Source organism: Aquabacterium sp. J223, assembly GCF_024666615.1.
Taxonomy (GTDB): domain Bacteria; phylum Pseudomonadota; class Gammaproteobacteria; order Burkholderiales; family Burkholderiaceae_C; genus J223.
In genome coordinates this window covers 1,505,639-1,560,280 of the sequence record NZ_CP088297.1, presented here as the reverse complement: position 1 = coordinate 1,560,280, position 54,642 = coordinate 1,505,639, and the positions used below count along the sequence as shown (strand labels likewise).

The 54,642-nt window shown below is 72.4% G+C and carries 53 protein-coding genes, 1 pseudogene and 2 riboswitches (2 of these 56 only partly in view); of the genes and pseudogenes, 24 read left to right on the top strand and 30 right to left on the bottom strand.

What is annotated here, in order from left to right; genetic code table 11:
• A protein-coding gene (gene uvrC, locus LRS07_RS07555) for an excinuclease ABC subunit UvrC (protein WP_260501329.1) crosses the window boundary here: on the bottom strand, positions 1–404 show its start. Its footprint begins 1,624 nt before the window's first position; the window shows 404 of its 2,028 coding nt (coding positions 1–404); it begins with the start codon at positions 402–404; its stop codon lies beyond the left edge, outside the window.
• Between the two features lie 70 nt (positions 405–474).
• Between uvrC and earP the strand changes: the two genes are divergently transcribed.
• The 6 genes from earP to mnmC1 all read left to right on the top strand — a co-directional run bounded on the left by earP (position 475) and on the right by mnmC1 (position 4,727).
• A complete protein-coding gene (gene earP, locus LRS07_RS07550) occupies positions 475–1,578 on the top strand; it encodes an elongation factor P maturation arginine rhamnosyltransferase EarP (RefSeq protein WP_260501328.1) in 1,104 nt (367 codons plus the stop codon).
• 132 nt (positions 1,579–1,710) lie between these two features.
• Positions 1,711–2,265, top strand: a complete 555-nt coding sequence (efp, locus tag LRS07_RS07545; protein WP_260501327.1) for an elongation factor P — start codon at positions 1,711–1,713, stop codon at positions 2,263–2,265.
• 109 nt (positions 2,266–2,374) lie between these two features.
• Positions 2,375–2,788: a PaaI family thioesterase gene (locus tag LRS07_RS07540; protein ID WP_260501326.1), complete on the top strand. Its 414-nt coding sequence runs from the start codon at positions 2,375–2,377 to the stop codon at positions 2,786–2,788.
• Positions 2,789–2,827: 39 nt separating this feature from the next.
• Positions 2,828–3,469: an MnmC family methyltransferase gene (locus tag LRS07_RS07535; protein ID WP_260501325.1), complete on the top strand. Its 642-nt coding sequence runs from the start codon at positions 2,828–2,830 to the stop codon at positions 3,467–3,469.
• On the top strand, positions 3,466–3,897 hold the full coding sequence (locus tag LRS07_RS22215; protein WP_409450614.1) for an FAD-dependent oxidoreductase: 432 nt from the start codon (positions 3,466–3,468) through the stop codon (positions 3,895–3,897). The genes LRS07_RS07535 and LRS07_RS22215 overlap by 4 nt, the downstream gene beginning before the upstream one ends.
• Positions 3,891–4,727, top strand: a complete 837-nt coding sequence (mnmC1, locus tag LRS07_RS07530; RefSeq protein ID WP_409450613.1) for an FAD-dependent 5-carboxymethylaminomethyl-2-thiouridine(34) oxidoreductase MnmC1 — start codon at positions 3,891–3,893, stop codon at positions 4,725–4,727. Before LRS07_RS22215 ends, mnmC1 begins: the two co-directional genes overlap by 7 nt.
• 30 nt (positions 4,728–4,757) lie before the next feature.
• Here mnmC1 and LRS07_RS07525 read toward each other — a convergent pair whose 3' ends face one another.
• Genes LRS07_RS07525 through LRS07_RS07515 form a run of 3 tightly spaced genes read right to left on the bottom strand, consistent with a single transcriptional unit; the run spans position 4,758 to position 10,670 of the window.
• Positions 4,758–6,200, bottom strand: coding sequence for an efflux transporter outer membrane subunit (locus LRS07_RS07525; RefSeq protein ID WP_260501324.1), 1,443 nt, complete (start codon positions 6,198–6,200; stop codon positions 4,758–4,760).
• A gap of 38 nt (positions 6,201–6,238) precedes the next feature.
• A complete protein-coding gene (locus tag LRS07_RS07520) occupies positions 6,239–9,427 on the bottom strand; it encodes an efflux RND transporter permease subunit (protein WP_260501323.1) in 3,189 nt (1,062 codons plus the stop codon).
• 13 nt (positions 9,428–9,440) lie between these two features.
• Positions 9,441–10,670: an efflux RND transporter periplasmic adaptor subunit gene (locus LRS07_RS07515; protein WP_260501322.1), complete on the bottom strand. Its 1,230-nt coding sequence runs from the start codon at positions 10,668–10,670 to the stop codon at positions 9,441–9,443.
• 130 nt (positions 10,671–10,800) lie between these two features.
• Here LRS07_RS07515 and LRS07_RS07510 point away from each other — a divergent pair, with 130 nt between their 5' ends.
• A complete protein-coding gene (locus LRS07_RS07510; RefSeq protein WP_260501321.1) occupies positions 10,801–11,481 on the top strand; it encodes a TetR family transcriptional regulator in 681 nt (226 codons plus the stop codon).
• On the opposite strand, the gene rpiA is transcribed toward LRS07_RS07510, so the two are convergent.
• Positions 11,462–12,121 carry a ribose-5-phosphate isomerase RpiA gene (rpiA, locus tag LRS07_RS07505; protein ID WP_260501320.1) on the bottom strand — a complete coding sequence of 220 codons (660 nt, stop codon included), beginning with the start codon at positions 12,119–12,121 and terminating at the stop codon, positions 11,462–11,464. The genes LRS07_RS07510 and rpiA overlap by 20 nt on opposite strands.
• Before the next feature lie 178 nt (positions 12,122–12,299).
• On the opposite strand from rpiA, the gene LRS07_RS07500 reads away from it, so the two are divergent.
• Positions 12,300–13,937 (top strand): carboxylesterase/lipase family protein, encoded by a 1,638-nt coding sequence (locus tag LRS07_RS07500; RefSeq protein ID WP_260501319.1) that lies wholly within the window; start codon positions 12,300–12,302, stop codon positions 13,935–13,937.
• Positions 13,938–13,973: 36 nt separating this feature from the next.
• Positions 13,974–15,017: a quinone-dependent dihydroorotate dehydrogenase gene (locus LRS07_RS07495; protein WP_260501318.1), complete on the top strand. Its 1,044-nt coding sequence runs from the start codon at positions 13,974–13,976 to the stop codon at positions 15,015–15,017.
• A gap of 46 nt (positions 15,018–15,063) precedes the next feature.
• Here LRS07_RS07495 and LRS07_RS07490 read toward each other — a convergent pair whose 3' ends face one another.
• The 6 genes from LRS07_RS07490 to LRS07_RS07465 form a co-directional block, all read right to left on the bottom strand.
• A complete protein-coding gene (locus tag LRS07_RS07490) occupies positions 15,064–16,023 on the bottom strand; it encodes a Bug family tripartite tricarboxylate transporter substrate binding protein (RefSeq protein ID WP_260501317.1) in 960 nt (319 codons plus the stop codon).
• Between the two features lie 26 nt (positions 16,024–16,049).
• Positions 16,050–17,753, bottom strand: a complete 1,704-nt coding sequence (gene ilvD, locus LRS07_RS07485; protein WP_260501316.1) for a dihydroxy-acid dehydratase — start codon at positions 17,751–17,753, stop codon at positions 16,050–16,052.
• Complete coding sequence (locus LRS07_RS07480; protein WP_260501315.1) at positions 17,750–18,199, bottom strand: aconitase X swivel domain-containing protein; 450 nt, start codon at positions 18,197–18,199, stop codon at positions 17,750–17,752. Before LRS07_RS07480 ends, ilvD begins: the two co-directional genes overlap by 4 nt.
• On the bottom strand, positions 18,196–19,479 hold the full coding sequence (locus tag LRS07_RS07475) for an aconitase X (protein ID WP_260501314.1): 1,284 nt from the start codon (positions 19,477–19,479) through the stop codon (positions 18,196–18,198). The genes LRS07_RS07480 and LRS07_RS07475 overlap by 4 nt, the downstream gene beginning before the upstream one ends.
• On the bottom strand, positions 19,476–20,309 hold the full coding sequence (locus LRS07_RS07470; protein WP_260501313.1) for an IclR family transcriptional regulator: 834 nt from the start codon (positions 20,307–20,309) through the stop codon (positions 19,476–19,478). Before LRS07_RS07470 ends, LRS07_RS07475 begins: the two co-directional genes overlap by 4 nt.
• A gap of 86 nt (positions 20,310–20,395) precedes the next feature.
• A complete protein-coding gene (locus LRS07_RS07465; protein WP_260501312.1) occupies positions 20,396–21,847 on the bottom strand; it encodes an FAD-dependent oxidoreductase in 1,452 nt (483 codons plus the stop codon).
• 150 nt (positions 21,848–21,997) lie between these two features.
• On the opposite strand from LRS07_RS07465, the gene LRS07_RS07460 reads away from it, so the two are divergent.
• The 3 genes from LRS07_RS07460 to LRS07_RS07450 all read left to right on the top strand — a co-directional run bounded on the left by LRS07_RS07460 (position 21,998) and on the right by LRS07_RS07450 (position 25,818).
• On the top strand, positions 21,998–22,996 hold the full coding sequence (locus tag LRS07_RS07460; RefSeq protein WP_260501311.1) for a Bug family tripartite tricarboxylate transporter substrate binding protein: 999 nt from the start codon (positions 21,998–22,000) through the stop codon (positions 22,994–22,996).
• Between the two features lie 13 nt (positions 22,997–23,009).
• Positions 23,010–24,716 carry a GMC family oxidoreductase gene (locus LRS07_RS07455; protein WP_260501310.1) on the top strand — a complete coding sequence of 569 codons (1,707 nt, stop codon included), beginning with the start codon at positions 23,010–23,012 and terminating at the stop codon, positions 24,714–24,716.
• Positions 24,717–24,849: 133 nt separating this feature from the next.
• Positions 24,850–25,818, top strand: coding sequence for a tripartite tricarboxylate transporter substrate binding protein (locus LRS07_RS07450; RefSeq protein WP_260501309.1), 969 nt, complete (start codon positions 24,850–24,852; stop codon positions 25,816–25,818).
• Positions 25,819–25,886: 68 nt separating this feature from the next.
• Here LRS07_RS07450 and LRS07_RS07445 read toward each other — a convergent pair whose 3' ends face one another.
• Complete coding sequence (locus LRS07_RS07445) at positions 25,887–26,951, bottom strand: MBL fold metallo-hydrolase (RefSeq protein WP_260501308.1); 1,065 nt, start codon at positions 26,949–26,951, stop codon at positions 25,887–25,889.
• Positions 26,952–27,024: 73 nt separating this feature from the next.
• Positions 27,025–27,930 carry a LysR family transcriptional regulator gene (locus LRS07_RS07440; RefSeq protein WP_260501307.1) on the bottom strand — a complete coding sequence of 302 codons (906 nt, stop codon included), beginning with the start codon at positions 27,928–27,930 and terminating at the stop codon, positions 27,025–27,027.
• A 97-nt stretch (positions 27,931–28,027) separates the two neighbouring features.
• Here LRS07_RS07440 and LRS07_RS07435 point away from each other — a divergent pair, with 97 nt between their 5' ends.
• The 4 genes from LRS07_RS07435 (at position 28,028) to LRS07_RS07420 (ending at position 31,669) form a co-directional block, all read left to right on the top strand.
• Complete coding sequence (locus LRS07_RS07435; RefSeq protein WP_260501306.1) at positions 28,028–28,822, top strand: class II aldolase/adducin family protein; 795 nt, start codon at positions 28,028–28,030, stop codon at positions 28,820–28,822.
• Between the two features lie 38 nt (positions 28,823–28,860).
• Positions 28,861–29,844 (top strand): Bug family tripartite tricarboxylate transporter substrate binding protein, encoded by a 984-nt coding sequence (locus tag LRS07_RS07430; RefSeq protein ID WP_409450612.1) that lies wholly within the window; start codon positions 28,861–28,863, stop codon positions 29,842–29,844.
• A 42-nt stretch (positions 29,845–29,886) separates the two neighbouring features.
• Complete coding sequence (locus LRS07_RS07425) at positions 29,887–30,702, top strand: class II aldolase/adducin family protein (protein ID WP_260501305.1); 816 nt, start codon at positions 29,887–29,889, stop codon at positions 30,700–30,702.
• A 367-nt stretch (positions 30,703–31,069) separates the two neighbouring features.
• A complete protein-coding gene (locus tag LRS07_RS07420; RefSeq protein ID WP_409450634.1) occupies positions 31,070–31,669 on the top strand; it encodes a trimeric intracellular cation channel family protein in 600 nt (199 codons plus the stop codon).
• Between the two features lie 22 nt (positions 31,670–31,691).
• On the opposite strand, the gene LRS07_RS07415 is transcribed toward LRS07_RS07420, so the two are convergent.
• The 4 genes from LRS07_RS07415 to LRS07_RS07400 all read right to left on the bottom strand — a co-directional run bounded on the left by LRS07_RS07415 (position 31,692) and on the right by LRS07_RS07400 (position 33,766).
• On the bottom strand, positions 31,692–31,820 hold the full coding sequence (locus LRS07_RS07415; protein ID WP_260501304.1) for a hypothetical protein: 129 nt from the start codon (positions 31,818–31,820) through the stop codon (positions 31,692–31,694).
• Positions 31,805–32,257, bottom strand: a complete 453-nt coding sequence (locus LRS07_RS07410) for a hypothetical protein (RefSeq protein WP_260501303.1) — start codon at positions 32,255–32,257, stop codon at positions 31,805–31,807. Before LRS07_RS07410 ends, LRS07_RS07415 begins: the two co-directional genes overlap by 16 nt.
• Before the next feature lie 73 nt (positions 32,258–32,330).
• Positions 32,331–32,972 (bottom strand): 3-oxoacid CoA-transferase subunit B, encoded by a 642-nt coding sequence (locus tag LRS07_RS07405; protein ID WP_260501302.1) that lies wholly within the window; start codon positions 32,970–32,972, stop codon positions 32,331–32,333.
• Between the two features lie 86 nt (positions 32,973–33,058).
• The gene (locus tag LRS07_RS07400; RefSeq protein WP_260501301.1) at positions 33,059–33,766 is read right to left on the bottom strand and encodes a CoA transferase subunit A; all 708 of its coding nucleotides are present in this window, start codon (positions 33,764–33,766) and stop codon (positions 33,059–33,061) included.
• Between the two features lie 99 nt (positions 33,767–33,865).
• Between LRS07_RS07400 and LRS07_RS07395 the strand changes: the two genes are divergently transcribed.
• Positions 33,866–34,420 (top strand): PAS and helix-turn-helix domain-containing protein, encoded by a 555-nt coding sequence (locus LRS07_RS07395; RefSeq protein WP_260501300.1) that lies wholly within the window; start codon positions 33,866–33,868, stop codon positions 34,418–34,420.
• 15 nt (positions 34,421–34,435) lie between these two features.
• Here LRS07_RS07395 and LRS07_RS07390 read toward each other — a convergent pair whose 3' ends face one another.
• The 4 genes from LRS07_RS07390 to LRS07_RS07375 form a co-directional block, all read right to left on the bottom strand.
• The gene (locus tag LRS07_RS07390; RefSeq protein ID WP_260501299.1) at positions 34,436–35,437 is read right to left on the bottom strand and encodes an SGNH/GDSL hydrolase family protein; all 1,002 of its coding nucleotides are present in this window, start codon (positions 35,435–35,437) and stop codon (positions 34,436–34,438) included.
• 93 nt (positions 35,438–35,530) lie between these two features.
• The gene (locus tag LRS07_RS07385; protein ID WP_260501298.1) at positions 35,531–35,956 is read right to left on the bottom strand and encodes an acyl-CoA thioesterase; all 426 of its coding nucleotides are present in this window, start codon (positions 35,954–35,956) and stop codon (positions 35,531–35,533) included.
• Between the two features lie 20 nt (positions 35,957–35,976).
• Complete coding sequence (locus LRS07_RS07380) at positions 35,977–36,639, bottom strand: YceH family protein (protein WP_260501297.1); 663 nt, start codon at positions 36,637–36,639, stop codon at positions 35,977–35,979.
• Positions 36,640–36,777: 138 nt separating this feature from the next.
• On the bottom strand, positions 36,778–37,560 hold the full coding sequence (locus LRS07_RS07375) for an SDR family oxidoreductase (RefSeq protein ID WP_260501296.1): 783 nt from the start codon (positions 37,558–37,560) through the stop codon (positions 36,778–36,780).
• Between the two features lie 187 nt (positions 37,561–37,747).
• Here LRS07_RS07375 and LRS07_RS07370 point away from each other — a divergent pair, with 187 nt between their 5' ends.
• From LRS07_RS07370 to gcvP, 4 genes are all read left to right on the top strand, one after another.
• On the top strand, positions 37,748–39,421 hold the full coding sequence (locus LRS07_RS07370) for an electron transfer flavoprotein-ubiquinone oxidoreductase (protein ID WP_260501295.1): 1,674 nt from the start codon (positions 37,748–37,750) through the stop codon (positions 39,419–39,421).
• Positions 39,422–39,454: 33 nt separating this feature from the next.
• Positions 39,455–39,589: riboswitch (glycine riboswitch) on the top strand.
• Positions 39,590–39,624: 35 nt separating this feature from the next.
• Positions 39,625–39,737, top strand: a riboswitch (glycine riboswitch).
• A 78-nt stretch (positions 39,738–39,815) separates the two neighbouring features.
• Positions 39,816–40,967, top strand: coding sequence for a glycine cleavage system aminomethyltransferase GcvT (gene gcvT, locus LRS07_RS07365; protein ID WP_260501294.1), 1,152 nt, complete (start codon positions 39,816–39,818; stop codon positions 40,965–40,967).
• Positions 40,968–41,009: 42 nt separating this feature from the next.
• On the top strand, positions 41,010–41,393 hold the full coding sequence (gcvH, locus tag LRS07_RS07360) for a glycine cleavage system protein GcvH (protein ID WP_260501293.1): 384 nt from the start codon (positions 41,010–41,012) through the stop codon (positions 41,391–41,393).
• 44 nt (positions 41,394–41,437) lie between these two features.
• The gene (gene gcvP / locus LRS07_RS07355; RefSeq protein ID WP_260501292.1) at positions 41,438–44,398 is read left to right on the top strand and encodes an aminomethyl-transferring glycine dehydrogenase; all 2,961 of its coding nucleotides are present in this window, start codon (positions 41,438–41,440) and stop codon (positions 44,396–44,398) included.
• A 6-nt stretch (positions 44,399–44,404) separates the two neighbouring features.
• On the opposite strand, the gene LRS07_RS07350 is transcribed toward gcvP, so the two are convergent.
• Positions 44,405–45,520, bottom strand: coding sequence for a PA0069 family radical SAM protein (locus LRS07_RS07350; RefSeq protein WP_260501291.1), 1,116 nt, complete (start codon positions 45,518–45,520; stop codon positions 44,405–44,407).
• A 155-nt stretch (positions 45,521–45,675) separates the two neighbouring features.
• Between LRS07_RS07350 and LRS07_RS07345 the strand changes: the two genes are divergently transcribed.
• Positions 45,676–45,915 carry a DUF378 domain-containing protein gene (locus LRS07_RS07345; RefSeq protein ID WP_260501290.1) on the top strand — a complete coding sequence of 80 codons (240 nt, stop codon included), beginning with the start codon at positions 45,676–45,678 and terminating at the stop codon, positions 45,913–45,915.
• Between the two features lie 53 nt (positions 45,916–45,968).
• Here LRS07_RS07345 and dnaB read toward each other — a convergent pair.
• From dnaB to rpsF, 5 genes and pseudogenes are all read right to left on the bottom strand, one after another.
• Positions 45,969–47,406 (bottom strand): annotated as a pseudogene (dnaB, locus tag LRS07_RS07340) (replicative DNA helicase).
• 195 nt (positions 47,407–47,601) lie between these two features.
• Positions 47,602–48,054: a 50S ribosomal protein L9 gene (rplI, locus tag LRS07_RS07335; protein WP_260501289.1), complete on the bottom strand. Its 453-nt coding sequence runs from the start codon at positions 48,052–48,054 to the stop codon at positions 47,602–47,604.
• 11 nt (positions 48,055–48,065) lie between these two features.
• Positions 48,066–48,356 (bottom strand): 30S ribosomal protein S18, encoded by a 291-nt coding sequence (rpsR, locus tag LRS07_RS07330; protein WP_260501288.1) that lies wholly within the window; start codon positions 48,354–48,356, stop codon positions 48,066–48,068.
• 55 nt (positions 48,357–48,411) lie between these two features.
• Positions 48,412–48,699, bottom strand: a complete 288-nt coding sequence (gene priB / locus LRS07_RS07325) for a primosomal replication protein N (protein ID WP_260501287.1) — start codon at positions 48,697–48,699, stop codon at positions 48,412–48,414.
• A 29-nt stretch (positions 48,700–48,728) separates the two neighbouring features.
• Positions 48,729–49,103 (bottom strand): 30S ribosomal protein S6, encoded by a 375-nt coding sequence (gene rpsF / locus LRS07_RS07320; protein WP_260501286.1) that lies wholly within the window; start codon positions 49,101–49,103, stop codon positions 48,729–48,731.
• A 294-nt stretch (positions 49,104–49,397) separates the two neighbouring features.
• Between rpsF and LRS07_RS07315 the strand changes: the two genes are divergently transcribed.
• Entirely contained in the window at positions 49,398–50,039 is a 642-nt protein-coding gene (locus LRS07_RS07315; RefSeq protein WP_260501285.1) for a hypothetical protein, read from the top strand.
• A gap of 148 nt (positions 50,040–50,187) precedes the next feature.
• Here LRS07_RS07315 and ppsA read toward each other — a convergent pair whose 3' ends face one another.
• The gene (gene ppsA / locus LRS07_RS07310; RefSeq protein WP_260501284.1) at positions 50,188–52,596 is read right to left on the bottom strand and encodes a phosphoenolpyruvate synthase; all 2,409 of its coding nucleotides are present in this window, start codon (positions 52,594–52,596) and stop codon (positions 50,188–50,190) included.
• Between the two features lie 336 nt (positions 52,597–52,932).
• Here ppsA and ppsR point away from each other — a divergent pair, with 336 nt between their 5' ends.
• Positions 52,933–53,754, top strand: a complete 822-nt coding sequence (ppsR, locus tag LRS07_RS07305; protein WP_260501283.1) for a posphoenolpyruvate synthetase regulatory kinase/phosphorylase PpsR — start codon at positions 52,933–52,935, stop codon at positions 53,752–53,754.
• On the opposite strand, the gene LRS07_RS07300 is transcribed toward ppsR, so the two are convergent.
• Both LRS07_RS07300 and rnhB read right to left on the bottom strand, forming a co-directional pair.
• Positions 53,744–54,520 carry a TrmH family RNA methyltransferase gene (locus LRS07_RS07300; protein ID WP_260501282.1) on the bottom strand — a complete coding sequence of 259 codons (777 nt, stop codon included), beginning with the start codon at positions 54,518–54,520 and terminating at the stop codon, positions 53,744–53,746. The two genes, ppsR and LRS07_RS07300, sit on opposite strands and share 11 nt — an antisense overlap.
• On the bottom strand, positions 54,517–54,642 hold the end of the coding sequence (gene rnhB / locus LRS07_RS07295; protein ID WP_260501281.1) for a ribonuclease HII. It continues 510 nt past the right edge of the window; 126 of the gene's 636 nt are visible here — the last part of the coding sequence; the start codon falls outside the window, past its right edge; the stop codon is at positions 54,517–54,519. The genes LRS07_RS07300 and rnhB overlap by 4 nt, the downstream gene beginning before the upstream one ends.

Below are 54,642 nucleotides of genomic sequence, written 5' to 3'. Positions count from 1 at the left end.
TCGCCGTCGCGCTCGCGCACGCCGGTGATCTTCAGGTAGGGGTAGCTCTTGTCGTCGCGGAACAGGATGTTGAACCGCGGGTTCAACGCCTTGATCAGGTTGTTCTCGAGCAGCAGCGCCTCGGCCTCGCTGCGCACCACGGTGGTCTCCAGCCGCGCGATGCGGCCCACCATGTGGCCGATGCGGGTGCCGCCATGGTCCTTGTGGAAGTAGCTGGAGACCCGCTTCTTCAGGTTGCCCGCCTTGCCGACGTAGAGCACCTGGCCCGCCGCGTCGAAGTAGCGGTAGACGCCGGGCAGGCTGGGCAGCGCGGCGACCTCGGCGAGCAGGCGCTCGCGGATCGCGGCCGGGTCGGCGGCAGGGCCGGCCGCCGGAGCGGAGGAAGGCAGGACGGCGTCGCTCATCGTCGAGCCGGCCATTGTGCCGGCCGCCCCGCGCCGGACCCGCCGCAAGGCCTGCCGATAATCCCGCGCCATGCGCTGGGACGTCTTCTGCCGCGTCATCGACAACTGGGGCGACGTCGGCGTGTGCTGGCGGCTGGCCGCCGACCTCGCACGGCGCGGCGACGCGGTGCGGCTGTGGCTGGACGACGCCTCGGCGCTGGCCTGGATGGCGCCGCAGGGCGCGCCCGGCGTGCAGGTGCGGCCCTGGGCCGAGGCGCAGGCGGCGCCGCCGCCGCCCGGCGACGTGGTGGTCGAGGCCTTCGGCTGCGACCCGCCGCCGGCCTTCGTCGCGGCCATGGCCGCCGCCGCGCCACCGCCGGTGTGGATCAACCTGGAGTACCTGAGCGCCGAGCCCTTCGTCGAGCGCAGCCATGGCCTGCCCTCGCCGCAGCTCGCCGGCCCGGGCCGGGGCCTGACGAAGTGGTTCTTCTACCCGGGCTTCGGCGCCGGCACCGGCGGCCTGCTGCGCGAGCCCGACCTGGCCGCGCGGCAGGCGGCCTTCGACGCCGACGCCTGGCGTGCCGCCCAGGGCTGGCCGGCCGCCGACGGCGAACGCGACGTGCTGCTGTTCTGCTATCGCAACCCGGCGCTGCCCGCGTTGCGCGACGCGCTGGCCAGCGCCCCCACGCGGCTCCTCACCGCCGCCGGGCCGGCGACGGAACAGTCGCAGGCGCTGCAGGCCGTGGGCGGTTGGCCGTCGGCGCTGCGCCTGCAGCCGCTGCCCCTGCTGCCCCAGGCGGACTTCGATCACCTGCTGTGGTGCGCCGAGCTGAACCTGGTGCGCGGCGAGGACTCGCTGGTGCGGGCCCTCTGGGCCGGCCGGCCCTTCGTCTGGCAGCTCTACCCGCAACACGACGGCGCGCACGGCCCGAAGCTGGCGGCCTTCCTCGACCGGCTGCTCGACGGCGCACCGGCCGCGCTGGCGGCGGCGGTGCGCCGGTGCTTCGCGGTGTGGAACGGCCTGGACGCCGGACCGCTGCCCACGCTCGACCCCGCGCTGCTGGCCGACTGGCGGGCCTGGACCGTCGACTGGCGCGGGCGCCTGCTCGCCCAGCCCGACCTGGTGACGGCGCTGCGCGCCTTCGTCCGGCGCCAAGGCCCCGCGGCGGCAGGTGCCGACAGGCCGGCCGGTTAGAATCACGGGCTTTGCGCCGCACGCTCCGCGCTTCATGGTGAACCGAATCGGAGCAGGTCCGGACCGGACCCCCTCGGGCTGCAGACCCGGGCCGGCACCTGGTGCGTCCCCTCCAGAACCTTTCGGAACCGTATGAAACTCGCTCAGGAAATCCGCGCCGGCAACGTGATCATGCAGGGCAAGGACCCGATGGTCGTGCTCAAGACCGAGTACAGCCGCGGCGGCCGCGGCGCCGCCACCGTGCGCATGAAGATGAAGAACCTGCTCAACGGCGCGGGCGCCGAGGTGGTGTTCAAGGCCGACGACAAGATGGACCAGATCGTGCTCGACAAGAAGGAGTGCACCTACTCCTACTTCGCCGACCCGATGTACGCCTTCATGGACGCCGAGTACAACCAGTTCGAGGTCGAGGCCGAGAACATGGGCGACGCCATCAACTACCTGGAAGACAACATGCAGGTGGAAGTGGTGTTCTACGACGGCAAGGCCATCTCGGTCGAACTGCCGACCACCGTGGTGCGCGAGATCGAGACCGAGCCGGCCGTCAAGGGCGACACCTCCGGCAAGGTGATGAAGCCGGCCCGCCTGAAGGGCACCGGCTTCGAGATCCCGGTGCCGCTGTTCGTCGAGAACGGCGACAAGATCGAGATCGACACCCGCACGCACGAGTACAAGAAGCGCGTCTGACGCGCCGCGCGGCGACCATGCGAAGGGCACCTCGGTGCCCTTTTTCATGGCCCTGGCGCGGGTCGGCAGGGATCCGCGCCAGGGCCACCTCCGACGAACGGCGGCAGGCATGACGTTGAAAGCGACCCAGCAGGAGATCGCCGACTTCATCGCGGCGGAGTTCCCGCAGACACGATGCGTGGTGCGCGAGGTGGTGCCCGGCGGCGCCACCGTCGTGCACCCGATCGGCCCGGACGAGCTGCGCCCCGGCGGCACCGTCTCCGGCCCGCTGCTGATGGCGGTGGCCGACGTGGCGCTGTACGTCGCGCTGCTGGGCGCGATCGGCATCGTGCCGCTGGCGGTGACCACCAACCTCACCGTCAACTTCCTGCGCAAGCCGCCGGCCGACCGGTCCATCGTCGGCGTGTGCCGGCTGATCAAGGTCGGCCGCCGCCAGGCGGTGGGCGAGGTCAGCCTGTACGCCGAGGGCAAGCCGGACCCGGTGGCCCACGCCGTCGGCACCTACGCCATCCCGCCGCGGTGAGCGGCGAGGCGTCCGCGGCCGCATCGGCATGATGGACGGGTGAAGACCGGCCCCGTCGTTCCCGCGCCGCCCGCCCGTCGGGACATGGCCGACCGCACGCTGGCACTGGCGCAGGCACGGCAGGTCTTCCTCGGCGGCAACGGGCTGCCCGGTCGCTGGCGCGGCCGCGAGCGCTTCACCGTGCTGGCCACCGGCTTCGGCGCCGGCGACCCCCTGCTGGCCACCTGGGCGGCCTGGCGCGACGACCCCCATCGCGCCCGTCGGCTGCACCTCGTCGCCGTGGTCGCCCAGCCCCCGACCGCCGCCGCGCTGGCCGGCTGCCACGCCGGCTCGCCGCTGGACGGGCTGGCCGCGCAGTGGCAGGCCGCGTGGCCGCCGGCGGTGCACGGCCTGCACCTGCTGCGCCTCGACGACGGCGCGGTGTCGCTGCAACTGGCCTTCGGCGACCCCGACGACTGGCTGCCGGCACTGGTGCTGCAGGCCGACGCGTTCTACCTGGACGGTGCCGGCACCGCGCCGACCGGGGACGCCCACCGCGGCGCCTGCAGGCCCTGGCGCGGCTGGCCGCCCCGGGCGCCACCCTGGCGTCCGACGACACCAGCGACGCGCTGCGCGACGGCCTGGCCGCCGCCGGCTTCGTGGTGGCCGCGACGTCCGGGCCCGGCACGGCCGGCGGGATGACCGTGGCCCGGTACGCGCCGGCCTTCCACGCCCCGCGGCCGGCGGGACGGCCGGCACCCCCCGCCGCCCGCGAGGCGGTGGTGGTCGGCGCCGGGCTGGCCGGGGCGTCGGTGGCCGCCGCGCTGGCCGACCAGGGCTGGCACTGCCGGGTGCTCGACCGCCACCCGCACCCGGCCGCCGAGACCTCGGGCAACGCCGGCGGCCTGTTCCACCCGGTGGTCCATGCCGACGACGGGCCGCATGCGCGGCTGCACCGCGCCGGCGCGCTGTGGATGCGCCAGGCGCTGCGGTGCGCCCGAGCGGCCGGCCTGCCGCCCGCTGCCGGCGCGGCCGACGGCCTGCTGCGGCTGGACGCGCAGCGCCGCGCCGCCGATTTGCAGGCGCTCGCCGAACGGCTCGGCCTGCCCCCGACCTGGCCCGGGTGCTGACGCGGGAAGACGCGTCGGACCTGGCCCAGGTGTCGCTGCCCGGCCCCGCCTGGTGGTTCGGCCCGGCCGGCTGGGTCGACCCGGCGGCCTGGGTGCGGCACCGGCTGCGCACCCCCGGCGTGGTGTTCCGCGGCGGGCAGGCCGTGCACGGGCTGCAGCGCGACGCCGAGGGCGGCTGGCGCCTGCTCGACGCCCTCGGCCATGAACTCGACCGCGCGCCGGTGGTGGTGCTGGCCTGCGCGGGCGGGCTGCCGCGGCTGCTGCCGCCGCTGGCGCCGCTGCTGCGCGCGGTGCGCGGGCAGATCACCACGCTGCCGGCCACCGCGCCCGGTCCGCGGCCGTCGCTGCCGCTGGCGGGCGCCGGCTACGTGCTGCCGCTGCCCGACGGCCGGCTGCTCTGCGGTGCCACCACCCAGCCCGGCGACGACACGCCGGCGCTGCGCGAGGCCGACCACCGGCACAACCTGGCCCAGCTGCGGCGCCTCACCGGCTGGGACGGCCCGCTGCCGGACCCCACCACGCTCGACGGCCGCGTCGGCTGGCGCCAGGTGGCGCCCGACCGGCTGCCGCTGGCGGGGCCGGTGCCCCTGGCCTGGGACGACGCCTCCCACGCGCCCGCCGCACGGCTCGACCAGCCGCGTCTGCTGCCGCGCCAGCCCGGCCTGTGGCTGCTCGCCGGCCTGGCCTCGCGCGGGTTGACCACGGCGGCCCTGCTCGGCGAGTCCATCGCCGCCGCGCTCAGCGGAGCGCCGCTGCCGCTGCCGGCCGAACTGCTCGACGCGGTGGACCCGGCGCGGTTCCTGGCCCGCGCCGCGAGACGGCCGGGCTGACGCCCGACGGCCGGTGTCGGCCGGCCGCCGTCAGCGGCCGGTCGGCGTCGCCGCGGCCACCGCGTCGGCGCTCCAGCCGCCGCCCAGCGCGCCGTAGGCCGCGATGCGGCTCTGCACCAGCGACAGCTCCAGCTGCAATTGCTGCTGCTGCAGGGCGAACAGGCTGCGCTGCGCGTCGAGCAGCTCCAGCGAGCTGGCCACGCCGTTGCGCTGGCGCAGCTCGGTCAGCGCCAGGCGGCGGCGCTCGGTGGCGGTCTGCTGCGCCAGCTGGTCCAGCTGCTCGGCCAGCAGGCTGCGGTTGGCCAGCGCGTTGGCCACCTCGCGGAAGGCCGACTGGATGGCGCGCTCGTACTGCGCCACCGCCACCGCGCGCTGGCCTTCGGCGGCGCGCAGGTTGGCCCGGTTGCGGCCGAAGTCGAAGATCGGCAGCAGCAGCTGCGGCGCCAGGCTCCAGGCGCTGGCCTGGCCCAGGTCGGCCAGGTGGCTGCTGGCGGTGCCGACCTGCGCGGTGAGCAGCACGCGCGGGAAGAACGCGGCGCGCGCCGCGCCGATGTTGGCGTTGGCCGCGACCAGCGACGCCTCGGCCTGGCGCACGTCGGGCCGGCGCAGCAGCACCTCCGACGGCAGGCCGGCCGGCACGTCGGTCAGCGCCTGCGCGGACCAGCCGCCGGGCGGCGGCAGGTCGGCGGGCAGCGGCTGGCCGACCAGCAGCACCAGCGCGTTCAGGTCCTGCTGGCGCTGGCGCTCGGCGGAGGCCAGCGTCGCCCGCGCGGCGGCGAGCTGGCCTTCGGCCAGCCGCAGGTCGAGCTCGGAGGACACGCCGTTGTCCGTGCGCAGCTGGGTCAGCCGGAAGCTCTGCTCGCGGCTGGCCAGCGTGTCGCGGGTGACGGCCAGCAGCGCCTCGTCGGCCTGCACCGCGTAGTAGGCCGAGGCCAGCGACGACAGCAGCGTCACCTGCGCCGCGCGGGCGCCCTCCGCGCTGGCCAGGTACTGGGCGGCCGCCTGGTCGGTGAGCGAGCGCAGCCGGCCGAACAGGTCGAGCTCGTAGTTCGACACCGCCAGGCCGGCGGTGTAGATGCTCAGCAGGCCGCCGGTGAACGGGCTGGGCTGGCGCGAGCCGGTCACCGTGGCGTTGACCGTCGGGAAGATGTCGGCCCGGCGGGCCGCCAGCGTGGCGCGGGCCGTCTCGGCGTTGAGTGCCGCGATGCGCAGGTCCCGGTTGTTCTGCAGCGCCAGCCGGATCAGCGCCTGCAGCCGCGGCTCGGTGAAGAACTGCGGCCACGGCAGGTCGGGCGCCGCCGCCGCGGTGGCGGCCACGCCGGAGACCTTGTCGGCCAGCGGGAAGCCGTCGCCCACCGGGGCGGCGGGGCGCTGGTATTCGGGCACCAGCGCACAGCCGGCCAGCGCCGCGGACAGCAGCAGCGCCAGCGCCGCCGCGGCGGCGCGCGATGGGGGTCGGTCACGGTGCGTCATGGCGGGCATTGTGCTGGCGACGGACGGGGTGGGATCTGTCACGGGCGGCCCTCGGCAGGGGTGGCGGGCGTGGGCGGCGTGGCCGCGCCGTCGTTGTCGTCGAGCTGGTGAGCGTGCAGCCGGCGCTGGCGCTCGCTGCCCTTGAAGAAGCGGCGCACGACGACGAAGAACAGCGGCACGAAGAACACCGCCAGCACGGTGGCCGCGATCATGCCGCCCATCACGCCGGTGCCGATGGCGCGCTGGCTGGCCGAGCCGGCGCCGCTGGAGATCACCAGCGGCAGCACGCCGAGGATGAAGGCCAGCGAGGTCATGATGATGGGCCGGAAGCGCAGGTGCGCCGCCTGCAGCGCGGCGTCGAAGGCGCTCTTGCCCTGCGCCTGCAGGTCCTTGGCGAACTCGATGATCAGGATGGCGTTCTTCGCCGCCAGGCCGATGACGGTGATGAGGCCGATCTTGAAGTAGACGTCGTTCGGGTAGTCGCGCAGGAACACGCCGGTCAGCGCGCCGAGCACGCCCAGCGGCACCACCAGCAGCACCGCCGCGGGGATCGACCAGCTCTCGTACAGCGCGGCCAGCGCGAGGAACACCGCCAGCAGCGAGAAGGCGTAGAGCAGGTTGGCCGTCTGCCCGGACAGCTTCTCCTCGCGCGACTGGCCGGTCCATTCGAAGCCGAAGCCCGGCGGCAGCTGCGCGGCCAGGCGCTCCATCTCGGCCATGGCCTGGCCGGTGCTCACGCCGGGCGCGGCGTCGCCGGCGATGCGCATCGTCGGGTAGCCGTTGTAGCGGACGGTCTGCATCGCGCCGGTGATCCAGCGGGTGGTGGCGAAGGACGCCACCGGCACCGACTGGCCCCGGTTGTTGACGACGTTCAGCCGCAGCAGGTCGTCCGGCTGCATGCGGCGCGGCGCATCCGACTGCACGATCACCCGCTGCAGGCGCCCCTGGTTGGGAAAGTCGTTGATGTAGCTGGAGCCGGTCGCGGTGGACAGCGTGGTCGCGATGGCGTCGAAGCCCACGCCCAGCGCATTGGCCTTGTCGCGGTCGATGTCCAGCTGCAGCTGCGGCGCGTCCTCCAGGCCGTCCGGGCGCACGCCGGCGAGCAGCCTGCTCTGCGACGCCATGCCGAGCAGCTGGTTGCGCGCATTGGTCAGCGCCTCGCGTCCCTGGCCGCCGCGGTCCTGCAGCCGGAAGGTGAAGCCGGTGGCGTTGCCCAGCTCCGGGATCGGCGGCGGGCTCAGCGCGAAGATGAACGCGTCGCGGACCTGGGACAGCGCGCCGAAGGTCCGGCCGGCCAGCGCCTGCGCGGTGCTGCCCGCGCCCTCGCGGTCCTTCCAGTCCTTCAGCACCACGAAGGCCAGGCCGGCGTTCTGCCCGGTGCCCGAGAAGCTGAAGCCCAGCACGCTCACCATGCTGTCCACCTCGGGCTGCTTGAGGATGAAGCCCTCCACCTGCTGGATCACCTCCAGCGTCCGGTTCTGCGAGGCGCCGGGCGGCAGCTGGACGTTGACGATGATGTAGCCCTGGTCCTCGTTGGGCAGGAAGCTGTTGGGCAGGCGCAGGAACATCCAGCCCACCGCGACCACGATGGCCAGGTAGATGACCATGAAGCGGCCGCTGCGCCGCAGCAGCCGGGCCACCCAGCCCTCGTAGCCCTTGGCCGTGCGGGTGAAGCCCCGGTTGAACCAGCCGAAGAAGCCGCGCTTCTCGTGGTGGTGGCCGGCCGCCACCGGCTTGAGCAGCGTGGCGCACAGCGCCGGCGTGAGCGACAGCGCCAGGAAGGCGGAGAACGCGATGGCCGACACCATCACCGCCGAGAACTGCTTGTAGATGTTGCCCACCGCGCCGGCGAAGAAGGCCAGCGGCACGAACACCGAGATCAGCACCACCGTCACGCCGATGATGGCGCCGGAGATCTGGCCCATGGCCTTGCGCGTGGCGGCGCGCGGCGGCAGCCCCTCCTCGCTCATGATGCGCTCGACGTTCTCCACCACCACGATGGCGTCGTCGACCACGATGCCGATGACCAGCACCATGCCGAACATGGTCAGCACGTTGATCGAGAAGCCCAGGCCCAGGAGCACGGCGAAGGTGCCGAGCAGCGCGACCGGTACCACGATCGTCGGGATGATGGTGTAGCGCCAGTTCTGCAGGAACAGGAACATGACCAGGAAGACCAGCACCACCGCCTCGACCAGGGTCTCCACCACCTGCTCGATCGAGATGCTGACGAAGCGCGAGGTGTCGTAGGGCACCTCGTACTTCACCCCCGGCGGAAAGAACCTGGACAGCTCCGCCATGCGCGCATGCACCGCCTTGGCGGTGGCCAGCGCGTTGCCGGTGGGCGACAGCTGGATGCCGATGCCGGTCGACGGCTGGCCGTTGAGCCGCGCCGAGGTGGCATAGGCCTGGCCGCCCAGCTCGATGCGCGCCACGTCGCGCAGGCGCACGGCGGAGCCGTCGGGGTTGGCGCGCAGCACGATGTTGCCGAACTGCTCGACCGTCGCCAGCTGGCCCTGCACCACCACGGTGGCGAAGATGGTCTGGCCGGGCACGTTCGGCAGGTCGCCCACCGTGCCGGCGGGCACCTGCACGTTCTGCGCGCGGATGGCGTTGTTGACGTCGGCGGCGGACAGGTTGAAGCCGACCAGCTTCTGCGGGTCCAGCCAGATGCGCATCGCCCGCTCGGTGCCGAACAGCTGCGCCACGCCGACGCCCGGCACCCGCTGCAGCTCCGGCAGCACGTTGCGCGAGGCGTAGTCGCCGAGGGCCACCGGGTCCCACTTGGGATCGTCCGACGACAGGATGGTGAACATCAGGAAGTTGTTGCGCGCCTTGTCCACGCGCACCCCCTGCTGGGTCACCGCCGCCGGCAGCCGGGGCGTGGCCCGCGCCAGCCGGTTCTGCACGTCCACCTGCGCCAGGTCCGGGTTCGTGCCGGGCTCGAAGGTGATGGTCAGCGTGCCGGTGCCGTCGGCCTGGGCCACGGACTCCATGTAGATGAGGCCGCTGGCGCCGTTCATCTCGCGCTCGATGACGCTGAGCACGGCGTCCTCCAGCGTCTGCGCGGAGGCGCCGGGATAGGCGACGTTGACCACGATGCCCGGCGGCGCCACGGTGGGGTACTGCGACACCGGCAGCAGCCGGATCGCCACCGCGCCGAGCACGAGGATGAACAGCGCGATGACCCACGCGAAGATGGGCCGGTCGATGAAGAAGCGGGCCATGGAGGGCGCCCCTTCAGCGGCTGGCGGCCGAGGCGGCGGCCGGCGCCGACGCGGCCGCGACCGACGCCGGGCGGCCGGGCGCCGAGGCCGCCTGCGCCGGCGTCCACGGCACCGCCTGCACCGGCGCGCCGCGCATCATCTGAAGCTTCTGCACGCCGTCCACCACCACCTGGTCGCCGGGTTTCAGGCCGCCCAGCACCACCCACTGGTTGCCCTGTGCCGGGCCCAGCGTCACCGGGCGCGGCGCGGGCTTGCCGTCGGGGCCGATCGCCAGCACGGTGTCGCCCTGCTGGCCGCGGGTGACGGCCTGCTGCGGCAGCAGCACCGCGTTGTCGATCTGCTGCTGCGCCAACCGGCCTCGCACGTACTGGCCGGGCAACAGCGCGCGGTCGGCGTTGGGCACCTCGGCGCGCAGCGTCACCTGGCCCGACGTGGTGTCCACCGACAGGTCGGAGAACAGCAGCCGGCCACCACGCGGCAGTTCGCTGCCGTCCTCCAGCACGATGCGCACCGGCAGCCCGGCGGCGGTGTTGGCACCGGGCAGGCGGCGCAGCCGCTGCAGTTCGGTCGCCGACTGGGTGAAGTTGACGTACACCGGGTCGACCTGCTGGATGAGCGCCATCTGCGTCGCCTCGGCCTGCGTCACCAGCGCGCCTTCGGTGACCAGCGCGCGGCCGATGCGCCCGGAGATCGGCGCGGTGACGTTGGCGTAGCCCAGGTTGAGCTGCGCGGTGACCACGCCGGCCCGGCCGGCGGCCACGTCGGCCTGCGCCTGCAGCAGCGCGGCCTCGGCGTTGGTGAACTCCTGCTGGCTGACCGCGTTGGCCTCGCGCAGCGGTTTCAGGCGGTTGAACTGCGCGGCGGCGCTGGCCTGCGCCGCTTCGGCCCGGGCCAGCGTGGCCTGCGCGCTCTGCAGCGCCGCCTGGTAGGGTGCCGGGTCGATGCGGAACAGCGGCTGGCCGGCCTTGACGTCGCTGCCCTCCCTGAACAGCCGCTGCTGCACGATGCCGGTGACCCGCGCGCGGACCTGCGCGGTGCGCAGCGCCTCCACCCGGCCGGGCAGTTCGGTGAACACCGGCAGGCTGGTCGGGGCGCCGACGGTGACCACCCCCACCTGCACCGGCGGCATGCCGCCTCCGGGCGCCCCGGGGCCGCCCGGCCCCTGGGCCGGCTTGTCGTCGCAGCCGGCCAGCAGCACGGCGATGGCCAGCGTCGCGGCGGTGGAGGAAAGGCGGTGGGGCATGCGATGCATCGGTCTTCCTTGGCAGGCCCGGGGTTTGACCCATGAGGCGTGCGGTGCAGTTTACATACAATCGCGAACGTATGTTGATGGCGGCGGTGTGACCGCCGCGTGACCACCCGCCCCAGACACCATGGTTCGCCGAAGCAAAGAGGACGCGCTCGCCACGCGGGAAGCGCTGCTCGACGCCGCGCAGGCCGAGTTTGCCGTGCACGGCGTGGCGGGCACCTCGCTGGAGCGGGTGGCCACCGCCGCCGGGGTCACCCGCGGTGCGCTGTACTGGCACTTCCGCGACAAGAACGACCTCTTCGGCGCGCTGATGGCGCGCGCCACCCTGCCGCTCGAATGCCTCTTCCAGGACGACGAACCGCAGCAGCACTGGACACTGGACGGGCTCCGCGACGAACTGGTCGACGGGCTGCGGCACATCGCCAAGGACCCGCGGCTGCAGCAGGTCTTCATGATCGCCACCCAGAAGGTCGAGTACGTCGGCGAGCAGGAGGCCCTGCGCGAACGGCACACGGCGGAGCGCGCCACCTTCGTCGGTCGCATCGAGCGGCTGCTGCGCCGCATCGCCGCCACGCAGCCGCTGTCGCTGCCGGCCAGCCAGGCGGCCATCGCGCTGCATGCGCTGATGAACGGCCTGGTCTACAACTGGACGCTGTGCGGCCACGGCTTCGACCTGGTGAAGGTGGGCGGCGGCGCGCTGGCCGCCTTCCTGGCCGGGCTGCGTGCCGACGCCGGCCGCGTCGACGGGCCGAGCACGCGGCGCAGCGCGCCGCTCGCGCGGCGGGCTAGAAGACCAGCCGCCTGACGCCCTGGCCGGTGCCGAGCAGGCACACCGCCGCCCGGTGGTGGGCAAAGATGCCGACGGTGACGACGCCCGGCCATTGGTTGACCTCGGCCTCCATGGCCTCGGGGTCGGCGATCGACAGGCCATGCACGTCCAGCAGCGGGTGGCCGTTGTCGGTGCGCACGCCCTCGCGCCGCACGGCGCGGCCGCCGAGCTGCTCGAAGCGCCGCACCAGCCGCGGCAGCGCCAGCTCGATCACCTCCACCGGCAGCGGGAAGCGGCCCAGCGTGGTGACCAGCTTCGACTCGTCGGCGATGCAGACGAAGCGCTCGGCCAGGTCGGCCACGATCTTCTCGCGCGTCAACGCCGCACCGCCGCCCTTGAGCATGCAGCCGCGACCGTCGATCTCGTCGGCACCGTCGACGTAGACCGGCAGGCGGTCGACCTCGGCGGTGTCCAGCACGCGGATGCCGTGCCGGCGCAGCCGCTCGCTGGAACGTTCGGAGCTGGACACCGCGCCGGCGATGCGGTCGCGGCGACCGGCCAGCGCGTCGATGAAACGGTCGACCGTGGAGCCGGTGCCCACGCCGACCACCGCGCCGTCGACCAGCTCGTCCAGCGCTGCCCGGCCGACCAGATCCTTGAGTTCGTCTTGCGTCATGTGTGCCCCTCGTCCAGCGGGACGCCGGACGATCCCCGCGGGGATCGCGGGCCGGCAGTGTAGGGGCGCCGCCCCCGGGGCGGACCGGCTTGCGGCCCGGGCGCCGCGCCACCATGCTGCCGCCGCCGGCATCGCAACTGCTGGGCCGGCCATGACGACAACCCCAGGGAGCCCGCCGATGTCCACCGCCTCTTCCCGCCGCCTGCCCGGCGGCGCGCGCTCGTTTGCCTGGCTGCTGTCGGGCCTGGCCGCCGGGCTGCTCGCCGGCTGCGCCGCGCGTGCGCCGCTGGACGCCGGGGCCGCCCGGTGCGACGCCGCCGGCCCCGACATCGCCTGCACCACCGAGGGCGCCGTCCGTGGCGTGCGCGAGGGGCCGACGCTGGCCTTCAAGGGCCTGCCCTATGCCGCGCCACCGGTGGGGCCACTGCGCTGGCAGCCGCCGGCGCCGCCGGCGCGCTGGACCGGCGTGCGCGACGGCAGCCGCTTCGGCGCGGTCTGCCCGCAATTGGCCGGCGACGCGGTCACCGGCGACGAGGACTGCCTCAGCGTCAACGTCTGGCGGCCGGCCGAGCCCTCCGCTGCGGCCGCCGCCCGGCCGCTGCCGGTGATGGTCTTCCTGCCCGGCGGCGGCAACCACAGCTACTCCGGCCAGGGCGCCGGCATCTTCGGCGGCGTGTCGTTCGACGGCGAAGCGCTGGTGCCGCAGGGCGTGGTGGTGGTCACCTTCAACCAGCGGCTGGGGGCGCTGGGCTTCCTGACCCACCCGGCGCTGCGCGCGGCCGACGGGCAGGCCGGCAACTACGGCAGCCTGGACCAGATCGCCGTGCTGCGCTGGCTGCAGCGCAACGCCGCCGCCTTCGGCGGCGACCCGCAGCGGGTGATGCTGTTCGGCACCTCGGCCGGCGGCGGCAGCATCTGCGCGCTGATGACGGCGCCGGCCGCGCGTGGCCTGTTCCACCGCGCGGCGATGCAGTCCGCGGTGCCCACCGGCTGCGAACTGGCCACCCGCGAACAGGCCGAGGCCCTGAGCGGCCGGCCGGTGGCCGAGCGGCTCGGCTGCGACGGCCGGCCCGACGCCGCCGCCTGCCTGCGCGCCAAGCCGGTGGCCGAGGTGGTGCGGGCGCTGCCCGGCACCTTCGGCGTGCTGCCACGGCTGTACGGCCCGAACGTCGACGGCGTGGTCTTCCCGGAACAGCCGCTGGCCGTCATCGCCCGCGGTGCGCACGCCGCCATGCCGGTGATCGTCGGCAACAGCACGCTGGAGACCCAGCTCTTCGTCGGCGGCCTGGGGGTGGTCGACAACGAGGCCGCCTACGCCGCGGCGCTGCGCCGGGTGTTCGGCGATGCCGAGGCGCTGCGCATCGTGGGCGCCTACCCGCCGTCGGCGCACGCCAGCCCGCGGCAGGCGCTGGTGCGGCTGACCACCGACGCCTTCTTCACCTGCCAGAGCCGCCGGGTGGCGCGGCTGCTGGCCGGCGCGCAGCGCCAGCCGGTGTACCGCTACCTGTTCGACCATGCGCTGGAGAACGACCCGGAGCTGAAGGCGCAGGGCGCCGTGCACACCGTCGAGCATCCCTTCTTCTTCGGCTGGAAGGGCCGCTACCGGCCGACCGCAGACGACCTGGCGGTGCAGCGGCTGGTGGTCGGCCACTGGGCCGACTTCGCCGTCGACGGCACGCCGCGCCGTGGCTGGCCGCGGGCCTACCCCGGCGACGTGCAGTTGCGCATCGCGGCGCAGCCGGCCAGCCACAGCGGCGACGGCGGCGCGCAGTGCGCCTTCTGGGACACCGTCGTGCTGCCGTCGCCGCACCTGTGAAGGCAGCCTGGCGGCTCGGCCACAATCCGCGCCGCCATGCCGCTTGTACCGTACGCCCTCGCCCGCCCCTTCCTCTTCGGTCTCGACGCCGAGCAGGCGCACGAGGTGACCCTGGGCAGCATCGCCGCGCTGCAGAACACGCCGGGGCAATGCCTGTGGTGGCAGCCACGGGTGGACGACCCGGTGGTGGTGGCCGGTCTGCGCTTTCCCAACCGCCTCGGCCTGGCCGCCGGGCTGGACAAGAACGGCAGCTGCATCGACGGCCTGGGCGCCATGGGCTTCGGCTTCATCGAAGTGGGCACAGTGACGCCGCTGCCGCAGCAGGGCAACCCGCGGCCGCGCATCTTCCGCCTGCCCTCGGCCCAGGCGCTGATCAACCGGCTGGGCTTCAACAACGAGGGGCTGGCCGCCTTCGTCGCCAACGTGCAGCGTTCGCGCAGCTTCCGCGCCGGCGGCGGCGTGCTCGGCCTGAACATCGGCAAGAACGCCGCCACGCCGATCGACCGCGCGGCCGACGACTACGCCACCGCGCTGGCCGGCGTCTACCCGCACGCCGACTACGTGACGGTGAACATCTCCAGCCCCAACACGCAGAACCTGCGCAGCCTGCAGACCGACGAGGCGCTGGCCGCACTGCTCGGCGCCCTGGTGGAGCAGCGCGCGCTGCTGGCGCAACGCCATGGACGCACCGTGCCGCTGTTCGTCAAGATCGCCCCCGACCTCGACGAGGACCAGGTGGACGTCGTCGCCCAGACCCTGCAGGCCTGCGGCGCCGACGGCGTGATCGCCACCAACACCACGCTGTCGCGCGAGGCGGTGCAGGGGCTGCCGCACGCGGCCGAGGCCGGCGGCCTGAGCGGCCGTCCGGTGCAGGAGGCGAGCAACCGCGTCATCCGCCGCCTGCGGGCGGCGCTGGGGCCGCGATATCCCATCGTCGGTGTGGGCGGGGTGCTCAGCGGCGACGACGCCCGGGCCAAGATCACCGCCGGCGCCGACCTGGTGCAGCTCTACACCGGGCTCATCTACCGCGGACCGGCGCTGGTGCGCGAAGCGGCGCGGGCGCTGGCCGCCGCGCGCTGACGCGGCTCAGGCCGGCCGGCGGCCGGCCGCCGCAGCGCGCACCACGTCACTCGAACTTGATGTTGTTCTCGCGCACCACGCGGTTGAAGCCGTCGTACTGCTCCTTGAAGTAGACGCTGAACTGCTGCGGGCTCATGCCGTAGCCGTCGAAGCCCTGCGCGACCAGCTGCTCGCGCACCTCGGGCGCCTTGAGCACCTTCTGCAGCGCCGCGCTGAGCTTCTGCGTCACCTCGGGCGGCATGCCGGCGGGACCGAAGAAGCCGGCCCAGGGCTTGATGCCGAGCTTGTCGTTCACGCCGGCTTCGGTCGCGGTGGGCACCTCGGGCAGCAGCGGGCTGCGCTCGGGCTGCAGCGTCACCAGGGCCTTGACCCGGCCGTCCTTGACGAAGGCCGGTGCCGAGGTGCCCGTGGTCCAGATCATGTGGATGCTGTCGCCCACCAGGTCGGTCAGCGCCGGCACGTCGCCCTTGTAGCGGACGTTGATCGCCTTGCCCTGGCCGAGCAGCTGGATCATGGCCAGCTCCGCGGCGCTGTTGCTGGAGCCGGAGTTGTACTTGCCGGGCTGCGCCGCCACCAGCGCCTGCAGCTCCTTGGCGGTCTTCACCGGCAGGTTCTTGTTGACCACCAGGAACATGGCGAACTGCCCGGCCGAGCTGATCGGCGTGAAGGCCTTGAACGGGTCGTAGGGCACCGGCGTGTTGAACGACGGCACCTTGACGAGGGCCGAGTTGGTGCCCATCAGCAGGGTGTGGCCGTCGGCGGGCGCGCGCATGACCTCCAGCGCCGCCAGGCTGCCCTCGGCGCCCGGCTTGTTCTCCACCACCACCTGCTGCCCCAGCTCCTTGCCCAGGGCCTGGCCGACGACTCGGGTGATGGCGTCGGCCGCGCCGCCGGCCGCGTTGCCCACGATCAGGCGGATGGGCTTGTTCGGGTAGGCCGTCTGGGCCCAGGCGGGGGCGCAGGCCAGCGCCATCAGGCCGGCGAGCAGGGTGCGGCGGGGGGTCATGGCGTCTCCTCGGTAGGTCGTCGGGTTCAGGCGGCGCCTTCGGGCCGCACCAGCACCGCGCCCTGCTCCAGCGGGCCGACGTTGCGCCGGTAGATCTGCAGCCAGCCGCGGTCGAAGGCGGGCTTCGGCGGTTGCCAGCGGGCATGGCGCTGGGCCAGCACGTCGGGCGCGACCTCGAGATCGCAGCGGCGGGCGTCGAGGTCGATGGTGATGGTGTCGCCGTCCTCGACCAGCGCCAGCGGGCCGCCGAGCGCCGCCTCGGGCGACACCTCGGCCACCACCAGCCCCTTGCACACCAGGCCGGAGAGGTGGCCGTCGGTGAGCAGCGCCACGTGCTCGCCCAGCCCGGCGCCGTCGATGCCGAAGACCACGCGCGAGGCACCGCCGCCCATCGCCGGGCCGCCGAAGGCACCGGCGCCGCGCATGACGACGACATGGCCGTGCCGGATGCGGCCGTCGTTCATCGCCGCCAGCGCGGCGTCCGAGGTGTCGAAACAGATCGCCGGGCCGCTGAAGCGGCGCACCTTGCGCTCGCCGATGCCGGGCTTGATCAGCGCCGACGAGGTGGCCAGGCTGCCGCGCAGGAAGAGGATGGCCGGACGCGAGGACACCGGGCGATCGATCGGGCGGATGACCTCGGCATCACGCACCTCGAAGCCTTCGAGGTTGCCCGCCAGCGTGCGGCCGGTCACCGTCATCACGCCGGTGTCCAGCAGCGGCGCCAGCTGCTTGAGCAGCCCGCGCGCGCCGCCGGCGTCCTCGAACGCCTCGATCATGTGCTCGCCGATCGGCCGCAGGCCGGCCAGCACCGGCGTCGTCTCGCACAGGCGGTCGAAGAGGCCGTAGACATCGACGCCGCTCTCGGCCTCGGTGGCCACCGCCTGCAGGTGCTTGACCGCGTTCAGCGAGCCGCCGAAGGCCAGCACCAGCCGCACCGCGTTCTGGAACGCACCGGGGGTCAGGATGTCGCGCGGCTTGAGATCGTCCCACACCATCTGCACGATGCGCTCGCCCGCCGCCCGCGCGTCGGCGTACATCTTGTCCGACAGCGCCCGCACCGGCGCGCTGCCGGGCAGCGCCATGCCCAGCGCCTCGCACACCGAGTGCATGGTGTTGGCCGTGCCCAGGCCCGAGCACACGCCGGGCGAGCGGATGGCCTCGCGGCTCATCTCGACCACCTCGTCCGCCGGCTTGTGGCCGGTGACCACGTGCATCGACTGGATGAACACCTCCTCGATGTCGCAGTGGTGGCCCTTGTAGGTGCCGCTGGCCTGGTAGCCGCAGGGCACGACGATGGACGGCACGTTCAGCCGCGCCGCGGCCATCAGCTGGCCTGGCACCGTCTTGTCGCAGGAGGTGAGCAGCACCATGCCGTCGAGCTGCGCGCCCTCGACCGCGACCTCGATGTCGTTGGTCACCACGTCGCGGGCGCCCAGCATGTAGGCGCCGCGGGCGCCGGCGCCGGTGACGAAGTCGCTGGGCGCGGCGGTGCGGATCTCGAACGGCACGCCGCCGGCGTCGCGGATGGCCTGCTTGACCTGCACCGCCACCTGGTCGAGGTGGCTGTAGCAGGCGGCCAGCTCGGAGCTGGAGTTGACCACCGCGATCTTCGGCTTCTCGTGGTCGGCCTCCGACAGCCCCATGCCGTGCCACTGCGCATTGCGCACCGACCACAGGTAGGAGCCGCGGGGGAAGTTGCTGCGCAGCTTGCGCTTGGGGGCTTCGCTCATCGTGCGGACTTCTTGGTGACGGTGACCGTGCCGGCGTCGCCGTCGACCTCGACCCAGTCGCCGGTCTCGATGACGGACAGCGGGTCGCGGTCGAAGTCGGTCACCGACGGGCACCGGGTGACCACCGCGCCGAGCGCGATCTTGGTGGTCATCTCGTTGAACAGCATGGCCGCCGGCGCCACGCCCATGGTGCGGGTCAGGTGGAAGGCGTTGGACCAGCCGGAACTGCCCTTGGCACCGGGGAACACCAGCACCTTGCCGGCGAAGCTGACGCCGCGCAGCTGGTGCCGGGTCTCGACGATGGTGCCGGTCTTGGAGTCGATGCCGCCCCAGCCGGAGATGCGGTCGGTGGTGACCAGCGCCTCGCCGGCGGAGGTGCCGCCGACCACGGTGCGGCCCTTCAGGACGATGGTCGCCGCGGCTTGGGGTTCGAGGACGGAGCTCATGCCAACCTCCCGTTCCAGCGGCCGGTGCAGGCCGCGTCGATGCAGTCGGCGGTGGTGCCGAACCAGGCCTGCACGCCCATGATGGCCGGCAGGTAGTGGGCGTGCTTGGCCGAATCGAGCGCCGCCACCTTCGTCCCCTTCGGGATGGCACGGCTCATCGCCGAGCAGCTGTCGCTCATCAGCACGGCGCCCGCGTCCTCGATGATCTTGGTGTAGCCGTTCTGGTCGGCCACCGCCTTGATGGCGCGCGGCGTGAAGATCCACAGCGCCGAGTTCTCGTGCACCTTGCGGCCCTTGAGCAGCTGGCACGCCTCCCAAATCTGCTCCAGGCTGTAGTGCGGGCAGCCCAGCATCACGTAGTCGACCTCGCGGTCGCGCGCGGTGTGGTTGAGCTTCTCCCAGGCGGCGCGTCGCTCGGCCTCGCCGTAGCGCAGCCGCATCAACGGGGTGTTGCCGCCGAACGCGGCCTCCACCGTCGGCGCCTCGGGCGTGACGCCGACCAGGTGGTACATCTCGACCCCGCCCGACGACGAGGCCGAGGCGCCGAAGTGCTTCAGCCGCTGCAGGTTGGGCACGTCGCGGATGCCGGCCACCACCGGCACCTTCTCCTGCACGATCTCGCCGATGTGGTACCCCAGCAGGCCCCACTCGAAGGTGGACTTCACGTCCACGTCCAGCTCGATCAGGTGGGTGCCGCGCCGGTTCTCCGGCACGTGGAAGCCCCAGTACGGGATCTTGCCGGTGAGCATGGCGGCGCCGGTGCTCTCGCGGCCCTCGGTGTTGGTGCGCGCGCCGAGCACCGAGTTGCAGTAGACGACCGCCGACGACTCCATCCAGGCGCAGTGCTCGCCGCGCGTCGGCACGTTGCCCACCTGGTAGGGCGTGCAGGTGTTGGTCAGGTTCACGCCGAGGCCGGCGGTGTAGGCCGCGCCCTTGTCGTAGAACTCGATGGTCTGCTCGGGAATCGCCATGCGCTCGCCCTGCCGCGGGTCGAAGCCCAGCTGCAGGTGGGTGCTGTAGACCTTCACCGGCGGGATGGGCACCACGTCGTCGCTGTCGAGGTTGAACTCGCTGAACACCGCGTCCATGCCGCCCTTGCGGGCCGCGAAGTCGCGCATGTAGGGCGTGGTGGCGGCCACCGTGCCGCAGACGTTGTTCGTGTCGACCAGCCGTTCGGCGCCCAGCGCCTGGCCGTAGCGCATCAGCAGGTCCATGGCGCGCTGCACGGCCGGGCCGTCGCGGCCGTCGAGCATCGCCTGTTCGTCGGGGTTGAGTCTCATGGGGATGGGGTCTCGTCGCGGGCGGGCGGCACGCGCCCGCCGATGTCGTGGGCCAAGGTGTGCGCCAGCCGGCGCAACTGCGGCGCGATGTCCTGGCGCAGCCGCTCCTCGGTGAAGACGAAGGCCGGGCCGCCGCAGTTCAGCGCCATGACCTCCTCGTTGGCGTTGACCAGCGGCACGGACACCGAGTTGATCTCGCGGTGGAACTCGCCGCAGGACACCGACCAGCCGTGCTGCCAGGCGTCGGCCAGCGCCATCTGCAGGCCGGCCTGCAGCGCCGGCCAGTCGGTGCCCTTGACCAGGCGCAGCGACTCCATCAGCAGGTCGCGTTCAGGCCCCGGCAGCGCGCTCAGGTAGGCCCGGCCCAGCGCCGAATTGGCGATCGGTGCCCGCGAGCCGACGTCCAGCCGCGCCGTCAGCAGCGTCGAGCGGGGGCGGCAGGCCTCGATCAGCACCATCTCCAGGCCGTCGCGCACGGCCAGGTAGACCGAACCGCCGCAGGCCTCGGCCATTGCCTGCATCAACGGCCGCGCGATGGCCCGCACGTCCAGCCCGGCGAGGAAGACCCGGGCCAGCGACACCACCGCCGGGCCGAGCAGGAAACGCTCGCCGTCGCGTTCGGTCTGCAGCAGGCCGAGCCCGACCAGCGTCTGCGCCAGCCGGGTCACCGTCGGCCGCGGGATGCCGGTCAGGCGCGACAGGTCGCTGGCGCCCAGCAGGCGGCGGTCTTCGGTGAAGCAGTGCAGCACCGCGATGCCACGCTCCAGCGCGCTCACCGTGTCGCGGGCTTCGGCCTTGGGTTCCGTGGGGGTGTCGTCGGGGGAGGGCATGGCGGCGGAGGAAGCGGCAGGTCCGCCATCTTCCACCCGCCGGGAGGGCAGCGCGCGGGCCAACGGGGCCATGGCCGCCACCCGCTTCAGGCGGCGGCCGCCGCCGGCACGCCGGCCTCGGCCGTCGGGGCGCCCGGCCGCAGGAACACGCCCTGGCGTTGCAGGGCGGCCTGCAGCGCCGGCACCGCCACCGCCCGCGGCTGCACGCCGGCCTGGGCGGCCAGCGCGGCGGCGGTGCCGGCGGCCTGGCCGGTGATCCAGCACTGCGGGATCTCGCGCATGAAGCCGTGCGAGTTCTTGTCGCAGCTGACGTGCCGGCCGCAGGCCAGCAGGCCGTCGAGCTGCACCGGCACCAGCGCGCCGTAGGGAATCGAGATGTTGGGGAACTTGGGGCTGACCGCCGGCGTGACGCCGACCTCGTCGGGCAGCGCGGTGCCCTCCGACCAGCGGCTGCGCAGCACGCTGTCCAGGCCCTTCAGCCGCCGCGCGTGGCGCACGCCGATCTGCGGCGCCGACAGCATCAGGTAGGCGTTCTCGAAGCCGGGGGCGCGGGCCTTGAAGAAGTCCAGGTGGGCGCGCATGGCGTTGTGCGAGCGCACCTCCACCTCGGTCAGGTCGTCGACGTCCAGCGCCGAGTAGCCCGACTGGCGCGGCCCCATGAACAGCGCGATGTCGTTGCGCCAGGACACGAACGGACGCTCGAACAGCCCGCAGGCCTCGCGACCGGCGGCCATGAAGGCGGCGTGGTCGTCGGGGCGCTGGGTCTTGAAGTCGATCCAGCGGTTCATGTCGACGCCGCCGAACAGCCAGGAGGTGTTCATGCAGTGGTGCACGTCGGCCTCCTCGATGTCGTTGTCGAAGGCCGCGCCGGCGCGGGCGAAGAGGTCGCCGTCGCCGGTGGCGTCGACCACCACGTCGGCCAGGATGGCCATGCGGCCTTCCTTGCTCTCGAAGGTGACGCCCTTGACGACACCGCCCTCGACGATGGGCTGGCAGGCCCACGAGTGGTAGACCAGCTTGACCTTGCGCTCCAGCACGATGTCCTGGCTGAGCAGCTTCAGCCGCTCGGGGTCGATCGTGGGCGACCAGGTCACCACGCCGTGGTAGGCCGCGGTGCGGTTGGACCAGTAGGCCGCCTTGGCCGGGTCGCGGTTGCCCCAGTCGGCGCGCGACGGGCCGGCCACCGCGTCGGCCGGCAGGCGGTCGAACAGCTCCTCGGCGAAGCCGCGGATGACCAGCTCGCCCTGCCAGTCGGTCATGCGGTCGATCCAGATCACCAGGCCGCCGGTGGACAGGCCGCCCAGGTGGTTGTAGCGCTCGAGCAGGGTGACGTCGGCACCCGCCTTGGCGGCGGCGGCGGCGGCGGCGGTGCCCGAGGGCCCGCCGCCGACCACCAGCACCTGGGTGCGGTGGTAGACGGGGATGTCGCGGGCCGGCTCCTGCCAGCGGCCGAGGTCGGCGCGGCCGCCGCGGGCGCTGCCGCGGTCGAAGATGTCCGAACTGAGGATGCGCTCGTCGCTGCGTTGAACGGTCTTCATGAGGCGATTTCCAGTGAGTGGTTCGATTTTTTGATCAGCATGTCCATAATGTCAACGCAAGCCGCAGAAATCGGCGGGTTTCCGATCGCTGATTGACCGCTATAGCGGACACAGCTAGCATTTTCCGACAACGCCTTGAGGAGACAAACCATGCGCCTTCCCCTGTCCAACGCCCGCCGCAAGTCGCTCGGCCTGCTGGGCGCCGCCGCCCTCGCGCTGCTCGCCGTGCCCGCCGCGGCGCAGGAATTCCCCGTCCGCGGCAAGCCGATCCGCGTGATCGTGGCGTTCCCGCCCGGCGCGGGGGTGGACGCGCAGGCCCGCGCGGTGACGCCCAAGCTGGCGGAGCTGCTCGGCGTGCCGGTGGTGATCGAGAACCGGCCCGGCGGCGGCACGCTGCTCGCGGCGCAGGAGGTGCTGAAGTCGGCGCCGGACGGCCACACCATCTTCTACAGCGCGTCGTCGACCATGGCGCAGAACCCGCACACGCTGCTGGCCGCCACCTTCGACCCGATGAAGGACTTCACCCCCATCTCCATCGGCGCGCGCGGCCCGCTGGTGCTGGTGGTGAACAGCGCGCTGGGGCCGAAGAACGTGAAGGACCTGGTGGCCTGGGGCAAGGCCAACCCCGGCAAGCTGAGCTACGCCAGCTTCGGCACCGGCACCTCGGCGCACATCTTCGGCCAGGTCTTCGCCAAGCAGACCGGCCTGCAGATGGAGCACATCCCCTACAAGGGCGGCGCCGACCTGGCGGCGGACCTGATCGAAGGCCGGGTGCAGATGGCCTTCGACGCCGCGCCGGCGGCGATCCAGAACTCGCGCTCGGGCAAGGCCCAGATCATCGCGGTGGCCGCGCCGCAGCGCAGCGCCTTCCTGCCCGGCGTGCCGACCTTCGCCGAGCAGGGCATCAAGGACATCGACATCGTCAGCTTCCTCGGCTGGTTCGGCCCCGCCGGCATGAAGCCCGAGGTCGTGCAGAAGATCAACGCGGCGCTGGCGCAGTCCATCGCCCAGCCGTCGGTGCAGGAGTTCTACAAGCAGGGCGCCTACACCGCCGAGAGCTCGACGCCCGAGGCGCTGGCCCGCGACGTCAAGCAGGCCTACGACGCCTGGGGCAACCTGGTCAAGCAGGCCGGCATCACGAAGCAGTGATCGGCACCCCGCGGTGAGCGCTCCCACACCGGCGTCCGGCAGCGCGGCGGCCTACGACTTCATCGTCGTCGGCGCCGGCGCGGCGGGCTGCCTGCTGGCCAACCGGCTGTCGGCCGACCCCGGCCACCGGGTGCTGCTGCTGGAAGCCGGCGGCCGCACCGACTCGCTCTGGCACCGTGTGCCGGTGGGCTACCGCTACACCATCGGCACGGCGCGGGCCGACTGGTGCCACGAGAGCGAGCCCGAGCCCGGCCTCGGTGGGCGCCGCCTGGCGCACCCGCGCGGCAAGGGCCTGGGCGGCTCCACCGCCATCAACGGCATGGTCTGCATCCGCGGCCAGGCCGCCGACTACGACGGCTGGCGCGACCTCGGCCTGCCCGGCTGGGGCTGGTCGGACGTGCTGCCGCTGTTCAAGCGGCACGAGGACTTCTTCGCCGGCGCCGACGCGCACCATGGCGCGGGCGGCGAATGGCGGGTCGACGCACCGCGCATGTGGTGGCCGGTGCTCGACGCGGTGCACGACGCCGCCGTGGCCTGCGGCGTGCCGCCCACCGACGACTTCAACCGCGGCGACAACCTCGGCGTCGGGCCGGTGCACGTCAACCAGCGGCAGGGCCGGCGCTGGAGCGCGGCCGACGCGTTCCTGTCGCCGGCGGTGCGCCGCCGGCCCAACCTGGAGGTGGTCACCGGCGCCCTGGCCGACCGGCTGCTGCTCGACGGCCGCCGCGCGGTCGGCGTCACCTGGCTGCAGGACGGTGTGCGCCGCAGCGCCCACTGCCGCGGCGAGGTGGTGCTGGCGGCCGGCGCCTTCGGCTCGCCCTCGGTGTTGCTGCGCTCGGGCATCGGGCCGGCCGATCACCTGGCCGAGCTCGGCATCGAGACGCTGCTGCACCGGCCCGGCGTGGGCGCCAACCTGCACGACCACCTGCAGGTGGCGCAGCGCTTCCGCCTGGCCGCCGGCCCGACGCTGAACGAGGCGATGAACCGCCTCGGCGGCCAGGCCGCCATGGCCCTGCGCTACCTGCTGACCCGCCGCGGGCCGCTGACCATGGCGCCCTGCCAGCTCGGCCTGTTCGCCATGTCGAGGCCCGGGCTGGCGCGCGCCGACATCGGCTACAACGTGCTGGCCTTCTCGCGCAGCGGCGGCTTCGACGCGCCGTTCGACCCGCACCCCGGCCTGACGCTGGTGGTCTACGACCTGCGGCCGACCAGCCGCGGCCGCCTGCGGCTGCACAGCGCCGACCCCGGCGTGCCGCCGCGGCTGCTGTTCAACTTCCTGACCACGGCGCGCGACCGCCAGGTGGTCGCCGATGCGATGCGCTTCAGCCGCCGGCTGATGCAACAGCCCGCCATGGCCCGGTATGCGCCCGAGGAGCTGTGGCCGGGCCCTGCCGTGTCGGACGACGACGACGCCGCGCTGCTGGCCGCCGCGGCCGAGAAGGCCGGCTCCATCTACCACCCGGTGGGCACCGCCCGCATGGGCCGGCCGGACGACCCGCTGGCGGTGGTCGACGCGCAGCTGCGGGTGCTCGGCATCGAGGGGCTGCGGGTGGCCGACGCGTCGGTCATGCCCGAGGTGCCGTCGGGCAACACCGCCATGCCGACGCTGATGGTGGCCGAGCAGGCCGCCCGCTTCCTGCTGCTGCCGTCGCCGTCAGCGACGGCGGCCCCGCCGGCATCGACCCGCGGTGCGCCGCGGGCGGAGGTCACGCCGGCCTGATGCCTCCGGGGCCCGGGGCGCGGCGCCGGCGCCGCGTCCCGGCACCGTCCCGACGCCTTCCTTTTTCTGCCGCCGCGGGGCGTCGCCCCGCGCTTTCCTGTCCGTTCCTGTCCGTTGCTTCCATCCCCCCGCCATGAAACGTCGTTCCCTGCTTGCCCTTTCCGCCGCCGCCGCCCTGACCGCGCTGCCGCCCCATGCGCTGGCCCAGAACTTCCCCAGCAAGGCCGTCACCATCGTCGTGCCGAACGCGCCGGGCGGTGCGGTGGACATCATGGCCCGCCTGCTGGAGAAGACGCTGTCCGAGACCTGGAAGCAGCCGGTGCTGGTGGTCTACAAGGCCGGCGTCGGCACGGTGCTCGGCACCGACTTCGTCGCCAAGTCGGCGCCCGACGGCCACACCATCGGCCTGGTGGTGACCTCGCACGTCATCAACCCGTCGCTGCGCAAGAACATGCCCTTCGACACGCTGAAGGACCTGTCGGGCGTGACCATGCTGGGCAACTCGCCGGTGGTGATGACCGCCACCAACGACCTGCCGGCGAACAACCTGAAGGAGCTGATCGCGCTGGCGAAGAAGGAGCCCGGCAAGCTGACCTACGCCTCGCCGGGCAGCGGCAGCTCGATGCACCTGGCCGGCGAGCTGGTGAAGACCACCGCCGGCATCGACATGCTGCACGCGCCGTACAAGGGCTCGGGCGGCGCCTACCCCGACGTCATCGCCGGCCGCGTGCAGCTGCTGATCGACCCGCTGTTCTCCAGCCTGCCGCACATCAAGGCCGGCAAGCTCAAGCCCATCGCCATCTTCAGCCCGCAGCGCGCGTCGATGGCGCCCGACATCCCCACCGCCGCGGAGACCCTGCCCGGCTTCAACGTGGTCAGCGTGTTCGGCGCCGTGGTGCCCAGCGGCACCCCGCGCGAGGTGGTGCGCAAGATCTCCGCCGACATGGCGCGTGCGGTGCAGACGCCGGAGCTGAAGGCCCGCTTCGCCGAGATCGGCATCACGCCGGTGGGCAACAAGCCGGAGGAGTTCGACGCCTTCATCCGCACCGAGATCGACAAGTGGGCCAAGGTCGTCAAGGCCTCGGGTGCCCAGGCGGACTGACCGGACCGGCCCACCCACCCTGCGAGGGCGCCCGCGGCCGACCGGCCGTCGCGGCGCCCTCGTCGCGTTCAGCGCCCGACGTGGAACTCCCCGCGCGTCGGCCCCGAAGTGCTCAGGCAGATCGGCGAGCGGTACAGCGGCGAGGCGTAGCGCGTGCCCGGCAGCTCGTCGCGGATCTTCATGAACAGCGGCTCCAGGCCGTTGTCCAGCCACACGCCCCAGATGTGGTCGTGGTGGGTCGGCACGTACAGCTTCGGCTTGAACAGCTCGAGGTGCTGGAAGGTGTAGGCCAGCTGGCGCTCGGCGATCGGGTGCGGCGTCCACGGGAAAAGCGCCACGTCCATGCGGCCGGCCAGTTCGGCCGCCAGCCGGCGCTCGTCGGGGTGGATGTCGCCCACGCTGTCGAACCAGGTGATGTTGAAGCCGCCGGGCAGCTCGAGCGTGAAGCCCATGGTGCCCTCGGTCACGATCTTCGGGTCCCAGGAGCCGCGGGCCGACGAGGCCTTGCTCTGCCGTTCCTCGGCCTCGGTCAGCGGGCCGAGGCCGTCGGCCCTGTACAGGTTGGCCAGCGCCGGGATCAGCTCCGGCTGGATGGTGCTGTGCAGGATGTGCGTCGGCCGCACGGTGACGTCGCCGTAGCGCAGCGTCTCGCCGCCGCGCACGGTGACGGTCTGCGCGGCCGGCACGCCCAGCTTCTGCGCGGTGGTGGCGGTGATGGCCGAGCCGACCACGGGCGCGCGGGTGGCCGCGGCCACCGGCGCCACGTCGGTGATGTGGTCGAAGTGCGCATGGCCGATGAGGATGGCGTCGGCCCGCCTGACGTCCTTGACGTCGAAGCCGAGCGGGCGCGTTCGCGCCGGCCGGTCGTAGAAGGTGTCCATCAGGACCACCGTGTTGCGGTAGGCCAGCTCGTAGTTGGACGTGCCGAGCCAGCGCAGCACGGCGGTGTCGCCCTCGGGCATCGGGCCGCCATGGGACGCCGGCAGCAGGCTGCTGCAGGCGGCCTGGCGGGCGAAGTCGGGCCGCTGCGGCGACGGACCGCCGGCCTGCGGCCCGGCACAGCCGGCCAGTGCGGCGGTGAGGGCCAGGGCCGCCAGGCCCGTGGAGGCCGGGCGGCGATCGACGAAGGACATGCGCGTCTCCTGTTTGCGGTTCGAATGCGCACGAGGGTGTCACGCCCGCCCGCGGCGCGACAGCGCCTTTTGTTTATGACGGCAGCGGGGCGGCCGCGACGAAGCGGCGCAGGAAGTCGACGAAGCTCTGCGCCGCCGGCGACAGCGAACGCTGGGGCTGGTGGTGGATGCAGACCTCGCGCAGGAACGTGGGCTCGACCAGCGGCCGCATCTGCAGGCCCCAGGCCTGGGCCAGCGGTGCGCCGTAGGAGGGGCAGGCGGTGACGCCGGCCCCGGCGGCGACCAGGCCGAGCGCCGTGGTCATGTACGACACCTCGTGCACCGGCCGCGGTGGCGGCGTCTCGCCCGCCGCCGCCAGCGCAGGCGCGAGGCGGCGCAGGAAGTCGCGCGCCGGCGCGATGAAGGGCTGCCCCTGCAGCTCGCGCCAGCGCACCCGCTTGCGCCGCGCCAGCGGGTGGTCCGCCGGACAGACCAGCCAGTGGTCGTCGCGCATCAGCACCTGCCGGATCAGCACCGGCTCGACCGGGCTGTCCGGGGCGATGGCCAGCTCCGCCTCGCCGGCGACCACCCGCGCCAGGGTCTGCTCCGGCGCGCTGTCGAGCAGCCGCACCTCGATGTCGGGGTAGGCCTGGGCATAGGCGGCGATGACCCGCGGCATCAGCGTGCAGGCCATCAGCTGCGGCGCAGCCACGCGCAACGAGCCGCGCCGCTTGTCGCGCAGGCTGCCGACGCTGGCGGTGGCGGCCTGCAGCTCCTCCATCACCCGCTGCACATGGGGCAGGAAGTCGCGCCCGGCCTCGGCCAGCTGCACCCGCCGGGTGTGGCGGTCGAACAGCCGCACGCCGAGCTCACGCTCGAGCTCGCGCACCAGCACCGAGAGGGCCGACTGGGTGAGGTGCAGCTGGCGGGCGGCCTCGGTGAAGCTGCCGGTGTCGGCGACGGCGGCAAAGGCGCGCAGTTGGCGCAAGGTGAGATTCATGGCTCCGCTTCATCAATGGATGAAGAGATTTCGCTTGAATCATAGATCGCGAGGCCGTCCAATGGGTGCCCCGTTCGTCCCACCACGAGCCGTCACCATGACCACGACCGAGCTGAACCTCTTTCCCGACGCCGAGGTGCGCGCCAGCAAGCCCGAGGGCATGACGCTGGACGAATGGCGGCTGCGGCTGGAGCTGGCGGCCTGCTACCGTGTCTTCGAGCACCGCGGCTGGGCCGAGGAGATCTTCAACCACATCACGGCGCGGGTGCCGGGCCCCGAGCGCCACTATCTGATCAACCCGTTCAGCCTGACCTACGGCGAGGTGACGGCGACCAACCTCGTCAAGGTGGACATGGCCGGCCGCACCGTGGGCGACAACCCGTACCCGGTCAACCGCGCCGGCTTCGTGATCCACAGCGCCATCCACGGCGCGCGCGAGGACGCGCACTGCGTGATCCACACCCACCACACCGCGGGCGTGGCGGTGTCCTGCAAGGCCGACGGCCTGCGCATGGACAACTTCTACGCCGCCTTCCTGTACGGCCGCGTGGCCTACCACGACTTCGACGGCGTGGTCGTGCACGAGCACGAGCAGGAGCGACTGGTGGCGTCGCTGGGCGACAAGAACGTGTTGATCCTGCGCCAGCACGGGCTGCTCACGGCGGGCCACGACATCCCCACCGCGTTCTACTGGCTGTACGTGCTGCAGCGCGCCTGCGAGGTGCAGCTGGCGGCCGACTCGATGAGCGGCCCGACGCTGAAGCTTACGCAGCAGGCCTGCGAAGTGTCCTCTCGCGACGTGCAGGAAACCGACCCGCAGCGCGACCTCTTCCCCAAGGTCTTCGCCGCCGCGGTGCGCCGCGCCGGCGTGACGCTGCCGCAGCTGCTTTGAACGGCTCACGCCGCACCCACACAACCACAGGAGACGAGATGAACGGATGGCTGAAGCGCCTGGCGGGCGCGATCGGAATGGGGCTGGGCCTGGCCCTGGCCGCGGGCGGCGCCGCCGCCCAGGGCTACCCGGCGCAGCCGGTGCGCTGGATCGTGCCCTATGCCGCCGGCGGCGGCACCGACAACCTCGCCCGGACGCTGGGCGAGGCGATGCAGGCCTCGCTCGGCCAGTCCATCGTCATCGAGAACCGGCCCGGCGCCTCGACCAACATCGGCGTCGCCGCGCTGCTGCAGTCCAAGCCGGACGGCTACACCATCATGCAGGCCGAGAACGCGGCGCTGCTGTTCAACGAGCACCTGTTCGCCAAGCTGCCGTACAAGCCCGACACCGACTTCACCTACATCGGCGCCATCGGCCGCTTCCCGGTGGCGCTGGTGGTGCACCCGTCGTTCCCGGCGAAGACGGTGGCCGAGTACGTGGCCTACGTGAAGGCCAACCCGGACAAGGTGAACTACGCCTCGCCGGGCAACGGCTCGCCGCACCACATGGCGATGGAGCTGCTCAAGCAGCGCGCCGGCATCCAGATGCAGCACGTGCCCTACAAGGGCGCCGCGCCGGCGCTGCAGGACCTGCTGGCCGGCCAGATCCCGACCATGATGCTGGACCTGCCCGGCGGCCTGCAGGCGATGAAGGCGGGCTCGGTGCGCGTGCTGGCGGTGGCCAACCCGAAGCGCGTGCCCTCGCTGCCGGACGTGCCCACCTTCGTCGAGTCCGGCTTCGCCGACGTCAACGCGGCGGCCTTCCATGGCCTCATCGGCCCGGCCGGCCTGCCGGCCGAGGTGGTGAGCCGCCTCAACGGCGAACTGCACAAGGCGATGCAGGCGCCGAAGGTGGTCAAACTGTTCGGCGACTTCGGCATGGAGCCGCTGCCGGGCACGCCGGCCGAGTTCCGGAGCATGTCGCGCGCCGAGGCCGGCCGCTGGGGCAGCGTGATCCGCGCCACCGGCGTCAAACTCGACTGATTTCCTTCCACCGCCCGCCCCGCCTTCCCCAGGAGAGATGACATGGCCGACGTGCCGACCCTCAAGCACATGGACGACGAGACGCTGCAGCGCGTGCTCGCCGAACGCCGCGCGACGCTGCGCCAGCAGGTCTCGCCCGAGGAATGGGCCGCGCGCGAGGACCTGGCCGCCTGCTACCGGTTGTGCGTGCAGTTCCGCATGACCGACCTCATCTACAACCACATCTCGCTGCGGGTGCCGGGGCGGCACGACCACTTCCTGATCAATGCCTTCGGCCTGCTCTACGAGGAGGTCAGCGCCTCCAACCTGATCAAGGTCGACCTCGAAGGGCGGCCGGTGGACGACGGCCGGCTGGAGGCCAACCCCGCCGGCTTCGTCATCCATTCCGCCATCCACCAGGCGCGGCCCGACCTCGATTGCGTCTTCCACACCCACACCCGCGCCGGCGTGGCGATCTCGGCGCGCGAGGAAGGGCTGTTGATGATCTCGCAGCACGCCATGCGCTTCCATGGCCGCGTCGGCTACCACGCCTTCGAGGGCATCGCGCTGGACACCGACGAGCAGAAGCGGCTGGTGCGCGACCTGGGGCCGCACAAGGCGCTGATCCTGCGCAACCACGGCCTGCTGACCTGCGGCCGCACGGTGCGCGAGGCGTTCGAGGAGATGTACTTCCTGGAGCTGTCCTGCCAGATCCAGCTCGACGCCACCGCGCATGGCGGTCGGCTGGTGCACCCGCCGGCGTCGGTGTGCGAACACAGCGCGGCGCAGTTCGCCGCCTCCAACGACTACATCCAGGGCCGCGACTGGCGCGCCCTGCGCCGCATGCTGGACCGGCGCGACCCGTCGTACCGCGACTGACGCACCGCGGCGCGGGCCGGTCTCGGGGGTGCCCCGGAACCGAACGCCCGCATCACGCCCGCGTCACGCCGATCGGCCTGCGGTGGGCCGTGGACGGTGCACCGCGTCGAGGTGCGGGCGACGACCGGGCGTTCGGCTCATCGCAGCGACCGCCGCCGGGCCCGGTTGAAGCGGCGGATGCAGTCGAGGACGAAGTACAGCGGCATGGCGGTTCCGGCGAGGCGCGACGGCGCTGTCGGGCAAGCGCCGTTCCGCCGCCGCCGTTACGCTTGGCCGCCGCGACCACCACCCGGCGAAAGCCCGACCACCCGTGCCGCCCCTGCGCTTCGACCTGTCCACCGCCCAGCTGGTGGTGGAGGCGCTGGCCATGCTGGCCTTCGCCCTGTCCGGCCTCGTCCAGGCCGCCCGCAAGGGGCTGGACGTGGTCGGCCTGTGCGTGGCGGCGGGCCTCACCGCCTTCGGCGGCGGCACGCTGCGCGACGTGCTGCTCGACCGGCGGCCCTTCTTCTGGGTCCAGCACCCGGGCTGGCTCTGGGTGCTGATCGGCCTGACGCTGGTGGCCATGGCCTTCCTGCGCGGCCGCCATTTCCGCGTCACCGAACGCGCGATGCAGTGGCCCGACGCCTTGGGGCTGGGCCTGTTCGCCGCCAGCGGCACGCAGATCGCGCTGACGGCGGGCCTGCCGGCGGTGGCGGCGGTGCTGATGGGCGTGGTGACGGCGGTCTTCGGCGGCGTGCTGCGCGACATCGTCTGCAACGAGGTGCCGCGCGCCTTCAGCGACCACCGGCCCTATGCGGTGTGCGCCTTCGCGGGGGCGTGGGTGCTGGTGGGGGCGCAGTGGCTGGCCCTGCCGGCGCCGGTGCCGCTGCTGGCCGGGGCGTTCACCACCACCGCCCTGCGCGCCCTGGCGCTGTGGCGGGACTGGCGGCTGCCGGCCTGGCGCGGCGGCGCGGACGACCGGCGCTGACCCGGCCGCCCACCGGCGGCGGTCAGTCGGTCGTGCTGGCCTGCGGATCGGCGACGCCGGCGGTCGACGCCGGCGGCGTCCAGGTGCGGCCATGCTCGGCGGCGAACACCGCCTGCGCGGTGGCGAAGCCCTGCATCAGGTGCGGCGCCACGCGCTGGAAGCGGCGGCGCTCCTCTTCGTCGAAGCGGTCCGGCGCCGTGTGCCGGACCAGCACGATGCACTGCATCGAATGGCCCCGGCGCTCCGCGCCCGCCAGGCACAGCACGTCCCGCGGGGGTCACCCGTGGTCCCGGCGGCCGCCGCCGACGGCAGGCACAGCGCCCGGCCGACGCGCTGGTGCGCCGCCGCCAGCAGCCGGTCCAGCCAGCCGTCGGCGGCGCGTGGAACGCCGGCGTCCTGCGGCCACCACAGGCAGTCGGTGCCGCGCACCATGGGCCGGCCGTGCTCGCCCATCGGCGCCAGCACCCAGGCCGCATGGTCGAAGCTCAGCAGCGGCTTCAGCTGCGCCAGCGCCCAGGCCCGGTAGTCGCCCACCGGGAGGCGCAGCGCCGCGTCGTGCCAGGCGGCCAGGGCGGTTGAAGAAACCATGGTGGGGCCGAGTCTGCCCCACGTTACGGCTGGATGCACCGTCCGTTTGAAGGACGGGTCGGCCGGCCGGCCGTCAGAACAGCAGCCGGACGCCGGTCTTGGCCTGCAGGTCCTCGGCGCTGACCTCCGGCGCCATCTCGACCACCTTCAGGCCCTGCGGCGTCACGTCCAGCACCGCCAGGTCGGTGATGACGCGATTGACCACGCCGACGCCGGTCAGCGGCAGGGTGCACTCGGGCAGGATCTTGAGGTCGGTGGTGCCGTCCTTCTTCCGGGCCACGTGCTCCATCACGACGATGACCCGCGGCACGCCGGCCACCAGGTCCATCGCGCCGCCCATGCCCTTGACCATCTTGCCAGGGATCATCCAGTTGGCCAGGTCGCCCTTCTCGCTGACCTGCATGGCGCCCAGGATGGACAGGTTGATCTTGCCGCCCCGGATCATGGCGAAGCTCTCGTGCGAGCCGAAGATCGACGACCCCGGGATGGTGGTGACGGTCTGCTTGCCGGCATTGATGAGGTCGGCGTCGACCTCGTCCTCGGTCGGGAAGGGACCGATGCCCAGCATGCCGTTCTCGCTCTGCAGCCAGACCTCGATGTTCGACCGCACGTGGTTGGCGACCAGCGTCGGGATGCCGATGCCGAGGTTGACGTAGAAGCCGTCCTGCAGCTCTTGCGCGGCCTTCGCCGCCATTTGGTCTTGGGTCCAGGGCATGTCAGGCCTCCTGCCGAGCCGCCCCAAAGGAGGCCTGAGCCCCCTTGGGGGGCAGCGAACGAATGTGAGCGTGGGGGGTGCATGTCTCAGGCTCCTGCTTTTTCGCGGATGGTGCGCTTCTCGATGCGCTTTTCCGGGCTGGCGTTCACCACGAGGCGGTGCACGTAGATGCCCGGCAGGTGCACGTCGTCGGGGTCGATCTCTCCCACCTCGACCAGCTGCTCCACCTCGACGATGGTCGTCTTGCCGGCCATCGCGCAGGCCGGGTTGAAGTTGCGCGCGGTGCGGCGGAAGACCAGGTTGCCGCTCTTGTCGGCCTTCCAGGCCTTGACCAACGCCACCTCGGGGTTGAGCGCCCGCTCCATCACGTAGACGTGGCCGTCGAACTCGCGCGTCTCCTTGCCCTCGGCGATCAGGGTGCCGACGCCGGTGCGCGTGAAGAACGCCGGGATGCCGGCGCCGCCCGCGCGCAGCTTCTCGGCCAGCGTGCCCTGCGGCGTGAACTCCAGCTCCAGCTCACCGGCCAGGTACTGGCGCTCGAACTCCTTGTTCTCGCCGACGTAGCTGGAGATCATCTTCCTGATCTGCCGCGTCTCGAGCAGCAGGCCGAGGCCGAAGCCGTCGACGCCGGCGTTGTTGGAGATGACGGAGAGGTCCTTCACGCCGGAATCGCGCAGCGCGGCGATCAGCGCCTCGGGGATGCCGCACAGGCCGAAGCCGCCGACGGCCATCAGCTGGCCGTCCTTCACCACCCCGTCCAGCGCCGCCGCGGCGCTGGGGTAGACCTTGTTCATCGCCTGCCTCCTGGAATCGAGCGAACGGGCGAGCGTACTGCTTAAGGCATTAAGTAGTCGTTACGTAGAATTGATTAAGCAAGGCCCCGGACACGCCCCATGGAGCTGGACTACAAGACCGCGTTCGAACTGGCGCCGATCGGCCTGGTGCTGTCGCGGGACCGGCTGATGCTCGACTGCAACCAGCAGCTGCTGGCCATCTTCGGCGCCGAGCGCGAGCAGCTGGCCGGCCGTTCCTTCGAGGTGCTGTACCCGACGCACGAGGAGTTCGAGCGCACCGGCGCCCGCATCGTGGCCAGCCTGGGCCGCGACGGCCGCTACGCCGACGAGCGGGTGATGAAGCGGCTGGGCGGGCCGCAGGCCGGCGAGCTGTTCTGGTGCCATGTTTCCGGCCGGGCGCTGGACCCGGCCCACCCGCACGCCGCCGGCATCTGGTGCTTCGAGGACCTGTCGGCCAAGCGCCGGCTGAAGGCCGACCTCACGCCGCGAGAGCGCGAGATCGCCGCGCTGCTGATCGAGGGCCTGACCAGCAAATTGATCGGCCGCCGCCTGGGCATCAGCCCGCGCACGGTGGACGTCTACCGCATGCGGCTGATGCGCAAGTTCGAGGCGGCCACCAGCCACGAGCTGGTCCACCGGCTGCTGGCCGCCTGAGCGGCCGCAGCGGGCTCAGCGTTGGCGGCGGCGCGCCGCTGCGCCCAGCAACGCCAGGCCGAGCGCCATCAGCAGGTAGGTCGACGGCTCGGGGATGGCCGCCACCGCCATCGCCCGGCCGAGGATGGCGTGCGCTTCGGCGGTGGGGTGCACCGCGTCCCAGAAGACGTAGTCACCGGGATCGGCGCAGACGGCGGTGACGGCGAAGAAGTTGCCGGTGACGCAGGACTGGCTGGTGTTGGTGAAGCCATAGGCGCCGGGGTTGGCCTGCACCTGGACCAGCAGGCCGAAGGTGTCGAACACGGTGAAGTGGGCACCGGCCAGCCCGAGGCCGTTCAGCCCGGCCGCCAGCAGGCTGTTGAAACTCTGGGTCTGCAGCGTGGCCAGGCCGGCCAGGGGTCCGCCGGCGAACAGCGGCGTGGCGCCCAGGTCGGGCATCAGCGGCACCAGGAACTGCCGGGCGCCCTCGTCGTACAGCGAGGTGATGGCGCCGAGCAGCTGGGTCACCGCGGTGGGCGCGGTGGTGCCGGACAGCAGCGCGGTGCCGGCGAAGAAGTCGTTGGGGCCGCCCCACACCATGTACAGCGCGCCCGGGTCCGCGGCCGGCACGAGCCCGCGGTAGGCCGACACCTGGGCGGTGATGCCGGTCTGGGCCAGCAGGTCGAGCTCGGGGTAGAGGTTGCCGAGGCCCGTCTGCCCGCCGCCGAAGGCGAAGTTGAAGACCTGGCCGGCGCCCAGGCCCAGCGCACCGGCCAGCACCTCGGCGGCCACCGGCCCGTTGGAGAAGCGGCCGGTGGAGTAGCTCGGGTCCGGCAGCAGCGGCACCAGCGGGTTCAATGCGTTGACCGCGGTGGTCAGCGTGCGCAGGTTGCCGGGGTCGGACAGGCTGTCGCCGAAGACATAAAGCCCGGTATAGGACAGCGCCGGCAGCGGTGCGGCGGCCAGCGGCAGCAGCAGGGCCAGGCCGGTGGCGAGCGCACGCGCCTTGGCGGCGAGCATCAAGCGGATCGAGGGCATGCGTGTCTCCTGGCGGTTGGGGCTGGCCGGGATGCCGGCAGCGTCGGCCAGCGTAGCCGCGCCGCGCAGGCGGCACCCCCCGCAGCTTGGGGATCAGCCGCCCACCGCCAGCGCGCGCAGCCAGTCGGGCAGCGGCACCGACCGTTCGTCGTGCACGCGCGTCCACACCAGCTTGCCGCCGCCCGTGGCCACCGGTTCGCCGGGACGGTCCGCCCGCTCGAGCACGAAGAAGGTCTCGATGCTGCTGCGCCCGGCGCGGCCGAGGTAGTGGCGGGCCAGCACATCGGCCGGATAACGCAGCTGGCGCAGGAAGCTGCAGAAGGCGTTCACCAGCACCGGGCCGGTGCCGTCGGCGTACATGCGTCCGTTGGTGCGCTCCAGCCAGTCGAGGCGCACCGTCTCGAAGTAGCGGAAGTACATCGCGTTGTTCACGTGGCCGGCCGCGTCCATGTCGCCCCAGCGCACCGGGATCACCAGCTCGTGCACCAGCCGCTTGTCGTCGGGCAGGTCGAAGCGCATGGGCGGTTTCCGCCGACCGTTCAGCGCGGCAAGGCGGCCGTGTCGAGGCCCAGCTCGGTGGCCATCGCCTCGACCAGCCGGCGCAGCGCGGCGACCTCGGCCTGCAGCGCGGCAAAGTCGCCGGCGCTGACCCCGTCGGGCGGCTCGCGACGCGCCGGCGCCGTTTGGTCCGGCGAGGCGTCGTCCGCCGCCGCGAGGCCCACCTCGCCCGCGAGCAGGTGCGCCCAGCGCGACTCGCGGGCGCCGGGGGCACGCGCCAGCTTGACCACCTGCGGCGGGTCGTGCTCGGCCAGCTCCTGCAGGAAGGCCTCGACCGACGAGATGTCGGCGAAGCGGTGCAGCCGCTCGGTGTGCAGGCGCAGCTCGGCGGCGGTCTGCGGGCCGCGCAGCATCAGCAACGCGAGCAGCGCCACCGCGGCGCCGGGCAGCCGCAGGGCCCGCGGTGCGTTGTGCTCGAAGCGCACCACCCGATTGCCGCTGCTCTCGACCACCAGGCTGCGCGCCTTCAGCTCGTCGAGGGCCTGCAGCACCTCGGCATCGGCGAGCGCCATCACCGGCTCGCGGGCGGTCTTCTGGTTGCAGCCCGCCACCAGCGCATTCAGCGACAGCGGGTAGCTGTCGGGCACGGTGGCCTGCTTCTCCACCAGCACGCCGAGCACCCGGCACGCCGCAACGCTCAGCATGGAGGCATCCCCAAGGGGACAGGTCGCCGCAGGCGACCAGGGGCGGGCTGTCGCTTAGCGCGCCCGAAAGGATCCGGGTCCCCCGGTCCTTTCGGGTAGCCCCCCGGGGGGCGGCCGCCAGACGGCCGGGGGTCAACATCAGATCCCGAAGCCGTCGTCGGCTGCGATCACGGCGCCGTTGACGAAGTGGCTTTCGTTGGCGCAGAGCATCATCAGCACCGCGTCCAGGTCCTCGGGCTTGCCGACGCGCTTGCGCGGCAGCATGTGGATCAGCTTCTGCCCCTGCTCGGTCTGCCAGTGGTGGTGGTTGATCTCGGTGTCGATGTAGCCGGGGCAGATGGCGTTGACGTTGATGCCGTGCTTGCCCCACTCCAGCGCCATGGCCCGGGTCATGTGCACCACCGCCGCCTTGCTCATCGCGTAGACGCCGATCTGGCCCAGCGGCCGCAGGCCCGCCATCGAGGCGATGTTGACGATGCGCCCGCCGGTGAAGGTGCCGGGCGCCGCGCCGCGCGACCGCGCCAGCATGCGCTTGCCCACCTCCTGGGCGACGAAGAAGGCACCGCGGGCGTTGGTGTCGAAGACGTAGTCGAAGTCCTCAGGGGTCACGTCGGCCAGCTTCTGCGTGGTGCTGACGCCGGAGTTGTTGACCAGGATGTCGATGGTGCCCATGTCGGTCTCGGCATGGGCCACCGCGGCGCAGATGCTGTCGGTGTCGGTGACGTCCATGCCGACGATGTGCGCATCGCCGCCCTGGCTCTCGATGTCGGCGCGCAGCGTCTTCAGCCGCTCGATGCGGCGACCGGCCAGCACCACCGCGGCACCGGCCTTGGCCAGCGTGCGGGCGAAGCGCTCGCCCAGACCGCTGGACGCGCCGGTGACCAGGGCCACGCGGCCCGACAGGTCGATGCAATAGCTCATGGATGGCTCCTCTTGTTGTCGTCGGAACCCGTGCTGCGAGACGGGCCGCGAACGACGATAGCACGGGCCGCCGCGCCGTCCGGCCCACCGGCGGCGCTGACCGCCAGGCGACAGCCGGGCGGCAGGGCGCCGCCTAGAATCCTCGGTTCCTCGCCGTCAGCACGGCAGCAGAGAAACAGGACCGACCATGACGCCACAGGAGATCCTCGACCAGTACGGCCCGCGCGAGTCGATGGAGTACGACGTGGTGGTCGTCGGCGCCGGCCCGGCGGGCCTGGCCACCGCCATCCGCCTGAAGCAGCTGAACCCCGACGCCTCGGTGGTCGTGCTGGAGAAGGGCTCGGAGCCCGGCGCGCACATCCTGTCCGGTGCGGTGATGGACCCGCGGGCGATGAACGAACTGTTCCCCGACTGGAAGGACCTCGGCGCCCCGCTGAACCAGCCGGTCACCGGCGACGACCTGCTGACGCTGAGCGCCACCGGCACCTCCCGGGTGGCGGACTGGCTGATGCCGCGCAACTTCCACAACGACGGCTGCTACGTCATCTCGCTGTCCAACGTGGTGAAGTGGATGGCGCAGCAGGCCGAGGCGCTGGGCGTGGAGATCTTCCCCGGCTTCGCCGCGGCCGAGGTGCTCTACGACGAGCAGGGCCGGGTGACCGGCGTGGCCACCGGCAACCTGGGCGTGGAGAAGAACGGGGAGCCCGGCCCCAACTTCCAGCTCGGCATGGCGCTGCTGGGCAAGTACACCGTCTTCGCCGAGGGCGCGCGCGGCAACCTGGGCAAGCAGCTGCTGGCGAAGTACCGGCTGTGCGAAGGCAGGGACGTGCAGACCTGGGCCATCGGCATCAAGGAGCTGTGGGAGGTGCCGGCCGACAAGGCGCAGCCCGGCCGGGTGGTGCACACCGCCGGCTGGCCGATCGAGGACGACACCTTCGGCGGCGGCTTCCTCTACCACCTGGAAGGCAACCTGGTGACCCTTGGCTTCGTCATCGGCCTGGACTACCAGAACCCGTACATGGCGCCGTTCGAGGAGATGCAGCGCTGGAAGACCCACCCCGCCATCCGCGCCCACATCGAAGGCGGCAAGCGCATCGGCTACGGTGCGCGCGCCATCAACAACGGCACGCCCCAGGCGCTGCCGAAGACGGTGTTCCCCGGCGGCGCGCTGGTGGGCTGCGACGCCGGCTACCTGAACGCGGCGCGCATCAAGGGCAGCCATGCGGCGATCAAGAGCGGCATGCTCTGCGCCGAGGCCATCGTGCCGGCACTGGCTGCCGGCCGCGCGCAGGACGAACTGAGCGCCTACCCCGAGGCCTTCGAGAAGAGCTGGCTGAACGAGGAGCTGCAGCAGACGCGCAACTTCAAGCACTGGTTCAAGAAGCCGCAGCTCGTGGCCAAGGCGATGACCGGCATCGAGCAGTGGCTGCTGCCCAAGCTCGGCGTGGCGTCGCCGCCGTGGACCCTGCACCGCACCAAGCCGGACTGGGAGTACCTCAAGCCCGCGGCCGACTGCCGGCCGATCGCCTACCCGCGGCCCGACGGCAAGCTGACCTTCGACAAGCTGAGCTCGGTCTTCCTCAGCAACACCAACCACGAAGAGCACCAGCCGGCGCACCTGACGCTGAAGGATGCGTCGGTGCCCACCGCGGTGAACCTGCCCAAGTACGCCGGACCCGAGAGCCGCTACTGCCCAGCCGGCGTCTACGAGTACGTGCCGGCCGAGGGCGGCGGCGAACGTCTGCAGATCAACGCGCAGAACTGCGTGCATTGCAAGACCTGCGACATCAAGGACCCGACGCAGAACATCGTCTGGGTCACGCCCGAGGGCGGCGGCGGACCGAACTACGTCGGCATGTGAGGGTTGGCCGGGCGGGCCGGGGCTGCGGCTACACTGGCCGCGCCAGGAGAGCGTGACCGCCGTCGCTTCGCACACCGAAGCCGCACGGGGGCCACCGCCGAAGGCGCAGGACCGCCGGGATCGCTGATCCCGCACGGTCCGAACGCTCAGGCAAAAGGACTGGCAAGGCGCCGCCCCGTTGCACGTGGATGACGACACGGGGGGCGCTCCTCACTGGAGAGAGGCGGCACCGCACACGCGGCGCCGTCCACCGAAGGGGCAAGCGTCGCCGCGAGGCGTCGCCAATCTCTCAGGTAAAGCGGACAGCGGGGGCAGCACGTCGAGACGGCAGCCAGGGCGCTTCAGGCGCTGCGGGCGGCCGTGGTGACACGTCGCCTAGCCCGGGAGTCCGCCCATGTCCACGCCCTCCAGCACCACCAGCACCTCCGACAGCGCCGCGCTCGCCCGCACCCCGCTGCACGCCCTGCACCAGAGGCTGGGCGCGCGCATGGTGGCCTTCGCCGGCCACGACATGCCGGTGAGCTACCCGGCCGGCCTGGTCGCCGAGCACCGGCAGTGCCGGGAGTCGGCCGCGCTGTTCGACGTCTCGCACATGGGCCAGGTCCGCGTCACCGGCCGCGACGCCGCGCGGGCCCTGGAGCGGCTGCTGCCGGCCGACCTGATCGGCTGCGCCGTCGGCCGCATGCGCTACAGCTTCCTGCTGAACGACGACGCCGGCATCCTCGACGACCTGATGGTCTGCCGCCGCGGCGAGGAAGACTTCCTGCTCGTCGTTAACGCGGCCAACAAGGCCGCCGACCAGGCGCTGCTGGAGGACGCCCTGGGCCGTGACATCGCCTGCGAGCCGATGCCCGACCAGGCGCTGCTGGCGCTGCAGGGCCCGCTGGCCGCCACCGCCCTGACACGGCTGGAATCCGGCGTGCAGCGGCTGGCCTTCATGCACGGGGCGCCGTTCACGCTGGCCGGCGCCGACTGCTTCGTCATGCGCTCCGGCTACACCGGCGAGGACGGCTTCGAGATCTCGGTGCCCGCCCACCAGGCCGAGGCGCTGGCCGAGGCGCTGCTGGCCCTGCCCGAGGTCGGCCCCGCCGGCCTGGGCGCACGCGACACGTTGCGGCTGGAAGCGGGCCTGTGCCTGCACGGCCAGGACATCTCGCCCGCCACCACGCCGGTGGAGGCCGACCTGGCCTGGGCGCTGCCGAAGGTGCGCCGCGAGGGCGGCGCCCGCGCCGGCGGCCACCCCGGCGCCGCGGTCATCGCCGCCCAGTTGCGCGACGGGCCGAGCCGCAAGCGCGTCGGCCTGGTGGCGCTGGACCGCGTGCCGGTGCGCGCCGGCGCGCCGCTGCTCGACGCGCACGGTCACGCCATCGGCCAGGTCACCAGCGGCACGTTGATGCCCTCGCAGCCGCGGCCGGTGGCGATGGGTTATGTCGACACGCCGCTGGCGTCCGTCGGCAGCCGCCCCCGCGCCGAGGTGCGCGGCAAGCCGGTGCCGATGGAGGTCGTGGCCCTGCCCTTCTCGGCCCACCGCTACCACCGCGGCTGACCGCCGCCCCCCTCACCTTTCCACCGACCCTGGAGCCTCGCCATGAGCACCCCCTTCCGCTTCACCAAGGACCACGAATGGATCGCGCCCGCCGCCGACGGCGGGCCCGCCACCGTCGGCATCACCGTGCACGCCCAGGACGCGCTGGGCGACGTGGTCTTCGTCGACCTGCCGGAGGTCGGCAAGGCCTTCAAGCAGGGCGAGGTGGCCGGCGTGGTCGAGTCCGTCAAGGCCGCGGCCGACCTGTACATGCCGGTGGACGGCGAGGTCGTCGAGGTCAACGAGGCGCTGCGCGCCGACCCGGCGCTGGCCAACAGCGCCCCGCAGGGCGAGGGCTGGTTCTTCAAGGTGCGGCTGTCGGACGCGGCGCAGCTGGACGCGCTGATGGACGAAGCGGCCTACCACGAGCTGCTGAAGGGCCTCTGAGCCGCCCCGCTGACCACCCCCGACGATCGCTGCAAGGACCCTCGATGCCCACCGTGCCCGCGCTCACCACCGACGGCGAGTTCGTCGCCCGCCACATCGGCCCCGACGCCCGCGACGAGGCGGCCATGCTGGCCACCATCGGCGTCGCCTCGCGTCAGGCGCTGATCGACGCGGTGGTGCCGCCGAGCATCCGCCGGCCGGCGCCGATGGTGCTGCCGCCGGCCCTGGGCGAGGCCGAGGCGCTGGCCGAGCTGCGCGCCATCGCCGGCAAGAACCGGGTGCTCAAGAGTTTCATCGGCCAGGGCTACCACGGCACCCGCACGCCGGGCGTCATCCTGCGCAACGTGCTGGAGAACCCGGCCTGGTACACCGCCTACACGCCCTACCAGGCCGAGATCTCGCAGGGGCGGCTGGAGGCGCTGCTCAACTTCCAGACCATGGTCTGCGACCTGACGGCGATGCCCATCGCCAACGCCTCGCTGCTGGACGAGGCCACCGCCGCCGCCGAGGCGATGACGCTGGCCCGGCGCAGCGTGAAGAGCCGCAGCAACGTCTTCGTCGTCGCCGGCGACGCGCACCCGCAGACGATCGAGGTGATCCGCACCAGGGCCAAGCCGCTGGGCATCGAGCTGGTGGTCGCCGATTCGGCCGAGGCCTGGGAACAGGCGATGGCCGGCGACTGCTTCGCCGCGCTGATCCAGTACCCCGCCAGCAGCGGCTGGGTGCACGACTGGGCGCCGGACGTGCAGCGGCTGCACGCCCAGCAGGCGGCCTGCATCGTCGCCGCCGACCTGCTGGCGCTGACGATGCTGAAGCCGCCGGGCGAATGGGGCGCCGACATCGTGGTCGGCAGCACCCAGCGCTTCGGCATGCCGATGTGCAACGGCGGCCCGCACGCCGCCTACATCGCCTGCCGCGACGCCTTCAAGCGCTCGCTGCCCGGCCGGCTGGTGGGCGTCAGCGTCGACGCGCACGGCCAGCCGGCGCTGCGGCTGGCGCTGCAGACGCGCGAGCAGCACATCCGCCGCGAGAAGGCGACGTCCAACATCTGCACGGCGCAGGTGCTGCCGGCGGTGGTGGCCAGCCTGTACGCGGTCTACCACGGGCCCGAGGGGCTGAAGCGCATCGCCGAGCGGGTGGCGGCGCTGACCGCCATCCTGGCCGAGGGCCTGAGGCGGCTGGGCTTCCGCTCGCGCCACCACGACACCGCCTTCGACACGATCAGCCTGCACGTGGCGGGACAGGCCCAGGCCATCGCCGCGCGGGCCGTCGCGCAGGGCGCCAACCTGCGGGTGGCCTGGCAGGACTACGTCTGCATCAGCCTCGACGAGACGCACACGCCGGCCGACGTCGAAGGGCTGTGGCGCATCGTCGCCGGCGACGGCGTGGCCCTGCCGTCGTTCGAGGCGGTGGCCGCCGCGGCGCCGCCGCTGATCCCGCCCGGCCTGCGCCGCACCAGCGGCTTCCTCGGCCACCCGGTGTTCAACACCCACCACAGCGAGACCGAGATGCTGCGCTACATCCGCAGCCTGTCGGACAAGGACCTGGCGCTGGACCGCACGATGATCCCGCTGGGCAGCTGCACGATGAAGCTCAACGCCACCAGCGAGATGATCCCCATCACCTGGCCGGCGTTCGCGGACATCCATCCCTTCGCGCCGGCCGACCAGCGCGAGGGTTACGCGCTGCTCGATGCGCAGCTGCGCGACTGGCTGTGCCAGGCCACCGGTTACGCCGGCATCAGCCTGCAGCCCAACGCCGGCTCGCAGGGCGAGTACGCCGGCCTGCTGGCCATCCAGGCCTGGCATGCCAGCCGCGGCGAGGCGCACCGCGACATCTGCCTCATCCCCGCCTCGGCGCACGGCACCAACCCGGCCAGCGCGCAGATGGTCGGGCTGGAGGTGGTGGTGACCGCCTGCGATGCGCAGGGCAACGTCGACCTGGCCGACCTGAAGGCGAAGTGCGAGCAGCACCGCGACCGCCTGAGCTGCGTGATGATCACCTACCCCAGCACGCACGGTGTCTTCGAGGCCGAGGTGCGCGCGCTGTGCGCGCTGGTGCATGCGCACGGCGGCCGGGTCTACGTCGACGGCGCCAACCTCAACGCGCTGGTCGGCATCGCCGCGCCGGGCGAGTTCGGCGGCGACGTCAGCCACCTCAACCTGCACAAGACCTTCTGCATCCCGCACGGCGGCGGCGGCCCGGGCGTGGGGCCGGTGGCGGTGGTGGCGGACCTGGTGCCCTTCCTGCCCGGGCACGAGACGGGCGGCGTGCCGACCGGCCATGCCGAACACGGTGTCGGCGCCGTCAGCGCGGCGCCGCTGGGCAACGCCGGCGTGCTGCCGATCAGCTGGATGTACTGCCGCATGATGGGCGCCGACGGCCTGCGCCAGGCCACCGAGGTGGCCATCCTGTCGGCCAACTACATCGCCGCGCGGCTGCGGGCGCACTACCCGGTGCTGTACAGCGGGGGCGCCGACGGCCTGGCCGGAGGCGGCGTGGCGCACGAGTGCATCCTCGACCTGCGGCCGCTGAAGGACGCCACCGGCATCACCGCCGAGGACGTGGCCAAGCGGCTCATCGACTACGGCTTCCACGCGCCGACGCTGAGCTTCCCCGTGCCCGGCACGCTGATGGTCGAGCCCACCGAGAGCGAGCCCAAGGCCGAGCTGGACCGCTTCTGCGAGGCGATGATCGCCATCCGCGCCGAGATCGCCCGCGTCGAGCGCGGCGACTGGCCGCGCGAGGCCAACCCGCTGAAGCAGGCGCCGCACACCGCCGAAGCGCTGCTGGCCGCCGACTGGCCGCACGCCCACAGCCGCGAGCAGGCGGCCTTCCCGCTGCCGGCGCTGAAGGGCCGCAAGTACTGGCCGCCGGTGGGCCGCATCGACAACGCCTGGGGCGACCGCAACCTGTTCTGCAGCTGCGTGCCGGTGGCCGAGGCGGCGGCGTCGGGCGACGACGAGAGCGAACGCGCCGCGGTGGCCGCCGGCGTCGACGAATAACGCGCCTCAGAACAGGCTGGCCTGCGGCGGCCCGGCGCCGTCGGCCGCTGCCGGCGGGCGGAAGGCGCCGAAGTCCATCGGCTCGCGCTCGCGGTCCAGGCCGTGGCGCCGGCGCGCCTTCTGCAGCCTCTGCGCGACGAGCTGCGCCCACACGCCCTCGCCGGTCATGCGGGTGCCGAAGCGCGGGTCGTTGGCCTTGCCGCCACGCAAGTCGCGGATGCGCGCCATGACGCGCGCGGCGCGGTCGGGGAAGTGCTGTTCCAGCCACTGCTGGAACAGCGGGCTCACCTCCCACGGCAGCCGCACCACGATGCCGAAGGCGCTGCCGGCGCCGGCGTCGGCCGCCGCGGCGACGATGCGCTCCAGCTCCGGCTCGTTGAGGAAGGGGATGAGCGGCGACACGCTGACGCCCACCGGCACGCCGGCCCGCGCCAGCGCCTCGATGGCCTTGAGCCGGCGCGCCGGTGCCGCGGCCCGCGGCTCCATCACCCGGGCCAGGGCCGGGTCCAGCGTGGTCACCGAGATGTAGGCGGCGCAGCCCCTGGCCGCGGCCATCGGCGCCAGCAGGTCGAGGTCGCGTTCGATGCCGGCGGACTTGGTGATGATGGAGAACGGGTGCCGCGCCTCGCACAGCACCTCCAGCACGCCGCGGGTGATGCGCAGCCGCCGCTCGATCGGCTGGTAGGCGTCGGTGGCCGAGCCGACGTTGAGCGGCCGCGGCACGTAGCCCGGCTTGCGCAGCGCCTCGCGCAGCCGCTCGGCGGCGTTGACCTTGGCGACGATGCGGGTCTCGAAGTCCAGCCCCGGCGACAGGTTGAGGTAGCTGTGGGTGGGCCGGGCGAAGCAGTAGATGCAGCCGTGCTCGCAGCCGCGGTAGGGGTTGATCGACAGGTCGAAGCTGATGTCCACCGACTGGTTGGCGGTGAGGATGCTCTTGACCCGTTCCTCGATCACCTCGGTGGCGGGGGCGTCCCGTTGCTCGCTGACCTGCTGGTCCAGGCCGCCCCAGCCGTCGTCCTCCACCTCGTGCGACCGGCGGGTGAAGCGGTGCTCCAGCGCCCAGGTGGTGCCGCGGCCCTTGCGGGGCGGGGGCGACGGGATCGATGGCTGGCTGGACGGCATGGCTGTGAATATATACAGCTCCAGCCGTTGGCCACAAGCGGCACGCGGCCGGCCCGGTCATCGCGTGTTGGCGGCGCCGGCCGGGCGCCGGGCATGGCGGCTGCCGAACTTCGCGGCGCCCACGTTCCCCGGCGCGTCAACCAAGGAGTCTTCCCATGGCCAACGTTCCCCCGCTCGCCGCACGCCAGGCCGGCGCTTCCACGCTGCAGGCCATCGCGCTGGTGCTGCTCATCGTCGGCGGACTGAACTGGGCCCTGGTCGGCCTGTTCAACTTCGACCTCGTCGCGGCCCTGTTCGGCCCGATGTCGACGCTGTCGCGCATCGTCTACGTGCTGGTGGGCCTGGCGGCGCTGCTGGCCTTCACCATCTTCCCGCGCTTGAAGAACCGGGTTTGAGCCTGGGCGGGGCGCCGGTGGCGGCCGCCGGCGCCCTGGTCGCCCTGGTCGCGCTAGTACTCGCCGCCGCCCACGCTGCCCGGGGCCAGGTTGTCGAACTTGGTCAGCGGCTTCAGGAAGGTGAGCTTCACCGTGCCGACGGGGCCGTTGCGCTGCTTGGCGACGATGATCTCCGCAATGCCCCCCTTCCTTCGACTCCTTGTTGTAGTACTCGTCGCGGTAGATGAACATGATGATGTCGGCGTCCTGCTCGATGGCGCCGGACTCGCGCAGGTCGCTCATCATCGGCCGCTTGTCGGTGCGCGTCTCGACCGAGCGGTTGAGCTGCGACAGCGCGATCACCGGGCACTGCAGCTCCTTGGCCAGCGCCTTCAGGCCGCGCGAGATCTCGCCCAGCTCGGTGGCGCGGTTCTCCTCGCCGGAACTGGACCCGCTCATCAGCTGCAGGTAGTCGATCACCACCAAGCCGAGGGTGCCGCCGAACTGGCGCGCCATGCGGCGGGCCCGCGCGCGCAGCTCGGCCACCGTCAGGCCGGGCGTCTCGTCGATGAAGAGGCTGGCGTTGCGCAGCCGGTCGACCGCGTCGGCCAGGCGGCCCCAGTCGTCGTCGCGCAGGCGGCCGGTGCGCAGGCCGGACTGGTCGATGCGGCCGAGCGAGCCGACCAGGCGCAGCGCCAGCTGCGAGGCGCCCATTTCCATCGAGAACACCACGACCGGCAGGCCCTCGGCCACCGCCACGTGCTCGGCGATGTTCAGGGCGAAGGCGGTCTTGCCCATCGACGGACGCGCAGCCAGCACGATGAGGTCGCCCTTCTGCAGGCCGGCGGTGTCGCGGTCGAGGTCGTAGAAGCCGGTGCGCACACCGGTCACCTCTTCCGCGCCGTTCTCGTGCAGCTCGGTGACGCGGTCGAGCAGCTCGACCACCAGCTTGTCGATGCCCAGGAAGCCCTGCTTGTTGCGGCTGCCCTCCTCGCCGATCTTGAGGATGTTGGACTCTGCCTCGTCGAGGATCTGCGACACCGCCCGGCCCTGCGGGTTGAAGGCGGCGGTGGCGATGTCGTCGCTGGCGGAGATCAGCTTGCGCAGGATGGCGCGCTCGCGAACGATCTCCGCGTAGCGCCGCATGTTGGCCGCGCTCGGCACGCTCTGCGCCAGCGCGTTCAGGTAGGCCAGGCCGCCGCACTCCTCGGCCTTGCCGAGGCTTTGCAGCTGCTCGTGCACGGTGATCACGTCGGCCGGCTTGGCGGCGGTGATCAGCGCGCCCAGCGCCTTGTAGATGGTGCGGTGCTCGTAGCGGTAGAAGTCGCTGTCGGTGAGCAGGTCGCCGGCGCGGTCCCAGGCCAGGTTGTCGAGCAGCAGGCCGCCGAGCACGCTCTGCTCGGCCTCGATGGAATGCGGCGGCACCCGCAGGCGGGCGACCTCGTCGTCGCGGCGGGCGGACGTGCCCAACGAATCGGGGCTGGCGGAGGACAGGAACGGCGGCGAGGACATGGACTGCGGACGGACGGCGGGGATCGGCATCTTAGGCGGCGGCGCGGCCATCGCCTGTGGACAAGGCCGTGGACAAGCCCTGGAGCTTGCGTGCACGGCGGTGGACAACCGGCTGGCAAAAAGAAAAGGGCCGGTGCAGGACCGGCCCTTCCGATCGCCCGCGGCGAGCGGGCGCATGACGTCGAAGCGGACCTCTCAGTCGGCCTCGGGCACCACGGCGACGGTCAGGTCGACCACCACGTCGGTGTGCAGCGCCACGGTCACCGGGTGCTCGCCGACGGTCTTCAGCGGACCGTTGGGCAGGCGCACCTGGGCCTTGGCGATGTCGAAGCCCTGGCCCTTCAGCGCGGTGGCGATGTCCTGGTTGGTCACCGAGCCGAACAGCCGGCCGTCGACGCCGGCCTTCTGCGCGATCTTCACCGTCTTGCCGCCGAGCTTGTCGCCCTGGGCGCGGGCGCCGGACAGCTTCTCCGCGGCGACCTTCTCCAGTTCGGCGCGGCGCGCTTCGAACTCCTTGATCGCCGATTCGGTGGCGCGGCGCGCCTGCTTGGTCGGGATCAGGAAATTGCGGGCGTAACCGTCCTTGACCTTGACGACGTCGCCCAGGTTGCCGAGGTTGGCGACCTTCTCGAGCAGGATCACTTGCATGGCGTGCTCCTTTAGACCTTGTGCTGGTCGCTGTACGGCAGCAGCGCCAGGAAGCGGGCGCGCTTGATCGCGGTGGTCAGCTGGCGCTGGAAGAACGCGCGAGTGCCGGTCAGGCGGGCCGGCGTGATCTTGCCGTTCTCGCCGACGAAGTCGCGCAGGGTGTCGATGTCCTTGTAGTCGATCGACTCGACGCCGGCGACGGTGAAGCGGCAGAAACGCTTGCGGCGGAACAGCAGCGACTGCTGGTTGCGCTTGGGACGGCGGTCCTTGTTGAACCGACCTTTGCCACGGGGTGGGGGCATGATGACCTCGTTAACTCTTCAAAGATTCGTACAGGGCCGGTGCCGGCGACCGCCGTCAGGCGGGCTCCAGCGCCGTGATGTGGAAGACCCATCCGCGCCCGTTGCGCCCGGCGGTGATGAAACCGGCGAACTCGCCGGCCTCGCCCACCGCCAGCCGCTGCAGCGGCTGCGTGATCGACCCGATCGCCACCGCGCGCAGTTCCAGCGACACCTGGCGGGGCTTGCCGTCCTCCTCGACCTCGGATTCGTGCTTCAGCGCGACGTCGAGGGCGGGCAGTCCGGCCGGGGTGTAACGCAGCGCGCCCCGCTCGATCAACCGGGCCGACAGCAGCAGCCGGTTCACGGGCGGACGGGCGGACGCGGTTCAGGCCGTCAGGCGGCGGCTTCGGTCTGCTGGGGCGCGGGCGCCTTGCGGGCCTCTTCCTTCTCGACCGCCTTCATCATCACCGACGGGGTGGTCTCGGCCTTGTCCTTGGCGACGGTGAGGTGGCGCAGCACGGCGTCGTTGAAGCGGAAGCCCGTCTCCAGTTCGGCCAGGGTTTCCTTGCTGCACTCGATGTTGAGGCACAGGTAGTGGGCCTTGGCGAGCTTCTGGATCATGTAGGCCAGCTGGCGGCGGCCCCAGTCCTCCACGCGGTGCACCTTGCCGCCGGCATTGGCGACGAGGGTCCGGTAGCGCTCCAGCATCGCTGGAACCTGCTCGCTCTGATCCGGATGGATCAGCAGCACGATTTCGTAATGACGCATGCGTTGGACTCCTTGTGGTTTCCGAAGTGGAAGCCGCCCGCTGCATGGTCAATGGCGGTGCGGCAAGGGAAAAGCCCGCGAGTCTAGCACGGCCGCTGCCCGCCCAAGCCCCGTCCCCAGGACCGGCGCGCTGCGTCGGCGGGCACTGACGAGCGGCGGGCGCGGGCGCCGATGTCGGCGACGGCGCGGCCGGGGTGCAATGGCTTCAACGCACCCGCCGCGCCGTGGCGACGGGTGTTCGACGGGCCCCGACGGCCGCCATTCCCGCTCACTTGCACGGCGAAGGAGTACGAGATGAGAGAAGACAGACCCAGCGCCAAGGGCGTCAACGACCTGCGCACGCCCGGCACCTTCCGCGAGGGCGAAGACCTGCGGCCGAACGTGCCCGACCCGACCGCCACCGATGGTCTGGCCGGCACGCGGGACGCCGGGCGGCGGGCCGATGCGCACCGCGACCCGATCACCGGCGCACCCGGCTCGCACCCGGTGGGCACCGGCGTCGGCGCGCTGGCCGGCGGGGTGGCCGCGGGCGCGGCCATCGGCACCGTGGCCGGGCCGATCGGCACCGCGGTGGGCGCTGCCGTCGGCGCGCTGGCCGGCGGGCTGATCGGCAAGGGCGTGGCCGACATGATCGACCCGGCCGCGGAGGACGCCCACTGGCGCGACCACTACGCGACCCAGCCCTACGTCGACCCGACCTTCGGCTACGAGGACTACGGCCCGGCCTACCGCTACGGCGTCGACCGCTACGCCACCGACCCCGACCGCGACTTCGAGAGCCTGGAGGCCGACCTGCACCGCGACTGGGGCACGGCGCGCGCCGGTTCGCGGCTGGAATGGCACCAGGCCAAGCCGGCCGCCCGCGACGCCTGGCAGCGGGTGAAGAACGGCGTGGAGCGCGCCATCCCCGGCGACCGCGACGGCGACGGGCGCTGACCACTACAGCTCACCCCGTCCCTGGGGACAGGTTGCCGCAGGCGACCAGGGGCGGGCTGCCGCTCAGCGCGCCCAAACGGATCCGGGTCTCCCGGTCCGTTTGGGCAGCCCCCTCGGGGGGCGGCCGCCTACGGCCGGGGGCTCCACTTCAGCGCTTGGCCAGCCGCTCCCAGGTGTCGACCACCGTGTCGGGGTTGAGGGAGATCGACACGATGCCCTCGGCCGCCAGCCAATCGGCGAAGTCCGCGTGGTCGCTCGGGCCCTGGCCGCAGATGCCGACGTACTTGCCGGTGGCGCGGCAGGCGGCGATGGCACGCGAGATCAGCGCCTTCACCGCCGGGTCGCGCTCGTCGAAATCGCCCGCCAGCTGTTCCAGCCCCGAGTCCCGGTCCAGGCCCAGGGTGAGCTGCGTCAGGTCGTTGGAGCCGATCGACATGCCGTCGAAATGCTCCAGGAACTGCTCGGCCAGGATGGCGTTGCTCGGCACCTCGCACATCATGATCAGCTTCAGGCCGTCCTGCCCGCGCTTCAGGCCGCGCGAGGCGAGCATCTCGCCCACCTTCTGCGCCTGCGCCAGCGTGCGCACGAAGGGCACCATGATTTCGACGTTGTCCAGGCCCATGTCCACCCGCACGCGGCGCAGCGCCTCGCACTCCATGGCGAAGGCGTCGCTGAAGTCGCTGCTGACGTAGCGGCTCGCGCCGCGGAAGCCCAGCATCGGGTTCTCTTCATCCGGCTCGTAGCGCGAGCCGCCGATCAGCTTGCGGTACTCGTTGGACTTGAAGTCCGACAGCCGCACGATCACCGGCTTGGGCCAGAACGCGGCGGCGATGGTGGCGATGCCCTCCACCAGCTTGTCGACGTAGAAGGCGCGCGGGCTGGCATGGCCGCGGGCCACCGACTCCACCGCCTTCTTCAGCTCGGCATCGACGTTGGGATAGTCGAGGATGGCCTTCGGATGGACGCCGATGTTGTTGTTGATGATGAACTCCAGCCGCGCCAGGCCGACGCCGGCGTTGGGCATCTGCGCGAACTCGAAGGCCAGCGTCGGGTTGCCGACGTTCATCATGATCTTCACCGGGCAGTACGGCATCTCGCCGCGCTGGATGTCGGTGACCTCGGCCTCGATCAGGCCGTCGTAGATGTAGCCGGTGTCGCCTTCGGAGCAGGCGACGGTGACCAGGGCGCCGTCGGTCAGCTTCTCGGTCGCGTCGCCGCAGCCGACCACCGCCGGGATGCCCAGCTCGCGGGCGATGATGGCGGCGTGGCAGGTGCGGCCGCCGCGGTTGGTGACGATGGCGGCGGCCCGCTTCATCACCGGCTCCCAGTTGGGGTCGGTCATGTCGGTGACCAGCACGTCGCCCGGCTGCACCCGGTCCATCTCGGAGATGGAGGTGACCAGCCGGACGGGGCCGGTGCCGATCTTCTGGCCGATGGCGCGGCCTTCGGCCAGCACCGTGCTCTTGCTTCGGTCGCCGAGCAGCTTGTAGCGCTGTTCCGCCTTGCCGGCGGACTGGCTCTTCACCGTCTCCGGCCGGGCCTGCAGGATGTAGAGCTGGCCGTCGCGGCCGTCCTTGCCCCACTCGATGTCCATCGGCCGGCCGTAGTGCTGCTCGATGACCAGCGCGTAGCGGGCCAGCTCGGTGACCTCGGCGTCGTTCAGCGAGTAGCGGTTGCGCTGCTCCACCGGCGTGTCCACCGTCTTCACCAGCTTGCCGCTGGCCGCCTTCTCCTCGGGCGAGGCGAACTCCATCTTGATCAGCTTGGAGCCCAGGTTGCGGCGGATGACCGCCTGGCGGCCCGCCTTCAGCGTCGGCTTGTGGACGTAGAACTCGTCCGGGTTCACCGCCCCCTGGACCACGGTCTCGCCCAGGCCGTAGCTGGCGGTGACGAACACCACGTCGGAGAAGCCGCTCTCGGTGTCGATGGTGAACATCACGCCGGCGGCGCCGAGGTCGGAACGCACCATGCGCTGCACGCCCGCCGACAGCGCCACGTCGGCATGGGCGAAGCCCTTGTGCACGCGGTAGCTGATGGCGCGGTCGTTGTAGAGCGAGGCGAAGACTTCCTTCATCTTGGCCAGCACCTCCTCGATGCCCACCACGTTGAGGAAGGTCTCCTGCTGGCCGGCGAAGGAGGCGTCGGGCAGGTCCTCGGCGGTGGCCGACGAGCGCACCGCGAACGACGCGTCGGGCGAGCCGGCGGTCAGGCGCTCGAACTCGGCGCGGATGGCCTGCTCCAGGTCGGCCGGAAACGGCTGCTGCTCGACCCAGTGGCGGATCTCGGCACCGGCCTCGGCCAGCGCCCGCACGTCGTCGGTGTCCAGGGCGGACAGCCGCTGGTTGATCTTCTCGGTCAGGCCGCCGTGCTGGAGGAACTGGCGGAAGGCGTGTGCCGTGGTGGCGAAGCCGCCGGGCACCCGCACGCCGGAGGCGGCAAGCTGGCTGATCATTTCGCCGAGGCTGGCGTTCTTGCCGCCCACCACCTCGACGTCGGTCATTCTCAGGTTCTCAAACGGTACGACCAGGGCGGTCGCCGCCAGGCGCGCAGAAGACATGGGAAAGCTCCGTGATGACAAAAAAACTGGGTGCCGTGCCCCGTGGCGTCGTGCGGCCGGGCCCGTCCCTGTTGGACGTCTTCTGGCGGGCGGAGGGCGGTGCGCATGACTGGAAAGCGAACGGCGTGTTGCGGGCCATTCTAGGGGCGATGCCCGGGGCCGGACTGCGGCATCGTGCCGCCGTGCGGCGGCGTTCGCCGCCCGCGGCGACCGGCCGGCGCCCCTGGGATGAATCGCGGCCGGCGGAGCAAACGGCAGGCCGGCGGCCCTGTCGCCGCGCCTATCATGGGGTGGTCACAGCCCGGCCCGCGGACCGCCGCGGGCGACCCTGGCGCCATGCTCAACCGCACCGTCTTCTTCGTCTCCGATGGCACCGGCATCACCGCCGAGACCTTCGGCAACTCCATCCTGGCGCAGTTCGCGGCCAAGCCGCGCCACGTCCGCCGGCCCTTCATCGACACCATCGACAAGGCCTGGCAGGTGATCAAGGAGATCGAGGACACCGCCGCCCGCGAAGGCGCCCGGCCGATCGTCTTCATCACCCTGGTCGACGACGAGGTGCGCCGGATCATCAACGGCAGCCAGAAGGGGCTGGTGCTGGACATGTTCCGCACCTTCGTCGAGCCGCTGGAGGTGGAGTTCGGCATCAAGTCCAACCACCGGGTGGGCCGCTTCTCCGACGTGGCCAAGAGCCAGGAGTACAACGACCGCATCGAGGCCATCAACTTCTCGCTGGCGCACGACGACGGCCAATCGGCGCGCAACCTGGCGCAGGCCGACGTCATCCTGGTCGGCGTCAGCCGCTGCGGCAAGACGCCGACCTCGCTGTACCTGGCGATGCAGCACGGCATCAAGGCCGCCAACTACCCGCTGATCCCCGACGACTTCGAGCGCGACCGCATCCCGGACTCGCTGGCGCCGCACAAGCGCAAGTGCTTCGGCCTGTCGATCGACCCCGACCGGCTGAGCCAGGTGCGCAACGAGCGCCGGCCGGGCAGCAAGTACGCCGCCATCGAGAACTGCCGCTACGAGGTCAACGCCGCCGAGGCGATGATGAAGCGCGAGGGCATCGCCTGGCTGTCGTCGACGCACAAGTCGATCGAGGAGATCGCGACCACCATCCTGCGCGACATCCGACCCGACCGCCTCATCTACTGAGGCTGCTTTCGTACAGGCACACCGCCGCCGCGGCGGCGACGTTCAGCGACTCCTCGCCGCCCGGCTGCGGGATGCGCAGGGTCAGCGCGCAACGGGCCGTCACGCCGGGTTGAACGCCCTGCCCCTCGTGGCCCAGCACCCAGGCACAGGGCCTGGGCAGCGGGACCGAACCCAGCGCGGCGCCGGCGTGCGAGCTGGTGGCCACCAGCGGCACCTGCAGCGCCGCCAGGTCGTCCACCGACAGGCCCTCCACCAGCCGCAGGCCGAAGTGGGCGCCCATGCCGGCCCGCAGCACCTTGGGCGACCACAGCGCGGCCGTGCCCTTCAGCGCCAGCACCTGGCCGACGCCGAAGGCGGCGGCACTGCGCAGGATGCTGCCGACGTTGCCGGCGTCCTGCAGGCGGTCGAGCACGACGGTGGCGGCCGCCGGGTCGATCCGCACGGCGGCGGGCAGCGCCAGCCGGGCGCCGATCGGGGGCGGGGACGGCAGGCCGCTGATGGCGGCCATCAGCGCCTCGGGCAGGCGCACCACCCGGCCGCAGCGCCGGGCCAGCGCTCGCAGGTCGGGCCGTTGTTCCCAGGCCGACTCGGTGATGACGGCGGTGTCGGGCTCCACACCGCGCTGCAGCGCGGCGGCCAGCAGGTGGTCACCCTCCAGCCACACCGCCTGCTGCCTGCGGTAGCCCGCCGAGTCCTGCGCCAGCTTCTTCAAGGCGACGACCAGCGGGTTGTCGCGCGACCGGATGTCGAGCGGCTGGCCGGTCATTCCGCCTCGGGCCTCGGCAGCACCTCGCGCACCGGCGCAAAGCTGCGCCGGTGGTGCGCGCAGGCGCCGTGCGTGCGCAGCGCGAGCAGGTGCTCCGGCGTGCCGTAGCCCTTGTGCTGCGC

Excerpts from the sequence above, each read along its gene's own strand:
- earP (WP_260501328.1), top strand. The coding sequence starts at position 475 with ATGCGCTGGGACGTCTTCTGCCGCGTCATCGACAACTGGGGCGACGTC.
- efp (WP_260501327.1), top strand. The coding sequence starts at position 1,711 with ATGAAACTCGCTCAGGAAATCCGCGCCGGCAACGTGATCATGCAGGGC.
- LRS07_RS07540 (WP_260501326.1), top strand. The coding sequence starts at position 2,375 with ATGACGTTGAAAGCGACCCAGCAGGAGATCGCCGACTTCATCGCGGCG.
- LRS07_RS22215 (WP_409450614.1), top strand. The coding sequence starts at position 3,466 with ATGACCGTGGCCCGGTACGCGCCGGCCTTCCACGCCCCGCGGCCGGCG.
- LRS07_RS07525 (WP_260501324.1), bottom strand. The coding sequence starts at position 6,200 with ATGACGCACCGTGACCGACCCCCATCGCGCGCCGCCGCGGCGGCGCTG.
- LRS07_RS07520 (WP_260501323.1), bottom strand. The coding sequence starts at position 9,427 with ATGGCCCGCTTCTTCATCGACCGGCCCATCTTCGCGTGGGTCATCGCG.
- LRS07_RS07515 (WP_260501322.1), bottom strand. The coding sequence starts at position 10,670 with ATGCCCCACCGCCTTTCCTCCACCGCCGCGACGCTGGCCATCGCCGTG.
- LRS07_RS07510 (WP_260501321.1), top strand. The coding sequence starts at position 10,801 with ATGGTTCGCCGAAGCAAAGAGGACGCGCTCGCCACGCGGGAAGCGCTG.
- rpiA (WP_260501320.1), bottom strand. The coding sequence starts at position 12,121 with ATGACGCAAGACGAACTCAAGGATCTGGTCGGCCGGGCAGCGCTGGAC.
- LRS07_RS07500 (WP_260501319.1), top strand. The coding sequence starts at position 12,300 with ATGTCCACCGCCTCTTCCCGCCGCCTGCCCGGCGGCGCGCGCTCGTTT.
- LRS07_RS07495 (WP_260501318.1), top strand. The coding sequence starts at position 13,974 with ATGCCGCTTGTACCGTACGCCCTCGCCCGCCCCTTCCTCTTCGGTCTC.
- LRS07_RS07490 (WP_260501317.1), bottom strand. The coding sequence starts at position 16,023 with ATGACCCCCCGCCGCACCCTGCTCGCCGGCCTGATGGCGCTGGCCTGC.
- ilvD (WP_260501316.1), bottom strand. The coding sequence starts at position 17,753 with ATGAGCGAAGCCCCCAAGCGCAAGCTGCGCAGCAACTTCCCCCGCGGC.
- LRS07_RS07480 (WP_260501315.1), bottom strand. The coding sequence starts at position 18,199 with ATGAGCTCCGTCCTCGAACCCCAAGCCGCGGCGACCATCGTCCTGAAG.
- LRS07_RS07475 (WP_260501314.1), bottom strand. The coding sequence starts at position 19,479 with ATGAGACTCAACCCCGACGAACAGGCGATGCTCGACGGCCGCGACGGC.
- LRS07_RS07470 (WP_260501313.1), bottom strand. The coding sequence starts at position 20,309 with ATGCCCTCCCCCGACGACACCCCCACGGAACCCAAGGCCGAAGCCCGC.
- LRS07_RS07465 (WP_260501312.1), bottom strand. The coding sequence starts at position 21,847 with ATGAAGACCGTTCAACGCAGCGACGAGCGCATCCTCAGTTCGGACATC.
- LRS07_RS07460 (WP_260501311.1), top strand. The coding sequence starts at position 21,998 with ATGCGCCTTCCCCTGTCCAACGCCCGCCGCAAGTCGCTCGGCCTGCTG.
- LRS07_RS07450 (WP_260501309.1), top strand. The coding sequence starts at position 24,850 with ATGAAACGTCGTTCCCTGCTTGCCCTTTCCGCCGCCGCCGCCCTGACC.
- LRS07_RS07445 (WP_260501308.1), bottom strand. The coding sequence starts at position 26,951 with ATGTCCTTCGTCGATCGCCGCCCGGCCTCCACGGGCCTGGCGGCCCTG.
- LRS07_RS07440 (WP_260501307.1), bottom strand. The coding sequence starts at position 27,930 with ATGAATCTCACCTTGCGCCAACTGCGCGCCTTTGCCGCCGTCGCCGAC.
- LRS07_RS07435 (WP_260501306.1), top strand. The coding sequence starts at position 28,028 with ATGACCACGACCGAGCTGAACCTCTTTCCCGACGCCGAGGTGCGCGCC.
- LRS07_RS07430 (WP_409450612.1), top strand. The coding sequence starts at position 28,861 with ATGAACGGATGGCTGAAGCGCCTGGCGGGCGCGATCGGAATGGGGCTG.
- LRS07_RS07425 (WP_260501305.1), top strand. The coding sequence starts at position 29,887 with ATGGCCGACGTGCCGACCCTCAAGCACATGGACGACGAGACGCTGCAG.
- LRS07_RS07420 (WP_409450634.1), top strand. The coding sequence starts at position 31,070 with ATGCTGGCCTTCGCCCTGTCCGGCCTCGTCCAGGCCGCCCGCAAGGGG.
- LRS07_RS07410 (WP_260501303.1), bottom strand. The coding sequence starts at position 32,257 with ATGGTTTCTTCAACCGCCCTGGCCGCCTGGCACGACGCGGCGCTGCGC.
- LRS07_RS07405 (WP_260501302.1), bottom strand. The coding sequence starts at position 32,972 with ATGCCCTGGACCCAAGACCAAATGGCGGCGAAGGCCGCGCAAGAGCTG.
- LRS07_RS07400 (WP_260501301.1), bottom strand. The coding sequence starts at position 33,766 with ATGAACAAGGTCTACCCCAGCGCCGCGGCGGCGCTGGACGGGGTGGTG.
- LRS07_RS07395 (WP_260501300.1), top strand. The coding sequence starts at position 33,866 with ATGGAGCTGGACTACAAGACCGCGTTCGAACTGGCGCCGATCGGCCTG.
- LRS07_RS07390 (WP_260501299.1), bottom strand. The coding sequence starts at position 35,437 with ATGCCCTCGATCCGCTTGATGCTCGCCGCCAAGGCGCGTGCGCTCGCC.
- LRS07_RS07385 (WP_260501298.1), bottom strand. The coding sequence starts at position 35,956 with ATGCGCTTCGACCTGCCCGACGACAAGCGGCTGGTGCACGAGCTGGTG.
- LRS07_RS07380 (WP_260501297.1), bottom strand. The coding sequence starts at position 36,639 with ATGCTGAGCGTTGCGGCGTGCCGGGTGCTCGGCGTGCTGGTGGAGAAG.
- LRS07_RS07375 (WP_260501296.1), bottom strand. The coding sequence starts at position 37,560 with ATGAGCTATTGCATCGACCTGTCGGGCCGCGTGGCCCTGGTCACCGGC.
- LRS07_RS07370 (WP_260501295.1), top strand. The coding sequence starts at position 37,748 with ATGACGCCACAGGAGATCCTCGACCAGTACGGCCCGCGCGAGTCGATG.
- gcvT (WP_260501294.1), top strand. The coding sequence starts at position 39,816 with ATGTCCACGCCCTCCAGCACCACCAGCACCTCCGACAGCGCCGCGCTC.
- gcvH (WP_260501293.1), top strand. The coding sequence starts at position 41,010 with ATGAGCACCCCCTTCCGCTTCACCAAGGACCACGAATGGATCGCGCCC.
- gcvP (WP_260501292.1), top strand. The coding sequence starts at position 41,438 with ATGCCCACCGTGCCCGCGCTCACCACCGACGGCGAGTTCGTCGCCCGC.
- LRS07_RS07350 (WP_260501291.1), bottom strand. The coding sequence starts at position 45,520 with ATGCCGTCCAGCCAGCCATCGATCCCGTCGCCCCCGCCCCGCAAGGGC.
- LRS07_RS07345 (WP_260501290.1), top strand. The coding sequence starts at position 45,676 with ATGGCCAACGTTCCCCCGCTCGCCGCACGCCAGGCCGGCGCTTCCACG.
- rplI (WP_260501289.1), bottom strand. The coding sequence starts at position 48,054 with ATGCAAGTGATCCTGCTCGAGAAGGTCGCCAACCTCGGCAACCTGGGC.
- rpsR (WP_260501288.1), bottom strand. The coding sequence starts at position 48,356 with ATGCCCCCACCCCGTGGCAAAGGTCGGTTCAACAAGGACCGCCGTCCC.
- rpsF (WP_260501286.1), bottom strand. The coding sequence starts at position 49,103 with ATGCGTCATTACGAAATCGTGCTGCTGATCCATCCGGATCAGAGCGAG.
- LRS07_RS07315 (WP_260501285.1), top strand. The coding sequence starts at position 49,398 with ATGAGAGAAGACAGACCCAGCGCCAAGGGCGTCAACGACCTGCGCACG.
- ppsA (WP_260501284.1), bottom strand. The coding sequence starts at position 52,596 with ATGTCTTCTGCGCGCCTGGCGGCGACCGCCCTGGTCGTACCGTTTGAG.
- ppsR (WP_260501283.1), top strand. The coding sequence starts at position 52,933 with ATGCTCAACCGCACCGTCTTCTTCGTCTCCGATGGCACCGGCATCACC.
- LRS07_RS07300 (WP_260501282.1), bottom strand. The coding sequence starts at position 54,520 with ATGACCGGCCAGCCGCTCGACATCCGGTCGCGCGACAACCCGCTGGTC.